Origin of the sequence: Polaromonas sp. OV174, from assembly GCF_900112285.1 — a bacterium.
Taxonomy (GTDB): Bacteria; Pseudomonadota; Gammaproteobacteria; order Burkholderiales; family Burkholderiaceae_C; genus Polaromonas.
In genome coordinates this window covers 114,958-169,070 of record NZ_FOKZ01000002.1, presented here as the reverse complement: position 1 = coordinate 169,070, position 54,113 = coordinate 114,958, and the positions used below count along the sequence as shown (strand labels likewise).

57 protein-coding genes and 5 pseudogenes (2 of these 62 only partly in view) are annotated in these 54,113 nt (G+C 61.1%); 33 read left to right on the top strand and 29 right to left on the bottom strand.

The window, feature by feature from the left end:
* The 10 genes from BM160_RS02600 to BM160_RS02555 form a co-directional block, all read left to right on the top strand.
* Window positions 1–918: the 3' portion of a BRO-N domain-containing protein gene (locus BM160_RS02600; RefSeq protein ID WP_091999967.1), read on the top strand. 60 nt of this gene lie to the left of the window's left edge; the window shows 918 of its 978 coding nt (coding positions 61–978); its start codon lies off the left edge, out of view; its stop codon occupies window positions 916–918.
* Between the two features lie 68 nt (window positions 919–986).
* A complete protein-coding gene (locus BM160_RS02595; RefSeq protein ID WP_091999963.1) occupies window positions 987–1,349 on the top strand; it encodes a hypothetical protein in 363 nt (120 codons plus the stop codon).
* An 88-nt stretch (window positions 1,350–1,437) separates the two neighbouring features.
* Window positions 1,438–6,417 (top strand): tape measure protein, encoded by a 4,980-nt coding sequence (locus tag BM160_RS02590; protein WP_091999959.1) that lies wholly within the window; start codon window positions 1,438–1,440, stop codon window positions 6,415–6,417.
* A complete protein-coding gene (locus tag BM160_RS02585; RefSeq protein ID WP_091999956.1) occupies window positions 6,414–7,343 on the top strand; it encodes a hypothetical protein in 930 nt (309 codons plus the stop codon). The genes BM160_RS02590 and BM160_RS02585 overlap by 4 nt, the downstream gene beginning before the upstream one ends.
* The gene (locus BM160_RS02580) at window positions 7,340–8,572 is read left to right on the top strand and encodes a hypothetical protein (protein ID WP_091999952.1); all 1,233 of its coding nucleotides are present in this window, start codon (window positions 7,340–7,342) and stop codon (window positions 8,570–8,572) included. The genes BM160_RS02585 and BM160_RS02580 overlap by 4 nt, the downstream gene beginning before the upstream one ends.
* 2 nt (window positions 8,573–8,574) lie before the next feature.
* Window positions 8,575–8,964 (top strand): hypothetical protein, encoded by a 390-nt coding sequence (locus tag BM160_RS02575; RefSeq protein WP_091999949.1) that lies wholly within the window; start codon window positions 8,575–8,577, stop codon window positions 8,962–8,964.
* Window positions 8,961–9,413, top strand: a complete 453-nt coding sequence (locus BM160_RS02570; RefSeq protein WP_091999946.1) for a hypothetical protein — start codon at window positions 8,961–8,963, stop codon at window positions 9,411–9,413. The genes BM160_RS02575 and BM160_RS02570 overlap by 4 nt, the downstream gene beginning before the upstream one ends.
* A gap of 10 nt (window positions 9,414–9,423) precedes the next feature.
* Window positions 9,424–9,834: a phage holin family protein gene (locus BM160_RS02565; RefSeq protein WP_091999943.1), complete on the top strand. Its 411-nt coding sequence runs from the start codon at window positions 9,424–9,426 to the stop codon at window positions 9,832–9,834.
* The gene (locus BM160_RS02560) at window positions 9,831–10,256 is read left to right on the top strand and encodes a glycoside hydrolase family protein (RefSeq protein ID WP_091999939.1); all 426 of its coding nucleotides are present in this window, start codon (window positions 9,831–9,833) and stop codon (window positions 10,254–10,256) included. Before BM160_RS02565 ends, BM160_RS02560 begins: the two co-directional genes overlap by 4 nt.
* Complete coding sequence (locus tag BM160_RS02555) at window positions 10,253–10,729, top strand: hypothetical protein (RefSeq protein ID WP_091999936.1); 477 nt, start codon at window positions 10,253–10,255, stop codon at window positions 10,727–10,729. The genes BM160_RS02560 and BM160_RS02555 overlap by 4 nt, the downstream gene beginning before the upstream one ends.
* Window positions 10,730–10,745: 16 nt before the next feature.
* Here the strand turns inward: BM160_RS02555 and BM160_RS02550 are convergent, their stop codons facing one another.
* On the bottom strand, window positions 10,746–12,023 hold the full coding sequence (locus tag BM160_RS02550; RefSeq protein WP_091999933.1) for a tyrosine-type recombinase/integrase: 1,278 nt from the start codon (window positions 12,021–12,023) through the stop codon (window positions 10,746–10,748).
* A gap of 417 nt (window positions 12,024–12,440) precedes the next feature.
* Here BM160_RS02550 and BM160_RS02545 point away from each other — a divergent pair, with 417 nt between their 5' ends.
* The gene (locus BM160_RS02545) at window positions 12,441–12,641 is read left to right on the top strand and encodes a hypothetical protein (RefSeq protein ID WP_091999930.1); all 201 of its coding nucleotides are present in this window, start codon (window positions 12,441–12,443) and stop codon (window positions 12,639–12,641) included.
* A 146-nt stretch (window positions 12,642–12,787) separates the two neighbouring features.
* Here the strand turns inward: BM160_RS02545 and BM160_RS02540 are convergent, their stop codons facing one another.
* From BM160_RS02540 to BM160_RS02515, 6 genes are all read right to left on the bottom strand, one after another.
* Window positions 12,788–12,967, bottom strand: coding sequence for a hypothetical protein (locus BM160_RS02540; protein ID WP_091999926.1), 180 nt, complete (start codon window positions 12,965–12,967; stop codon window positions 12,788–12,790).
* Window positions 12,968–13,151: 184 nt separating this feature from the next.
* Entirely contained in the window at window positions 13,152–13,508 is a 357-nt protein-coding gene (locus tag BM160_RS02535) for a PRC-barrel domain-containing protein (RefSeq protein WP_091999923.1), read from the bottom strand.
* Between the two features lie 292 nt (window positions 13,509–13,800).
* Entirely contained in the window at window positions 13,801–14,292 is a 492-nt protein-coding gene (locus BM160_RS02530; protein WP_091999920.1) for a dihydrofolate reductase, read from the bottom strand.
* A 4-nt stretch (window positions 14,293–14,296) separates the two neighbouring features.
* Entirely contained in the window at window positions 14,297–15,127 is an 831-nt protein-coding gene (locus BM160_RS02525) for a thymidylate synthase (RefSeq protein ID WP_091999917.1), read from the bottom strand.
* Window positions 15,128–15,206: 79 nt separating this feature from the next.
* On the bottom strand, window positions 15,207–16,679 hold the full coding sequence (locus BM160_RS02520) for an FAD-binding oxidoreductase (protein ID WP_091999914.1): 1,473 nt from the start codon (window positions 16,677–16,679) through the stop codon (window positions 15,207–15,209).
* Window positions 16,676–17,068, bottom strand: coding sequence for a DUF2069 domain-containing protein (locus tag BM160_RS02515; protein WP_092000440.1), 393 nt, complete (start codon window positions 17,066–17,068; stop codon window positions 16,676–16,678). The genes BM160_RS02520 and BM160_RS02515 overlap by 4 nt, the downstream gene beginning before the upstream one ends.
* A gap of 33 nt (window positions 17,069–17,101) precedes the next feature.
* On the opposite strand from BM160_RS02515, the gene BM160_RS02510 reads away from it, so the two are divergent.
* Entirely contained in the window at window positions 17,102–18,325 is a 1,224-nt protein-coding gene (locus BM160_RS02510) for a YihY family inner membrane protein (RefSeq protein ID WP_255368580.1), read from the top strand.
* Between the two features lie 3 nt (window positions 18,326–18,328).
* On the top strand, window positions 18,329–18,721 hold the full coding sequence (locus BM160_RS02505) for a thioredoxin family protein (RefSeq protein WP_091999909.1): 393 nt from the start codon (window positions 18,329–18,331) through the stop codon (window positions 18,719–18,721).
* Between the two features lie 8 nt (window positions 18,722–18,729).
* Here BM160_RS02505 and BM160_RS22090 read toward each other — a convergent pair.
* The 4 genes and pseudogenes from BM160_RS22090 to trxC all read right to left on the bottom strand — a co-directional run.
* Window positions 18,730–18,993 (bottom strand): annotated as a pseudogene (locus tag BM160_RS22090) (transposase); the annotation flags it as partial.
* Between the two features lie 36 nt (window positions 18,994–19,029).
* A pseudogene (locus BM160_RS22085) lies at window positions 19,030–19,518 on the bottom strand (IS1595 family transposase); the annotation flags it as partial.
* 136 nt (window positions 19,519–19,654) lie between these two features.
* A complete protein-coding gene (locus tag BM160_RS02495) occupies window positions 19,655–19,825 on the bottom strand; it encodes a transposase (RefSeq protein WP_177218886.1) in 171 nt (56 codons plus the stop codon).
* Between the two features lie 415 nt (window positions 19,826–20,240).
* Window positions 20,241–20,678, bottom strand: coding sequence for a thioredoxin TrxC (gene trxC, locus BM160_RS02490; protein ID WP_091999903.1), 438 nt, complete (start codon window positions 20,676–20,678; stop codon window positions 20,241–20,243).
* A 555-nt stretch (window positions 20,679–21,233) separates the two neighbouring features.
* Here trxC and BM160_RS02485 point away from each other — a divergent pair.
* Complete coding sequence (locus BM160_RS02485) at window positions 21,234–21,638, top strand: hypothetical protein (RefSeq protein ID WP_091999900.1); 405 nt, start codon at window positions 21,234–21,236, stop codon at window positions 21,636–21,638.
* 165 nt (window positions 21,639–21,803) lie between these two features.
* The gene (locus BM160_RS02480; RefSeq protein WP_091999897.1) at window positions 21,804–22,292 is read left to right on the top strand and encodes a DUF2798 domain-containing protein; all 489 of its coding nucleotides are present in this window, start codon (window positions 21,804–21,806) and stop codon (window positions 22,290–22,292) included.
* Window positions 22,293–22,394: 102 nt separating this feature from the next.
* Here BM160_RS02480 and BM160_RS02475 read toward each other — a convergent pair whose 3' ends face one another.
* Together BM160_RS02475 and BM160_RS02470 are read right to left on the bottom strand one after the other, a co-directional pair.
* Window positions 22,395–23,522 (bottom strand): Trm112 family protein, encoded by a 1,128-nt coding sequence (locus tag BM160_RS02475; protein ID WP_091999894.1) that lies wholly within the window; start codon window positions 23,520–23,522, stop codon window positions 22,395–22,397.
* Window positions 23,523–23,571: 49 nt separating this feature from the next.
* Complete coding sequence (locus BM160_RS02470; protein WP_091999890.1) at window positions 23,572–24,642, bottom strand: SPFH and helix-turn-helix domain-containing protein; 1,071 nt, start codon at window positions 24,640–24,642, stop codon at window positions 23,572–23,574.
* Window positions 24,643–24,914: 272 nt separating this feature from the next.
* Here BM160_RS02470 and BM160_RS02465 point away from each other — a divergent pair, with 272 nt between their 5' ends.
* On the top strand, window positions 24,915–25,478 hold the full coding sequence (locus tag BM160_RS02465; protein ID WP_091999887.1) for a DUF2242 domain-containing protein: 564 nt from the start codon (window positions 24,915–24,917) through the stop codon (window positions 25,476–25,478).
* Window positions 25,479–25,497: 19 nt separating this feature from the next.
* Here BM160_RS02465 and BM160_RS02460 read toward each other — a convergent pair whose 3' ends face one another.
* Complete coding sequence (locus BM160_RS02460; RefSeq protein ID WP_091999884.1) at window positions 25,498–26,070, bottom strand: pseudouridine synthase; 573 nt, start codon at window positions 26,068–26,070, stop codon at window positions 25,498–25,500.
* Between BM160_RS02460 and BM160_RS02450 the strand changes: the two are divergent.
* Window positions 26,069–27,492 (top strand): annotated as a pseudogene (locus BM160_RS02450) (flavin monoamine oxidase family protein). The gene BM160_RS02460 and the pseudogene BM160_RS02450 overlap by 2 nt on opposite strands.
* Window positions 27,493–27,506: 14 nt before the next feature.
* Here BM160_RS02450 and BM160_RS02445 read toward each other — a convergent pair.
* From BM160_RS02445 to BM160_RS02435, 3 genes are all read right to left on the bottom strand, one after another.
* The gene (locus BM160_RS02445) at window positions 27,507–28,892 is read right to left on the bottom strand and encodes a TAXI family TRAP transporter solute-binding subunit (protein ID WP_091999878.1); all 1,386 of its coding nucleotides are present in this window, start codon (window positions 28,890–28,892) and stop codon (window positions 27,507–27,509) included.
* A gap of 107 nt (window positions 28,893–28,999) precedes the next feature.
* Window positions 29,000–29,608 carry a DUF938 domain-containing protein gene (locus BM160_RS02440; RefSeq protein ID WP_091999873.1) on the bottom strand — a complete coding sequence of 203 codons (609 nt, stop codon included), beginning with the start codon at window positions 29,606–29,608 and terminating at the stop codon, window positions 29,000–29,002.
* 102 nt (window positions 29,609–29,710) lie between these two features.
* On the bottom strand, window positions 29,711–30,331 hold the full coding sequence (locus BM160_RS02435; RefSeq protein WP_091999870.1) for a mechanosensitive ion channel domain-containing protein: 621 nt from the start codon (window positions 30,329–30,331) through the stop codon (window positions 29,711–29,713).
* 238 nt (window positions 30,332–30,569) lie between these two features.
* On the opposite strand from BM160_RS02435, the gene BM160_RS02430 reads away from it, so the two are divergent.
* Genes BM160_RS02430 through BM160_RS02420 form a run of 3 tightly spaced genes read left to right on the top strand, consistent with a single transcriptional unit; the run spans window position 30,570 to window position 31,902 of the window.
* The gene (locus BM160_RS02430) at window positions 30,570–31,040 is read left to right on the top strand and encodes an SRPBCC family protein (RefSeq protein WP_091999867.1); all 471 of its coding nucleotides are present in this window, start codon (window positions 30,570–30,572) and stop codon (window positions 31,038–31,040) included.
* Window positions 31,041–31,097: 57 nt separating this feature from the next.
* Complete coding sequence (locus tag BM160_RS02425) at window positions 31,098–31,574, top strand: SRPBCC family protein (protein WP_091999862.1); 477 nt, start codon at window positions 31,098–31,100, stop codon at window positions 31,572–31,574.
* Entirely contained in the window at window positions 31,549–31,902 is a 354-nt protein-coding gene (locus BM160_RS02420; protein WP_091999859.1) for an ArsR/SmtB family transcription factor, read from the top strand. The genes BM160_RS02425 and BM160_RS02420 overlap by 26 nt, the downstream gene beginning before the upstream one ends.
* Window positions 31,903–32,035: 133 nt before the next feature.
* Here BM160_RS02420 and BM160_RS02415 read toward each other — a convergent pair whose 3' ends face one another.
* From BM160_RS02415 to BM160_RS02405, 3 genes are all read right to left on the bottom strand, one after another.
* Entirely contained in the window at window positions 32,036–32,563 is a 528-nt protein-coding gene (locus BM160_RS02415; protein WP_091999856.1) for a hypothetical protein, read from the bottom strand.
* Between the two features lie 265 nt (window positions 32,564–32,828).
* On the bottom strand, window positions 32,829–33,731 hold the full coding sequence (locus BM160_RS02410) for a peptidoglycan DD-metalloendopeptidase family protein (RefSeq protein ID WP_091999853.1): 903 nt from the start codon (window positions 33,729–33,731) through the stop codon (window positions 32,829–32,831).
* 89 nt (window positions 33,732–33,820) lie between these two features.
* Entirely contained in the window at window positions 33,821–34,852 is a 1,032-nt protein-coding gene (locus tag BM160_RS02405) for an FUSC family protein (RefSeq protein WP_255368577.1), read from the bottom strand.
* Between the two features lie 587 nt (window positions 34,853–35,439).
* Here BM160_RS02405 and BM160_RS02400 point away from each other — a divergent pair.
* The 5 genes and pseudogenes from BM160_RS02400 to BM160_RS02380 all read left to right on the top strand — a co-directional run.
* Complete coding sequence (locus tag BM160_RS02400) at window positions 35,440–36,594, top strand: zinc-binding dehydrogenase (protein WP_091999846.1); 1,155 nt, start codon at window positions 35,440–35,442, stop codon at window positions 36,592–36,594.
* 51 nt (window positions 36,595–36,645) lie between these two features.
* Complete coding sequence (locus BM160_RS02395) at window positions 36,646–37,371, top strand: SOS response-associated peptidase (RefSeq protein WP_091999842.1); 726 nt, start codon at window positions 36,646–36,648, stop codon at window positions 37,369–37,371.
* A 205-nt stretch (window positions 37,372–37,576) separates the two neighbouring features.
* The gene (locus tag BM160_RS02390) at window positions 37,577–38,482 is read left to right on the top strand and encodes a restriction endonuclease (protein ID WP_091999837.1); all 906 of its coding nucleotides are present in this window, start codon (window positions 37,577–37,579) and stop codon (window positions 38,480–38,482) included.
* A gap of 98 nt (window positions 38,483–38,580) precedes the next feature.
* Window positions 38,581–39,711 carry a hypothetical protein gene (locus tag BM160_RS02385; RefSeq protein ID WP_091999835.1) on the top strand — a complete coding sequence of 377 codons (1,131 nt, stop codon included), beginning with the start codon at window positions 38,581–38,583 and terminating at the stop codon, window positions 39,709–39,711.
* 70 nt (window positions 39,712–39,781) lie between these two features.
* Window positions 39,782–40,213 (top strand): annotated as a pseudogene (locus BM160_RS02380) (SOS response-associated peptidase); the annotation flags it as partial.
* 168 nt (window positions 40,214–40,381) lie between these two features.
* On the opposite strand, the gene BM160_RS02375 reads toward BM160_RS02380, so the two are convergent.
* Window positions 40,382–40,870, bottom strand: coding sequence for a tellurite resistance TerB family protein (locus BM160_RS02375; protein ID WP_091999829.1), 489 nt, complete (start codon window positions 40,868–40,870; stop codon window positions 40,382–40,384).
* A 110-nt stretch (window positions 40,871–40,980) separates the two neighbouring features.
* Window positions 40,981–41,427, bottom strand: a complete 447-nt coding sequence (locus BM160_RS02370; RefSeq protein ID WP_255368575.1) for an RcnB family protein — start codon at window positions 41,425–41,427, stop codon at window positions 40,981–40,983.
* Window positions 41,428–41,633: 206 nt separating this feature from the next.
* Here BM160_RS02370 and BM160_RS22080 point away from each other — a divergent pair.
* A pseudogene (locus BM160_RS22080) lies at window positions 41,634–41,756 on the top strand (SOS response-associated peptidase); the annotation flags it as partial.
* Window positions 41,757–41,950: 194 nt separating this feature from the next.
* Here the strand turns inward: BM160_RS22080 and BM160_RS02360 are convergent.
* Window positions 41,951–42,397, bottom strand: coding sequence for an RcnB family protein (locus tag BM160_RS02360; RefSeq protein WP_255368573.1), 447 nt, complete (start codon window positions 42,395–42,397; stop codon window positions 41,951–41,953).
* 221 nt (window positions 42,398–42,618) lie between these two features.
* On the opposite strand from BM160_RS02360, the gene BM160_RS22885 reads away from it, so the two are divergent.
* On the top strand, window positions 42,619–42,744 hold the full coding sequence (locus BM160_RS22885; RefSeq protein WP_255368572.1) for a hypothetical protein: 126 nt from the start codon (window positions 42,619–42,621) through the stop codon (window positions 42,742–42,744).
* A gap of 87 nt (window positions 42,745–42,831) precedes the next feature.
* Here the strand turns inward: BM160_RS22885 and BM160_RS02355 are convergent, their stop codons facing one another.
* Both BM160_RS02355 and BM160_RS02350 read right to left on the bottom strand, forming a co-directional pair.
* The gene (locus BM160_RS02355) at window positions 42,832–44,190 is read right to left on the bottom strand and encodes a hypothetical protein (protein ID WP_091999826.1); all 1,359 of its coding nucleotides are present in this window, start codon (window positions 44,188–44,190) and stop codon (window positions 42,832–42,834) included.
* Window position 44,191: 1 nt separating this feature from the next.
* Complete coding sequence (locus tag BM160_RS02350) at window positions 44,192–46,009, bottom strand: glutamine--tRNA ligase/YqeY domain fusion protein (RefSeq protein WP_091999823.1); 1,818 nt, start codon at window positions 46,007–46,009, stop codon at window positions 44,192–44,194.
* A 139-nt stretch (window positions 46,010–46,148) separates the two neighbouring features.
* On the opposite strand from BM160_RS02350, the gene BM160_RS02345 reads away from it, so the two are divergent.
* Entirely contained in the window at window positions 46,149–46,565 is a 417-nt protein-coding gene (locus BM160_RS02345; RefSeq protein WP_091999820.1) for a hypothetical protein, read from the top strand.
* A 103-nt stretch (window positions 46,566–46,668) separates the two neighbouring features.
* Here the strand turns inward: BM160_RS02345 and BM160_RS02340 are convergent, their stop codons facing one another.
* Window positions 46,669–47,223 (bottom strand): DUF3455 domain-containing protein, encoded by a 555-nt coding sequence (locus tag BM160_RS02340; RefSeq protein WP_091999816.1) that lies wholly within the window; start codon window positions 47,221–47,223, stop codon window positions 46,669–46,671.
* 207 nt (window positions 47,224–47,430) lie between these two features.
* On the bottom strand, window positions 47,431–48,072 hold the full coding sequence (locus tag BM160_RS02335; RefSeq protein ID WP_091999813.1) for a DUF924 family protein: 642 nt from the start codon (window positions 48,070–48,072) through the stop codon (window positions 47,431–47,433).
* 86 nt (window positions 48,073–48,158) lie between these two features.
* Here BM160_RS02335 and BM160_RS02330 point away from each other — a divergent pair, with 86 nt between their 5' ends.
* Complete coding sequence (locus BM160_RS02330; RefSeq protein ID WP_091999810.1) at window positions 48,159–48,992, top strand: undecaprenyl-diphosphate phosphatase; 834 nt, start codon at window positions 48,159–48,161, stop codon at window positions 48,990–48,992.
* Between the two features lie 79 nt (window positions 48,993–49,071).
* On the opposite strand, the gene BM160_RS22710 is transcribed toward BM160_RS02330, so the two are convergent.
* A complete protein-coding gene (locus BM160_RS22710) occupies window positions 49,072–50,298 on the bottom strand; it encodes an acyl-CoA-binding protein (protein ID WP_255368570.1) in 1,227 nt (408 codons plus the stop codon).
* Between the two features lie 11 nt (window positions 50,299–50,309).
* Window positions 50,310–50,645: an MASE1 domain-containing protein gene (locus BM160_RS22075; protein ID WP_143093161.1), complete on the bottom strand. Its 336-nt coding sequence runs from the start codon at window positions 50,643–50,645 to the stop codon at window positions 50,310–50,312.
* Window positions 50,646–50,937: 292 nt separating this feature from the next.
* On the opposite strand from BM160_RS22075, the gene BM160_RS02320 reads away from it, so the two are divergent.
* The 4 genes from BM160_RS02320 to BM160_RS02305 all read left to right on the top strand — a co-directional run.
* Window positions 50,938–51,465 (top strand): 2,4'-dihydroxyacetophenone dioxygenase family protein, encoded by a 528-nt coding sequence (locus tag BM160_RS02320; protein ID WP_092000428.1) that lies wholly within the window; start codon window positions 50,938–50,940, stop codon window positions 51,463–51,465.
* A gap of 1 nt (window position 51,466) precedes the next feature.
* Window positions 51,467–52,198 (top strand): SDR family NAD(P)-dependent oxidoreductase, encoded by a 732-nt coding sequence (locus BM160_RS02315; protein ID WP_091999805.1) that lies wholly within the window; start codon window positions 51,467–51,469, stop codon window positions 52,196–52,198.
* Window positions 52,199–52,263: 65 nt separating this feature from the next.
* Window positions 52,264–53,256, top strand: a complete 993-nt coding sequence (locus BM160_RS02310; protein WP_091999800.1) for a tripartite tricarboxylate transporter substrate binding protein — start codon at window positions 52,264–52,266, stop codon at window positions 53,254–53,256.
* 139 nt (window positions 53,257–53,395) lie between these two features.
* Window positions 53,396–54,113 carry the 5' portion of an SDR family NAD(P)-dependent oxidoreductase gene (locus BM160_RS02305; RefSeq protein ID WP_092000425.1) on the top strand. It continues 2 nt past the right edge of the window, so the window shows 718 of its 720 coding nt (coding positions 1–718); it begins with the start codon at window positions 53,396–53,398; only part of the stop codon is in view: it crosses the right edge, with 1 base visible at window position 54,113.

The following is a 54,113-nucleotide window of genomic DNA, read 5'->3' as shown; positions in this document are numbered from 1 at the left end:
AAGGTGCGTGTCGTCGTGCGTGATGGAGAGCCATGGTTCGTGGCGAGCGATGTTTGCGGCGCACTCGACTATAAGAACACAAGCAAGGCAATTGGCGACCACTTGGATGATGACGAGAAGGGTCTAACGACTGGTTATACCCTTGGCGGCGAGCAGAAATTGACCGTCATCAGTGAATCCGGCCTGTACGCCCTGGTGCTGCGCAGCCGTAAGCCAGAAGCGCGCAAGTTCGCCAAGTGGGTGACAAGCGAAGTTCTCCCGGTCATCCGCAAAACCGGCGTTTATGTCGGTAAGCCGTTTTCCGTGAACCCGGACGACGAACTAACTCAGAACGAACAGGACACGCTTCGCACGCTGCTTCAAGCCTCGGCCGAGAACCTGCCAAAGGCGCAGCGCGGCAAGTTCATGATGCAGGGATGGGCGAAGCTGAAAAGCCATTTCAAGGTGACATATCGGGAAATCCCCCGCGCCGAATTCAGTACGGCAATCAGCATCGTGACCCGTCATTCAGCAGAGTGGGAGGTGGTTGACGAGGAGCCAGCCCCCAAGAAATACCACTTCCCGCTGGAGACGGCCGATGTGTATGACCGGACTTTTGGGAACTCCTGGTTGACACCCCGGCGTCTGCTGGACCCCAAGAACCGGGCCTTGGAGCTGGAACTGATCGAGCAGCTGGAAAAGGACGGTCACGAAGTGACGGGTGTGAAAGTGCGTATATTGGCCTTGCGCCAGGCCATGGAGCAAGTAGAACAGATCAAGCAGGACATGCGCCGAGTGAAAGAGCGCCTTGCCCCCGTGATGGAGATCATCAATATAGGCCTGGAAGAGCGAGGAAAGAACGTTCAGTTTGCAGGCAAGCTGAACCCAAACGATCCTATTAACCGTCACGTTTATCGCGACCAGTTGCCAACGACATAGAAACAATGCGCCGCCGTTATGGCGGCTGCCTCATTTAGTAACATGCCCCCTTCTACATAGGAGGGGTCATGAAAAAGAGGCTGGTTGTCGCCGCGTGTTTATTTGGGGTGTTGTTCCTAACGGTGTTCGGATACCGCGCCTTCATCATGCACAGGCTAAGAAGCGAGGTGCTTGCTGGGCTAAACGACCCCCAGTCGGCGCAATTTCAGGGCGAAAGACTTTTTAGCGACTGGACCCCCGGGGGCAGCGCCATGTGCGGCGAAGTCAACGCTAAAAACAGGATGGGCGGCTATGTTGGATTTAGGCCGTTCGTCGCACTCCCTGGTTACGCAAGCGTTGAGACCGAGTTCGGTGAGCAGTTCAAGAAAAAGGTTGGACTGCCAACCTGCAGCTTCGACAAGGTGGCCAAGTGGTGGCACCTGAAATGGTAGTGATTAATAGTTGATTCAAAACCCGCCTAGTGCGGGTTTTTTCATTCTGGGCTCGCCATTCGGCGGGCCTTTTTCAATTAAGGCCCGAATGGCAAACGACCTAAACACAGAAATCAAGATCGGCGCGGATGCCTCTGGCGTTGAGGCGGGCGTAAGCGTGGCCAAGCGCTCGCTGAAAGACCTTGGCGAGTCCGCGAAAAAGGCCGGGAAAGACGCAGCCGACGGCATTGGCTCTATCGGCGCGGGCGGCGACAAGGCCGCCAAAGACGTCGAGCGCGCGGCAAAGAACATTCAGGGGCAGCTGCAGCGGGCTGTTGCGTCTTTCGAGGCTGGCGAAAAGGGATCGCGCCAGTTCTACGAATCGCTGGCGCGCCAGCGAGGCGTGGACGTCAACTCGCTCAAGCCACTTCTAGACCAACTGGATGCCGTCAAAACCAAGTCACTGGCAGCCGCTCAGGCATCCACACAGGTCGGCAGTTCGTTTTCAAGCTTAAGCATTGCTGCAGGCGTTGCCGCGCGCGCGGTGGCTGCCATCGGCATCGGTGTGTCCGTGCGAGAGTTCGTGACCATGGCCGACGCCAGTACCAACGTGGCTTCACGCCTTGGGCTCGTCACCGCGTCTGCGGCAGAGCTGGCCAGCGTGCAGCAGCGCCTGTTCGGCATTTCCCAGGCCTCGCGCGTCAGCTTCGTGGATCTGGCCGGCACATATGCGCAAGTGGCGCGCTCTACAAAAGAGCTGGGCGTATCGCAGAACTCATTGCTCGGCGTCATTCAAACCATCAGCCAGGCCGTGACGATCAGTGGCGGCTCTGCCGCATCAGCTCAGGCCGCACTCACTCAGCTCTCCCAAGGCTTCGCATCCGGCGCCCTGCGGGGAGAGGAGTTGAACTCGATTCTTGAGCAGACGCCACGACTTGCGCAGGCAATGGCTGACGGGCTTGGTGTGGGTGTGGGGCAGCTCCGCGAAATGGGCAAGGCTGGGGAACTGACTGCAGAGCGGGTGCTGGGCGCGCTGGAAAAGGCCGCATCCGGCGTCAATACTGAGTTCGCCAAGATGGCCGTGACGGTAGAGCAATCCTCCACGAACGCAGCCAACAGCATGCTGAAGCTGGTGGGCGCGTTCGATCGGTTGTTGGGCGTCACGTCTGTCGTAGCGGGCACGATCACCACCATCTCCAAGGGCCTGGACTTCTTGTCGCGGGACGTGGAGAAGCTGGGAAGCCAAGGGCCGCTGCGCGACGCAGCAAGCGAAGTTCTGCGCCTTGACGACAACGCCCGACGCTTGCGCGAAGGCTTGGCGCGAGGCATTTTGGGGCCTAGCGCTCAAGCGGAACTAGAGCGCATCAACGCAGAGCTGGCGCTTGCAAAGCAACGATTCCGTGAGCTTGACCAGCAGTTGAGCGGCGCGCCGTCCAATATGAACGAAGGCGTGATAGCCAGCGGCCGGGCGCGCGAGCAGTACAACGCCCAGCGCGCCAAAGACCTTGAAGCCGCCAATTCCTTCCGCCTCAAGCAGTCCGGCGTACCAGAAGGCTACCTCAAGGAAATGGCCGAGCTGATCCGCTTGAACCAAGCCGGCGTGCTGGTGGGCAAGGAATACACCGACGCCCTGAAAAAACAACAGGATGAACTACTCAAGAAAACCGGGGCAGTCAAGTCGTCCAACGCTGCCATCAATGACGGCATCAACGCCCAGATCGAGGCCGTGAAACGCCTCCAAGCCGTTCAAGAGCAGATCGCCAAGCAGACCGTGGACAAGGTTTCCAGCGAGCGCAAACGTGGGCTGGCGACGGAACTGGACTACATCAACCAGGTGGCGGAAGCCGAAAAGAAAGCGCTGGGCTCCGCCGTGACCGCAGCGCAGACGGAATACGACATCGCCACCAAAAAGACCAAGAACAAGAAGGAGCTGGCGGGCCTGGAAGGCGCTCTGGCACAGGCCAGGGAAAAGCTGCACAGCCGCGAAATGGCGCAGGGCTATGCTGTGCTGGAGTTGCAGGAGGCCATCGACGCCGCGCGCCGCAAGTTCTACAACGACGCCACCAACTCCAGCATCAAGGATCTGGATGTGCTGGTCGAAAAGAATAAGGCGACCCGGCAGGAGATCGAGGCCATCGGCTTGACGGGCGCAGCGCTGGCTCAGCTGACGGATGCGCGCATGGCAGACACCATCGCCGCGCAAGAACAAAAGATCGCCTCCATGCAAGTGTTTGGCGACGCGGAAAAGGACGCCTACAACATCCAGCTGGAAATCGCTAAGTTGGCGCAGATGCGCGAGGCGCGCATGCTGGCCGGCATCAAGATCACCAAGCAGGCAGCCAGCGACGAATGGGCAAAGCTCTACGCCGACATCGAGCGCGGCCTGACCGATTCCCTGTATCGGGGTTTCGAAGCCGGCAAGGGCTTTTTTAAATCCTTCTGGGACGGTATCAAAAACCTGTTCAAGACGACGGTTCTGAAACTAGCGGTTCAGGGTGTGATGACCGGTGTAGGACTATCGGGCACAGCCAACGCAGCAACCGGGCAGGGTGGCGCTCAGGCTGGCGACATGGGATCTAGCTTCAATATGGGCTGGCTGAAAGACATAGGCGCGACCGCGCCTGGTAGTCTTGCCAGCGCTGGCGCCAGCCTCTACAGCCAAGGCTTTGAAGGAATCGGCGACAGCATGATGAAGATCGGCAATTCGTTGTCCGAATATTCGTCTGTCATTTCAGGCGCCGGGGATGTGCTGGGCTACGCCGGGGCGCTCTACAGCCTGTCCCAAGGCAAGTACGGATCTGCTATTGGCGCAGGCATAGGTACTTTCTTTGGCGGCCCCATTGGAGCCGCCATCGGTAGCGCCCTGGGCGGTCTGCTCGACAGCGACAGCAAGCCCTCCAAGAACACGGGCGAGAGCAGTATCAAGTACGACGCCAGCGGCGCCCAGATCGAGCGCACCGGGCGCTTCGGCGACTCGTCTAGTGCTGACCTGGCAGCGGGTAACTTGCAGAAGGCCTACGCCACTACGGCCTTGGCGCTGGGCATCACGCTGGCCGCTACGGCTTTCGGCGCCGGCGGCAACAGCGACGGCGAAACCGCCCACTTCGGCTTTTCGAGCGCCGTGGGAGGGCGCACCTACAGCACCGCCGACAACACCGTGTATTCGAAAGAGGCCTACAGCCTGGAAGCCTCTCGCGCCGTGCTGGCCGCGCTGCAGGGCTCGGAGCTGCCCAAGTATCTGGCAGGTGTTTTCGACGGCATCACGGCCGGCGCCGCGACGCAAGAGCAGATCACGGCAGCACTCAACGGCGCACAAGCCCTCAAGAGTTTTCACGATCAACTGCTGCTGATGCCTTTTGCAGACTTGGCCGACATGAGCTTTGCGGCCACGCAAGGCCTGATTGCCGCGGTTGGCGGGCTGGAAGCGCTGAGCGGCAAGCTGGCGAGCTACTACGAAAACTACTACTCAGTCGAGGAAAAACGCGCCAACACCGTGCGCAACATCACTGCCACACTCAACGCGGCAGGTGCTGGGTTGACAGAGGCTGAAGTGGCCGGCGCAAGCCGCGAAGCATTCCGTGCGCTAGCCGAATCGACCGACCGTAACAGCCCGCTTTACGCGGCCTTGATTAACGTCAACGCGGCGTTTGCCGGCATCACACCCGCCGCCGTCGATGCTGCTGAGGCGGCGCGTCAGCTCGCGGATGCGGCCAGCAAGGCGGCCGAAGCATCGCGCAAGAACGCCATGGACGCCGTTGACGGTGCTTATGCCGCGCTACAGCGATCCGTCGGCATGCAGCGCTCGATTGTGCAAGAGACGATCAGCAGCACGCAGGCGGTGTTCGACACGCTGAAAGACAACGTGCGCTCGCTGTACGCCGAAGTCGATAGCACCCAGGCGATGCAGACAACGCAGGGCCGCGCGTTCATCGAGCAGGCCTTGTCGGCGGCGCAAACGACGGGCTATCTGCCTGATGGCGAGCAACTAGCCGATGCGATTGGTGCGGTGCGCGCCGGCATGGAAAATACGGCCTACGCAAGCCAGTTCGAGGCCGACCGAGACCGCTTAGTGTTAGCCGGGCGCTTGAGCGACTTGAAGGCCATCAGCGGCGACCAGCTCACCGAGGCCGAAAAGCAACTGCGCGCCCTCGATGGCATTCTGGACACCGCAGAGGCACAAGTCAACGCGCTCAAGGGCATCGACACCAGTGTTCTTAGTGTGGCCGACGCGCTGCAGAAACTGGCCGACGCCATCCTGGGTGTGAAGAATGGGGCGGCTGGTGCAGCAGGCGGCGGTGCAGGCAGCGGGGCTGGCGACTATATGGCGCAGATCACACCAGACCTGCTCAAGGGCTACGCCACCGACCAAATCAGCGGCGCGAACAACTGGACTTTTGGCAGCAAGGAAGCGATTGTTTCGGCCTACCAGGCCGGCGACTACGCATCGGTGGCCGAGATCGTCAAACGCGCCGGCATGTCTCAGTCTGGACTTCAAAACACCTTCGGGCTGTCTGCCGCTGATCTGGCGTACATCAATTCTCTGGGCATCCAGGGCGTGGACCCGACGCAAGCGGTGGTCGGACACGACATTGCACTTGGTGGTGGCAGCGCAGTCAACACCGGCCAGGCTGCGCTTGAGGCCGCTTTGCAGCAGCAAGGGCAGGCTGCGCTGGCAGCGGGTAATGAAGCAGGGATCTACGCTGAAGCTGCTGCTCGTGGACTGAACAGCGGCGACATCAACGCGCTTTTGGGCTTGCCGCCCGGCAGCGCCGAAGAGTGGGCCCGTCAGGCCGGATTGCCAGTGCTGCGCGTGGGCACGAATTTCGTGGAAGAGGACGGCCTGCATTACCTGCACAAAGGCGAGGCCGTGATTCCCCAGCCCTACAACCCATCAGCGAATCCTGGCGTGGGCGGCGGCGGCACGGCGCGACTGGAGGCACTAATCGAAAAACTCACAGCAAAAGTTGAGCAGCTTGAAGGCGCTGCCCGCGCAACAGCAAACAACACCGCAGGCCTGCCGCAGATGGTTGACCAATTCGACAACGTTACGGCGGGCGGAAACGCCATGGCCGCAGAGGTAATGGCATGAGCACTGCAAACGCGGTCATCCTGACGCCGATCAACATCATTGACGCCATGATCGCGGCGGGCACTTCGATCCCTGTCGTCGATACGGGTGAGGTGGCATGGGCGGTGGGCACGGCATACACCGTGGGCACGCTCGTCAATCATACGGGCAGCATTTGGGATGCGGTGTCGCCCAGCACCGGGGTGACACCCGGCACCGACAGCACCAAGTGGCTGCGCAAAGGGCCGACCAACCGCATGGCGCCGTTTGACGATCAGATGGACACCAAGGCGCGCGGCACCGGGAGCATGACGTATGTGCTGCGCCCCGGGTTTTCCACCGGCCTGGGCTTGTGGGGCATGCAGGGCGATCACCTCAACATCGCCATTTACGACCAGCCCGGCGGCACGCTAGTTGACGGCTACGACGCCGACTTGTACGCGCAGGCGCTGGGCTTGTATGAACTGTTATTCATGCCGCTGCGCCAGCGCACGCAGCACTACATGCGAAATCTTCCGCTGTACCCGGACGCCGAGGTGCACATCACGATCACCGCCACGGGCGGCGGGCCGGTGGCGGTCGGGCTGATCTCGATTGGCCACTGGGACACGCTGCTGGGCACGTCCGACCTGGGCGGCGTGGAATACGGCGCCAACGCCGCCGTCAAGAGCTACAGCTACCGCAAGGTCAACGACGACGGTACAGCGGTGCGCCAGCGCCGAGGCAGCGCCACCAATGTGTCGTGCTCGGTCGTGATCGACGCCGAACAAGCCAATCACGCGATGGAGCTGCTGCACCAGGTGCAGGGGCGGCCCGTGGCGTTTATTGCGTCCGACTTGCCGCGCTATGACTACCTCAATGGCTTTGGCGACCTCTCGGGCGACGTGACCCCAGAAAACTACGGCCTTGCCCGGATGAATTTAAAAATAGAAGGAGTTGTGCAATGACAGATATTGTTCCCGTCCCGGCGCTGGTCGAGCCCGCGCCCTTTCCGACGACTGCCGACCGCAGTTCCGGGGAATACAACACCAAGGCGAAGACCTGGGCAGATACCGAAGGGCTGATGGCCGAGAGCTTGCACGCCATCGCAGAGGCTACGCACACCAATGCCGCGGCCGCCAAAGAAGCCGCCGACGCTGCCGCCACCGAGGCTGACGCTGCCGCCACCGCCAAGACAAATGCAGACACCGCAGCAGACCTTGCGAGCGATTGGGCCACGAAGACAGGCGCCGCCGTGTCGGGCGGTGAATACAGCGCAAAGCACTACGCGCAGGTAGCGGAGGCCGCAGTCGCCACATTGCCAGAGGGCGCGATCAATGACGCCGCCACCAGTGAAACCGATGCATGGTCAAGCGAAAAAGTGAGCAATGAGCTTCAGGGCAAGGCGTCGTTGGCCGCGAACACATTCACCGCTGCGCAGAACTTGGCAACCGGTGCAGCCATTGCCAGCGCGGCGACCATCAATCTGGATGCGGCGACGGGCAACCGCGTCCACATCACCGGCACCACGACGATCACGGCTGTAACGCTGACACGAGGCCCGCGCACACTGGTGTTTGATGGAGTTTTGACGCTCACGCACCATGCCACCAATAACAGCTTGCCAGGTGGGGCAAACATCGCGACAGCGGCGGGTGACCGGGCTATCTATGAGAGCGACGGAGCGGTAGTTTATTGTGTGTTGTACACCAAGGCGAACGGACTGCCGGCTGCAATTGCACCATATCTGCATGTGCGCGACGAAAAATCAGTTGGCGCAGGCGGCGGGCTAGGCGCTGGGTCGCCTACAACCCGACCTCTAAACACAGTGGTGACCAACACCATTCCCAGTGCTTCCGTCTCGACCAACATCGTGACGCTGCCAGCCGGCACTTATGACGTGCTTGCCGCAGCACCGACTGCAATTGCTGGCGCCAGTACACCGCACAAACTTGTTTTGTACAACAACACGGCAGCGGCTGACGTCCTTGTGGGGCGGTCAGCTCAAATTTCTAATGGTTCGACAAATTCATTCGCTGAAGTGAGGGGCCGCTTCACACTTGCTGCTCAAGGCGCACTAATCCTGCGTCACTACGGGCCGTTCTCTGGCGCCAACAACCTAGAGTTGGGTATTCCCTCCAACCTTGCGGGTAAGAACGAGGTGTATAGCGAAGTCCAATTCTGGAAGGTTGCATAAAAATGAAATACGCACTTATTGATGCAGACGTTGTTGTTCAGGTCCAGCCGTATTTTGAGACAGGTTTTATAGAAGCGCCAGACGGCGTGATCTGCGGCTGGTTGTGGGATGGTGATGTGTTCACGCCTGCGCCGCCGCCTCCACCCGTTATCCCTGCAGCCGTGACACGCCGGCAAGCCCGACAAGCACTGTTGCTGGCTGGCCTGCTGGCCGATGTCCAGCCTGCGATTGATGCCATCCCGGACCCGGTCCAGCGCGGCCTTGCGCAGATCGAGTGGGACGACTCGCAGATGTTTGAGCGCCACCGGCCTTTGCTGATCGCGCTGGCCACCGCGCTCGGGCTCGATGCTGCGGCGCTCGATGCGCTGTTCGTGACGGCGGAGGCACTGTGAAGGCCGCGTTCTACAAAGGCCGTAAGCGCCCGTTCAACCGCCTTACGGCATGGTGGTTACGCGGCCCCTACAGCCACTGCGAACTGATTCTGGGCACTGACGCTGCAGGCCTGTCGATCTGCGCCAGCAGCTCGATGATGGACGGCGGCGTGCGCATCAAGCACATGAAACTTGACCCAGAAAATTGGGATGTGATCGAAGTCGGCGGCGATGCCGATGCGTTGTGCAATAGCGCCTGGGCCTGGATTTCTGAGCACGACGGCCAGGGCTACGACTACCTGGGCCTGCTGGGCTTTGTGGCACGCGTGCTGGGCCACGACAAGCAGCGCTGGGTCTGCAGCGAGGCCGTGGCGGCCATGCTGGGCATGCAGGACAGCTGGCGGTTTGATCCTTGTTCGCTTTATGCGGCGCTGTCGCGGGCCTGTGGCCAACAACATCAAGCAATTTAGATAGGCGCTCATGACAAAACTCATTCTTACTTTTTTCCTCTGCCTGCACCTGCTCATGCCGCTGGCGGTGCAGGCGCAAAACATTATCAAGACCCCGCTCAGCTACTCACTGCAGGAGTATGGCATCGTGCTGGCCACCGCATTACTGGGCGGCCTGGCCTCCTGGTGGATGAAGGTGCGCCGCGGCGAGGTGCTGGCCTGGAGCATTTCCGCGTTGATAGGCGAGCTGTGCGTCAGCGCGTTTGCCGGGATGCTGGCCTTCTGGTCCTGTGAATACCTGAACTTTCACCCACTGCTTACGGCCAGCATTGTCGGGATGAGCGGCCACGCCGGGGCCAAGGGCCTGAGCTGGCTGGAGTCGGTCGGCCAGCGCGTGATTGAGAAAAAACTCGGCATTGATCAGCCAAAGGACGCGCCATGAAAGCCGAACTCACCAAACAACTGCGCCGCGACGAGGGCGAGAAGCTGTCTGTTTATCAGGACCACCTCGGATATTGGACGGTCGGGGTGGGCCGCTTGCTTGATGCCCGAAAGGGCGGCGGCATCACACCCGAGGAGTCGGCCTATCTACTGTCAAACGACATCGACAAGCGCCAGGCCGAAGTGTTGCGCCGCGCGCCCTGGATGGCCAACCTTGACCCGGCCCGCTTCGGGGTGCTGCTCAATATGGCTTTTCAGATGGGGGTTGATGGCCTGCTGGGCTTCAAGAACACCCTGGCCATGGTGCGTAGCGGTGACTTCGCCGGGGCGGCGGCAGGCATGCTGCAGTCGCTGTGGGCCAAGCAGACGCCCGAGCGTGCGGAGCGGCTGTCGAGACAGATGAAAACGGGGATCTGGCAATGAGCTGGCTCAATCCGGGCCGCTGGCTGCTGTACTTGGCGCTGGCCGGCGCACTGCTGCTGGGCTACAGCGCCTGGGCCGACCACCAGCAGGACGTCGGCTATCAGCGGGCCCAAGGGAAGTACGCGGCCCAGGCGCGAACTGTCGACACGCGGCGCGCTGACGTGGCCGCACCGATTGCCGCCAAGCAGGAGGCTGCCCAGGTGCAGATCCGCACCGTCACCAAAACCATCATTGAAAAGGTGCCTGTCTATGTCAAAGCTGATGATTGCCCTATGCCTGCTGGCTTCCGGGTGCTCCACGATGCCGCTGCCGATGGCGTCATTCCCGACCCCGCCGGCATCCCTGATGCTGCCGCCGTCCCCGCTCAGGACGTTGCCAGCACCGTCGCCAGCAATTACGGGGCTTGCCACGAAACCGCCGCCCGGCTTGTCGGGCTTCAGGAATGGATCAATGCCCAAGGAGCTTTGAGGTGAGTCCCCGCGGTGCAGGCTAAGCGGCTCGCCGCAGCTGCACAACCTTGCCAGACGTGACACTGGGCGGGGGTAATCCCTTCTCGCACGTCAGCAAGAAGTCCGCCCACATCGACAGCGCTTGGCGACGCTCCGGGATTTCTTCGCGCACATCGTAGATGCCCTCCATGCCTTTCAGCTTGTGATTCAGGGCAATCTCAGAGATCTCGCGTGACACCCCCATGTTCCGCAGGTGCCCCTTGGCTGTGCTGCGGGTGTCATGGGGCGTGAATACTTGAATGGCGTAGTCGCCACGATCAAATGCCCGGCGTATTGCCGCCCACAGCGTGGTTCGGCCGACATGGGTGTCGCCGTATTTGGCAATGCGGTCTGCGCGGCGCGCGGGCAGCAGATACGCCGACTCGCCGGCCAAGGCCATCATCTCCTGCACCCATTCGATCACTGCAGGGGCGAGCGGCACCAGGAAGCCGGCCCGGGTTTTTACGCTGGCGTCAGGCACCCACCATGTTCCGCGCTCCAAGTCGAAATCCACCTTCTTGGCTTTCACCAGCTCGATCCCACGCACGCAGGTGGCCAGCAGCACCAGGAGCGCCAATGCGTTTTCCCGGCCGATGAAGTCGATGTCCTTGAGTAGCACGCGCAGATCATCCGTGGCCAGCATTTTGCGCACCTTGGGCGTAGGGCGTTTGCCCATCAGGGCGCTGAGCTTGATGCCGATGCACGGGTTGGCTCCGATGACGGTCAACCCGCAAGCATGGTCGAGCAACTTCGTGATTGTCGTCAGCAGGCGCTTGGTCATCACCCAGGTGCGACCGCTTTCCTTGAGGGTGTGCACCACATCGATCGACGTGACGCGGTTGACCTGCCATGTGCCCAGCTTGGGCAGCACAACCTGTTCAATGTCGGCCTGTCGGTAATAGATGGTGTCCTTGGCGTAGCTGGAGAGGGTGAGCGCCTTTTCTCGATAGTCCGCCACCAGCTCTGCCACTGTCCAGCTTTGCATGTCGCGCGTCTTGCTCTCGCGCTTGAGCGCGGCGGGGTCATCTCCTTGGTCAATCTGGACCCGTAGCGCGCGCGCCTGTTCGCGGGCCGCCGACAGCGAAACGTCGGGGTAGTTCCCGAGCGTGACTTCTTTGCGGCGCCCGCCTGGGAGCCGGAAGCGCAGCACCCATGACGCGGTGCCGGCACTCGACAATGTGAAGGTCAGCCCGTCGCCATCAGATTTGGCTATGGCGCCCCCTGACGATACGAGGCGGCGCAGTTGCAAGTCGTTGAGAAGGTTGGTCTTTTTCGCCATGGGTAGCTAGCGTGGGTAGCTAGGCGGGCTGGCTACCCACCTAGCTACCCAATAAATACGCGATTGGGTGAGCTTGGGTGAGACAGTATGAAGCATTTTTTCCTTTAACTTCAACAAGTTAATGCAAAAGATGAGACGCCTTGAATATCCATGAAACACCGATAGACAGTGCAGGTGGCGATTTTCATAAATATAAATAACCTTTTTGAATCAAGAAGTAGCTTTTTTATTGTCGGATATATCGACTATCTACCCATATGGCTGCCCATCAAGTACGCGCCTGATTTTCGGCTCGCATGAGGCTATACCGCATCCTATCCAGTATTGCTGGCGTACCCATCGTCCAGGCAATAAAAACCGCCTCAAGGGCGGTTTAGGGGGATTGCGTCGCACCACAGACCGGCGCACACTGAGCGCATGAATCAGTCCCAGCTACAGGCGCTTATGGCTGAATTGGCGCAAGAGGAGCAGGCACTAGCACCTGGCGATGCCATGGCGTTCCTGGCTGAGTACCTGGAGCGCACGCGCCTGGAGATGGACCAGGCGGATTCCGAGGCGCTGCTGTACGTGGGGGCGTGCATCTGGAAGTTGCAGAGATGCGGTCCAGATCAGGCGTAAAAGAGCCCGCAATGCGCGGGCTTTTTTCTTGGTCTAGATGATAGATTTGGACCCGTGGCCTTGAGCGATTGCAGTCAGCATTCAGATGCGACTGGGCTAAGAGCCGTTCTGATTTACCGATTTTGCAAAACCTCACATGCCGTGAACTACATATCGCGTTCCTCTAGCCAGTGCGTGTTTTCGCCGTAGCGTTCGTTTCCGGCTTTGATCAGGACTTCAAAGGCAGTCCGTGCATCGGCACTGTCGTCAATCCAGTCGGTGCAAGGACGGGCCACGCTTTGCTCGTAAATGACATCCGGGTCGATGCAAATTCGTATCTGCTTCATTGGTCTGCCTCCAATGGGGTTGATCAAGGCGCCGGGCGTGAGGCCAGCAATACCCTGTACTGGCCGGCCCCGCAGGACGCATTTTGCGCTCGAACCATGCTGATGAGGGTGGATTTGGATGAGTGGGGCGCGGAAAAGCCACCCGAAGGTGGCTTGGACTTAGGCGCGACGACTAGCAGCGCACTTAAAGATAAGGCACGCCGTAGTAGTCATGCACACGCCTTCCGTATTCGTCGGTGTATTCCGGGGCGGTGTCCCGCTCATAACGTGGAGCGTTCTCAAGTTGGTCTTTGACCAATGAAACCACATACCCTCCCTTGCTCGTGTCGTATTTCAGCGTCTCCCAAGGGAGTGGGTAGCGCTCAGTTCCCATGCCCAGAAAACCGCCAAACTCCATGACGGCGTATCTAACCTTGCCGGAGAGCTTGTCGATCATGAGGCAATCGACCGAACCCAGCTTTTCGCCCGTAGGGTTGTAGACGTTTGTGCCGTTGACCTTGTCAGAAGAGATGATGCTTGATGCTGTATTTTCTGTATCCATGGGGTTCTCCTGTTGGTGAAGGGGACCGGTGCATGCCAGGCAAAGCCGGCAAGCACGCTAGTCATGGGGGTGAAACAGAAGCTATGTGCTTCGAAGTCAAGGTTAACTGCGCATCCCTTTTGCCAGGGTAGTCGTAAGGCTGCGCGGACTGTAGGAGGATGCGTGAGCGCTCTGTCAGCGTCGGGGCTTGGCGGGTTAAGGCGATGCTGGCCTCGCTACAGCGCGAGGGGAGTGTGCGTGTTGCGGCAGTGCCGGGCCGCGCTACTCGATGCTTGGCATCGAGCCGCACATCTCAAGAACGTTCCAGCGTGACAAAACTGTAGGGTAGACCCTTGCCGGATACATGCGAGCTGCGTGCGGTTTCGCGCCAGGCCGAACCCAGTGTGGGCGCATGGGCATCGCCTTCGAAATCCTGTGCGATCTCGGTGACCTCGGCGCGGCTGGCCAGCGGCTCGGCCTGCGCATAAATCTGCGCACCGCCTATGACCCAGATGTCGGTCGCCGATGTCGCTGCCAGTTGCAAGGCTTCTTCCAGGCTGGCAGCACGCTGCGCACCTTGGTCCGACCAGTCGTTTTGCCGGGTGATCACGATGTTGGCGCGGCCCGGCAGCGGGCGGAATTTGGGCGGCAGCGAATCCCAGGTCTTGCGCCCCATGATGACCGGGCAGCCACTCGTCAGTTGCTTGAAATGCGCCATGTCTTCCGGCAAGTGCCAGGGCATGGTGCCGTCCTTGCCGATCACGCCATTGGCGGCGCGGGCGAAGATGAGGTTGATGCGGCTCATGGGTTCAAACCGCCACCGGCGCCTTGATGGCCGGGTGGTGCTGGTAGTCCAGGAACTCGAAGTCTTCAAACTGGTAGTCGAAGATGGAGTCCGGTTTGCGCTTGATGTTCAGGGTCGGATAAGGGTAGGGTGCACGGCTCAGTTGCAAGGTGACCTGCACCTGGTGGTTGCTGTAGATATGGCAGTCGCCGCCGGTCCAGATGAAGTCACCCACGTCCAGATCGCACTGCTGCGCCACCATGTGGGTGAGCAGGGCGTAGCTGGCGATATTGAAGGGCACACCGAGGAAGATGTCGGCGCTGCGCTGATACAGCTGGCAGCTCAGTTTGCCCTTGCCGCCAGCCTCGGTCGGCGGGGCCACGTAAAACTGGAAAAAGGCGTGGCAAGGCATCAGCGCCATCTTGCTCAGATCGGCCACGTTCCAGGCGCTGACGATGATGCGGCGCGAGTCGGGGTTGGTCTTCAGCGTCTTGATGACTTCACTGATCTGGTCGATATGGCCGCCGTCCGGCGTCGGCCAGCTGCGCCACTGCACGCCGTAGACCGGGCCCAGGTCGCCGTCTTCGCGCGCCCATTCATCCCAGATCGTGACGCCGCGCTCTTTCAGCCAGTTGTTGTCGCTGCTGCCGGTCAGAAACCACAGCAATTCCTGCACGATGGATTTGAGGTGGACCTTTTTGGTCGTCACCAGCGGAAAACCTTCGTTCAGGTCAAAACGCATCTGGTGGCCGAACACGCTTTTGGTGCCGGTGCCGGTGCGGTCGGCCTTGAAAGCGCCCTGGCTGTCCACCAGGCGCATGAGGTCTTCGTATTGGGAGCGTATGGGGCGAGTCATGGGAAACCGGTGGGAATTAAGTCGGGGGAAGGTCGGAGGATGCGTGGCAAACCGGCCGGCAAGGCGGCCAAGCTTGCAATTATGCCCGCAGCACCCGGCCCGGATTGAGGGTGTTTTTGGGGTCCAGCGCCAGCTTGATGGCCCGCATCATGCCCAGGGCGACCGGCGATTTATGCTGCTCCAGCTTTTCCAGCTTGAGGCTGCCAACGCCATGCTCGGCAGAAATCGAGCCGCCAAAACGCGCCACCGAGTCATAGACCAGCGCATTGACCGCTTCTTCATGCTCGCGCAAAAAGGCCGCCGCATCGCCGTCGGCCGGCGCCTGCACGTTGTAGTGCAGGTTGCCGTCGCCCAGATGGCCGAAATTGACCAGGCGCACGCCGGGCAGGGCTTGCTTCAGGATGGCATCGGTTTTTTCAACAAACTCGGGAATGCGCGACACGGCAATCGAGATGTCGTGCTTGATGTTCAGGCCTTCCTCGGCCTGCGCCAGCGGAATGCTTTCGCGTATGTGCCAGAGCTGGTGCGCCTGGGCGATGTTTTCGGCCACCACGGCGTCCGTCACGCAGCCTTGTTCCAGCGCGGTTTCCAGCAGACGTTCAAACTGCTCTCTGGCATGGCTTTCGGACTCGGTATCGGAGTTTTCCAGCAGCACGCAATAAGCGGCCCCCACGCTCCCCACTGCGTGTGGTGCGCTGCCCCCCGAGGGGGCTGGCGCTTGCGTGAGGAAGGGCACGCGCAGCTGCTTGAAGTTCTTGGCCACCAGGCTCAGGGCAAATTGGCCCATGACCTCAAAGCCGGTCAGGCCGGCGCCCAGGTGCCGGTGTGCCAGCCCGAGCAGGTCGACGGCCGCTTGCATAGACGGTACGGCGGCCCAGGCCGTCAGTTGGGCGGCGGGCTGGGGGTAGAGCTTGAGGGTGGCGGCGGTGATGATGCCCAGCGTGCCTTCGCTGCCGACAAACAGGTCGCGCAGGTCGTAGCCGGTGTTGTCCTTGCGCAGGCCGGACAGTCCATGCCAGACCTCGCCTTCGGCGCTGACCACTTCCAGTCCCAGACACAGGTCGCGGGCATTGCCGTAGCGCAGCACCTGGGTGCCGCCGGCATTGGTGGCCAGGTTGCCGCCTAGGGTGCAACTGCCTTCGGCGGCTAGGCTGAGCGGAAACAGAAAGCCGGCTTTTTCGGCGGCTTGCTGCAGGCTTTGCAAGATGCAGCCGGCCTCGACGGTGACGGTGAGATTGGCCGCATCCAGCTCGCGCACGGCGTTCATGCGCTGCAAGCTCAGCACCAGCTGCCGGCCCGAGGCGTCGGGGGTTGAGCCGCCCACCAGCCCGGTGTTGCCGCCCTGGGTGACTATGCTGACGCCGGCAGCGGCGCAGGCCTTGACGATGGCCGCCACCTCTGCCGTGCTGCCCGGCCTGACCACGGCCAGCGCCTTGCCCTGCGCGCGTTTGCGCCAGTCCAGCTCATAGGCGCTCAGGTCGCCGCCACACAGCACTTGCGCTGGGCCGGCGATTTGTCTCAGGGTGTCAAGAAAGGCGTCGTTGGCGCTCATGGGGTGCTTTCGCTTGCCGCCGCCACAGGGCGGGGCGCATTTTTAAGCCGCACCCGCACATGCAGGGCGCAGGCGGTGAAGAGCAGCAGGCACAAAAGGACTTCAATCATGGCCAGGTAGTTGCCCGGCGCGCGGTCGCTCCAGGCCCGGGTGGCACCTTCGGTGAAATACAGCCAGACCATCAGGCTGACCCAGCGATAGGTGTACATGCGGTTTTTCATGATGCCGGCCAGCGGAATGCACAGCGGCAGCACTTTCAGGGCCAGCAGCGAGCCGCCAGGGCGTATCGGCGCCAGCCACATTTCCCAGGCCAGGCCCAGCACTATCAGGCCGCCCAGGCTGCCAAGCGCCAGCCAGCGCGTCATATCAATTTGGTTTGCTTTGTTCATGGTCATTTTTTTGTCAGTGGCATGATACCGGGGATGAAATTTCAGCAGTACCTGCAGGCTTTGCAGACCTTGCTCAGCGAGCTCTCCCATTTTCCCTGGCGTTACACCGCGCTGACCCTGCGCGACCGTTTTCGTGAAGACCGCATGGGCCTGACCGCCAGCAGCCTGACCTTTACCACCTCGATTGCCCTGGTGCCCTTTTTTACCGTGGTCCTGGCGGTGTTTACCGCCTTTCCCATGTTCTCCAAGCTGCAGGGCGCGCTGCAGGCCTGGCTGGTGCAAAGCCTGATTCCCGACAACATCGCCCGCCAGGTGCTGGGCTATCTGACCCAGTTCAGCCGCCAGGCCAGCAAGCTGGGCGGCGCCGGCCTGGCGGTGCTGCTGCTCACTGCCGTCACCCTGATACTGACCATAGACCGCACGCTCAACAGCATCTGGCGCGTCAGAAAGCCGCGCCCGCTGGCGCAGCGCGTGCTGATTTACTGGGCCGCCATCACGCTGGGCCCGCTGGTGCTGGGAGCCAGCGTGGCGGTGACTTCCTATGTGCTGTCGGCCTCTAGCGGCCTGGTGGGGACCTTGCCCTTCAGCTTGCGCTTTTTGCTCGATATCGGGCAGTTTTTTCTGGTGGCCGGCGGCATGGCTGCGCTTTACCGCTATGTGCCCAATACCTATGTGCGCTGGGCGCACGCCTGGACCGGTGGCCTGTTTGTGGCTGCCGGCATAGAAATCGCCAAGAAAATCCTCAGTCTTTACCTCAGCGCCGTGCCGACCTATTCGCTGGTTTATGGCGCGTTTGCCACCTTGCCTATCTTGCTGGTGTGGATTTACGTGTCCTGGGTCATCGTGCTGATGGGCGCGGTGATTGCGGCCTACCTGCCCAGCTTGTTGGCCGGCGTGCTCAGGCGCGGCAGCAGCCACGGCTGGTCCTTCCAGCTGGCGCTGGAGGTGCTGCAGCAACTCGATCAGGCCCTGCGCAGCCCGCGCAAGGGCATGAGCGCCTCGCAACTGGCCGAGCGGCTGCAGGTCGATGTGCTGCAGCTCGAGCCGGTGCTGGAGACGCTGGTGGCGCTGGACTGGGTGGGCCAGCTCAACGCCAGCGAAGAGTCGCTGGAGTCCCGCTACCTGCTGCTGGCCGATCCCGACACCACCGCGCTGGAGCCCTTGATGCAGCAGTTGCTGCTGGACAAGGCCGAATCGGTTAAAAATTTATGGGAAAAAGCCCGCTGGCCCGCACTACGCCTGCGCGACGCGCTATAAAAAATGAGTCATTCAGCTTCATCCGAAACCCTCAAACCAATCGCCGCGCACTGGGTGATCTGCCTGTGCGCCGACTGGTGCGGCCTGTGCCGTGACTACCAGCTGGTGTTTGAGCAAATCGCCGCCAGCTACCCCGCCAGCCGCTTTGCCTGGCTGGACATCGAAGACCAGGCCGAGCTGGTCGGTGACATCGATGTGGAGACCTTCCCCACGCTCTTGATTGCCGATGTGCAGGGCACGCGCTTTTTTGGCCCGCTGACGCCGCAGCCGCAAACCCTGACGCGCCTGCTGGACTCGCTGGAGCGCTCCAGCCTGCCGCCCACGCCGCATGCGCCGGCCACACAAGTGCTGCTGCAAGCCCTGCAGGCGGCGCCCGAGCACTGGGTGGGTGGCTAAGAACCTGTTCAAGACCTTTTGAGCAAGAGGGCCAAAAACGCCAGATGGATGAACTGCAAGCTGGTGTTCAGATGCCTCTCACAGCTCTTCCACAGCCGCCTGTTCTTCTCCAGCCACGCAAAGCTGCGTTCCACCACCTAGCGCTTGGGCATGACCTTGAAGGTGTGCAGTTCACTGCGCTTGGCGATCTGCACCGTCACGTGCTCGCCCAGGATGTCTTTTACGCCTTGGGCAAAGGGCTGGCCCACGTAGCCGCTGTCACACAGCAGGCTTGGCCGCCAAATCAAAGCTGCGATTGAGAAGCGATAGGCAAACTCAGCCAGGTAGCGCGCGGCGTACTTGGCATGGTCAAAGGAATGGTAAATGCCTGCCTGGGCTGTCTTGAGGTTGCCCAGCATGGTGTTGACCCAGCACAGCTGGGGTGTCTTGGCGGCTTGGCGCCCGCCCTCCAGCACATGGTGCTCATGCGTGGCGCCCGCCTGCAGCACTTGGGCGAAGGCGCGCAACCCGTCGGAGACCACATGGGCCGTGGGCGCCAGGTTCTGGCGAGCCCAGTCCTGCAGCGTGTCGTTGCTAAAGCCGGCAATGGGCGTCAGGCGCATCCAGCGGGGGCGCCCATCGGGCCAGGTCTGCACGGCGGCGACAAAGGCTGACTTGCCATAGGGGCCTCGCCCGCCATGGATGTGGCCCGCGCGCTCGCCGCCCAGGTACGCATCGTCTATCTCCACGCGCTCGTCCAGGCGCCGCGCGGCCTCGCGCAGCAGCATGGTCTGCATCAGCTTGTGTTTGACCAGCCAGGCCGTTTTGTACGGATACCCCCAACTGGCGCTTGAGCGCCAAGGCGCTGATGCCGCCTTTGTGCTGGGTCAGCAGGTACAGGGCCAGGAAAGGCAGCTTGGTGTGCTCGAACACCGTACCTGCGATGCTGGAGCACTAATAGCCGCAGATAAAGCACTCCCACAGCTGGCGGCCATGGCCGTTGGGAGTGAGAAAAAAACGCTTGCAACCGCAGTGCGCGCACTGCCAGCCGTGGTGCCAGCGGGCGGCAAACAGGGCACTCTCGCATTGCCGCTCTGTACCGTAGCGCGTGTGAAACTTTTGCATCGACAGCCCCGCCGGAATTGAATGGCATTCATCGACATGCGGCACCTCATGGACTTGCATCACTGACGGTGTAGATCATTCTCAGGGCTCAGAAATCAAGATGTCTGAGACAGGTAGCTAATCAGGAATAGTTGTAGTCTTCATGGTGGACGCTCCTGCTCGGTTTAAGTGGAGAAATCAACGACTCCACTTTGGCACGCTGATGTCGTTTAGGGTGGGGGCGTCCATCCCATTGGTTTTCGATCTCTATGGGGTCGCGTTGGGGCTCAATCGCCCGATTTCACCCCAACCCGGAGGGCAAGCATCGCGCCTTGCACCCCATCCCGAAAAGGCACTTGCGCGACCCCGTATAGATCGTAAATAGACTCTCAACAGCTATTGAATTAATAGCGTTTAAAGCGTCACGCCAAAACCCTCAGCGCAGCTGCGACTGCACCCAGCGCACGATATCGGCCGCGCCCATGGCACCGGCCTGGCGCGCCACCTCGCGGCCGTTCACAAACAGCGCCAGCGTCGGAATGCTGCGAATGTTGAAGCGCGCGCCCAGATTGGGCACGGCTTCGGTATCGACCTTGGCCAGGCGTACCTGCGGCTCCAGCTGGGCGGCGGCCTGTTCATAGGCCGGCGCCATCTGGCGGCAGGGGCCGCACCAGGGCGCCCAGAAATCGACCAGCAGCGGAATCTGATTGCGCTGAAGGTGCTTGTCAAAAGCGGCTTCATCAAGTGCGGCCGAGTGGCCCACGAAAAGCGCTTTCTTGCAACTGCCGCAAGTCGGCTCGCTGGCGAGCTGGTCGGCGCGCACGCGGTTGGTGGTGTGGCAATGGGGGCAGACGATGTGGAGTGGGTCGGTCATAGGCTTTTATCTTGAGCTTGGGGCTGGTATTTCAAGCCGTGGACCGTTTTGCCGAACCTTGTTGACCATCTATTGCCTGTTGATTAAATTTAAAGCATGGTCTGGAAAGCCAGTATTGGCGCCGTTTTTTGGGCTTGTTCAGGGGCTTATCCACAAGGTGACCCACAGTAAGTTGGTGTAAGTCCATGTTTTGCACAGGCACTTGAAGTTGCCGGCCAAAACGGGCTAGAGAGCAGCGGATTTTTCGGAAAAAAAGTGGCTTTCACTCGAGAATCGCGTTCGATCTGTGCTTGGTTTTTGTCTTTCAATAGCCATTTCATGCGCCTGCTTAAACTTTAAGCGCTCCTTGCCAGCCCAATGCTGGCGCGGGTTTTACGGCTTGTCCCAGTAGTTATCAACAAGGTGGTTCACAGTCGCTGGGCATAAGTGAATAACTTTGCCGGCAAGGCATTTTTCGGCCGGCAAACCATCAAAGGATCAAGCGGGCTGTTTGGGCTGCCGAGCCTGTCTTGCCTAGAATAGGGCGCTGATGCTACTCAAGGTCCACGCCCGTCCATGAAGCCTTTTTCCATTCCGATACGTACCGAATGCCCGCCCGGCACTTGTGTCTGTGATCGGGAGTCGCTGCTGCAGGCCAGCGAGGGCGACTTGCGGGTGCTTCAGCTGACCCGTGAAGAGGAAAAGCGCTTGATCGAGCGGCTGGAAAACCTGGGCAGCCTGAGCGAGTTGCGCCGGATCGAGGAGCGCATGGTGCAGCAACTGGGCATTCGGCTGAGCATCAGCCAGAGCCCCAACGAAGTTCGCACCTTGAAGGGCATTGTGATTCTGGTGCTAGATCAACCTGGCCTTTGCCGCAAGACCCGGCAGGCGATTCCCGCCGCCATCAAGAAAAGCATGGAAAAACGGCCGGAGATTGCTTTCGAACTGGTCGATGAGAGCGGCCTGTTTGCAGGATTCTGAGCGCAGGCTTGCGGCGAACTTGTGCACAGTTCACCAAAAAATGTGAGCGGCGAAATATGCCAGTGAAACAGCGCACGGCATTTTTTTCGGGATGCGCCCAAGACGGCAAAAGATTGAAAATCATGGCCCTTTCTCTCTTGTTGCCAGTAAGCCGGCACACACCTCATGACCCAAGCCAACACCCGTACAAAGCCCCAGTCCTCTTCTAGCGCCTTGCGTCGCATTCTTCCTGACCTGGTGATCCTGCCTTCGATTGCCCTGATTCTCAGCGCCATCATGAGCTGGGCCAATGTCGGATTCGGCGACGAGTTTCTGTCCCGTTGGGGCTGGAGCTTTCTGACCAGCGTCGTGGTATTGCCCGTGATTTTGGCGTGCCTGGGGGTGATAGACCGGGCTGTGGCTGCGGTACTGAGCTCTGCGCCTGTACTGATGCGCAAGCTGGTGGTTGTGATAGTCACCGCCGTTTTTATCGAGAGCATTTTGGCCTTGGCCGTAACCGCGATCAATGGCTCGGCGGGCGGCTCTTTCGCTCTAGGATGGTGGCTCGCATTCAGCCGGTCCATTCCCGCCGGCTTGGTGATTTCCTCGTTTTTTGTCTTCTACATGAAGCCCAAACTGGAACGCCTGCGCGCAGGGGCGCAGCGTTCAACATAAGCCAGTGATAGTTAGTACGAACCGTGCCGGCTCGGCAGGCTGTTCCTGCGTATCCGGGGCCGGCGGCAAATCCTCACCCGCAGGCCAACCAGCTTTATCGGCTCACCGCGAAGCGGCCACGCCAATCAAAATCAACAGCAGCACGAGCAGCGCCGCGAAAAAGATCTTCACCCAGCTATAGGGTTGCTCGCCGGCAATCGCGCCGGTGTAGCCGTTGGCCACCACCTGGAAGTTGCGCGCGCCATAGGTGTAGCTGACCAGCCAGACCGGCACCAGGATGTGTTTGAAGCTGCGGCCTTCGTAGCGTGCGCCGACCTGCAGATCGCGATAGGTATCGCCCGGCACCTGCTGGGCGCACAGCGCCCGCATCTGCTGCTCCATGTCTTGCTGGTTGACTTTGGCGGCCTGGTGCAGATCGATCTGGTAGCGCTCCACCGTCCAGCCGCGCACAAATTCGGGCGAATAGGGCTTGAGGTCGGTGAGCGTGGGAAAGGGCTCTATCTTGCGCATCAGCGGCGCATGGACGCCGGTGGTGCCGGGAACCAGTTCGTCGTCAAAAAAATGGTTCAGGCTGCCGGCGGCGGGCTCCCAGCGCGTGCGCTGCACCTGACGGGTTTGCACCGTGCCGTTGTTGTCGCGGTAGTTTTCGCTCTCGTAGTAATAGTGGCCGGCATCGGCCTGCCACTGCGCGCTGACATGGGCGTCAAAGGTCCAGTAGGGCAGGTAGACGCCGCTCAGCGTGTCGGTGAGCGCGGCCGATTTGAGCTTGTTGGGCGCAAACCAGCGTGAGCCATACCACTTGCGCAGGCTTTCCCGCATCTGCCCGTCGCTGATCTTGAAGGGCAGCAGGCTTTGCGGCGTGATGGCGTCGTTGCTGCTTTCGTGTTCGATGATGGAGGGCGAGCCGCAAAAGTCGCAGACCTTGGCCACCTTGCCATCGACAAACACCGAGATCGCATGACAGCTCTGGCACTGCACCTCGCGCTTTTTCTGGCCCGCTGCGGCGTCGCCCCAGCCGCGCCCGCTGGCCGGGTTCTTCAGTGCCTCCAGCAGGTCCTGCTCGGCCACCATGGCGCCGCCCGGCTGGCCGGCCTTGCTTTCGGCCCAGGGCACGACGGTGCCGCAATAGGGGCAGACCAGTGCCTGCTTGGCCGCATTCCATTGCAGGTCGCCGCCGCATTCGGGGCAGGGGTGTTTGCCCACGGTCGCGGGGCTGAGGGTAGCCGTCATCGTTGGGGGTCGCTGTCAGTGCTGGGGAGGGTGGCGGGGCAGGACTGTTTTAGCCACGCAAAAATTCTTCCAGCGCGCTCTTGACAATGCGCCAGGCGCTGCCAATCTTGCGCGCCTTCAGGTCGCCGGCGGTGATGGAGGCCATCACGTCCTCGACTGACACCCCCAGCAGCTGAGCCGCCTGCTCCGGCGTCAACACGTCCAGGCCGGTTGCGGCCGGTGCGCTGCCAGCGACAGCGGTGGGCGCAGCAGCGGCAGGCGCGCCGGCCTGCATATTGCGCACCATTTCCTGCGCCATGCCAAAACCCATGGCCATCTGCGCCGGCATGGTGGCGGCCGCGCCGGCTTCGCCGCCCTGGCCCATGGCCACGCCCATCTGGTACTTCACATAGTCGTTGAGGTTGCCGATCACGCTCATGCTGGAGCGCTTGTCTATGGCCTGCTCCACCTCCGGCGGCACAGAGACGTTTTCCAGCAAAAAGCTGGTGATCTCCAGGCCGTACTTCTCGCGCATGGCCGGGTTGATGATGGGCAAGAGGGCGTCGCCCAGCTCCGAGTAGCGCTGCGCCACGTCCAGCGCCGGTACGCCGGCGCGCGCCAGCGCTTCGGTGAAGACGCTGACGATGCGCGAACGCATGGTGTCGGCAAACTCGTCAAGGCGAAAGTTCTGGTCGGTGCCGGCCACTTCGCGCAGGAATTTGGGTGCTTCGACAATGCGAAAGTCGTAAGTGCCAAAGGCCCGCAGGCGCACCACGCCAAAGTCGCGGTCGCGCATCATGACCGGGTTGGCCGTGCCCCATTTATTGCCCGTGAACAAGCGGGTGTTGAGGTAGTAGACGTCGCACTTGAAGGGCGACTGAAAACCGTATTTCCAGCCCAGAATGGTCGACAGCACCGGGATGTTTTCGGTGCTCAGCGTGTGCTTGCCGGGGTTGAACAGGTCGGCGTACTGGCCGGCGGCCACAAACTGCACCTGCTGCGATTCGCGCACGATCAGCTGCGCGCCGTTCTTGATTTCCTTGTCCTCATCCGGCCAGCGGTAAGACAGCGTGTCGCGCGAGTCATCGGTCCATTCGATGACCTCTATCAGTTGTTTCTTGATGATGTTGAGCAGGCTCATGTCGCATCCTTTTAGCGTGGTGGGCGAGGGGCTGAATCGGGCCCGCCCATTATCAGCCAGCACTGTGTAAGAAGTCAGGCTGATGACCCGGCCTGTAGCCGCAGGGCGGCGTGGGGTTATAAGGTGCTTGTGCTGTGCGCCGCCACCCTAAAATCGGGTGTGCCGGTCGCGCCAGCCCTGTCATTGGGGTGCGTTGCCCGGTGAAGCGAGAAATACAGCGAAAAATGCGATGCTTGATGCCCCAAGGAGTGCCCGGTTTGAATCTGTCCAGAATGCGTCGTGACGCCCCGCTAGCCCAGGCGCTGTGGCGCGCGGCAGGCCTGGGCCTGCTGTGCCTGTCGGGGCTGCTGGCCGGCTGCGGCACCGGCGTCAAGTCCTTTCCCCTGCAGGAGAAATTCGGCTCCACCACCACTTTTTCCCGCCTGTTCGACGCCACCCCGGCGCAAACCTGCGAGGCCGCCAGGCGCGCTCTGCTGAGCCAGGGCTATATCGTCGACATCGCCAGGGCCGAGCTGGTGGAGGGGCAAAAAAGCTTTCAGCCAGAGGCCGAGTCGCATCTGCAGATGGCGATACGGGTGGTCTGCGCACCGGACAGCTCAGACGGCAAGGTCAGCCTGGGTTTTGTCACCGCCCTGCAAGACAGCTACACGCTGAAAAAGAGCAACAACTCGGCCAGCCTGGGCGTGGGCGCCATCGGCTCGGTTTCCCTGCCCTTCATGTCGGGCAGCGAGTCCATGGTCAAGGTGGGCAGCGTCACCATCACCTCAGCCACGTTTTATGACAGTTTTTTTGACCTGGTGGACAAATACCTGGTGGTGGATGAGGACCTACCTTGAACAGACCGCGTCAAGCCCGCTACTGAATATCGCTGTCACGCCAGCTTCCCGGCGCCAGGCCGTTTAGCGTGTAAGGGCCGACGGCAGCGCGTATCAGGCGCAGGGTGGGAAAACCCACCGCCGCCGTCATGCGCCGCACCTGGCGGTTGCGGCCTTCGCGTATGCCAAGTTCTATCCAGGTGGTGGGGATGGCCTGGCGAAAGCGCACCGGTGGGTCGCGCTCCCATAAGGCCGGCGGCGGCGCCATCAGCTCGGCGCGAGCCGGGCGGGTCGGGCCGTCATTGAGCTGCACGCCCGCTCGCAAGGCTTGCAGCGCCGCCTCATCGGGCTGGCCTTCGACCTGAACCCAATAGGTTTTTTCCAGCTTGAAGCGCGGGTCGGCAATGCGGGCCTGCAGCTGGCCGTCATTGGTCAGCAGCAGCAGGCCCTCGCTGTCGGCATCGAGCCGGCCGGCTACATAAACGCCGGGAATTTCTATGAAATCCTTCAGTCCGCGCCAGCGCCCTTCGGGGGTGAACTGGCTGAGCACACCATAGGGCTTGTTGAAGAGAATCAGGCGGGAAACTTTGGCGGGGCCGGCGGCGGGATGCATGGCGGGGGAGGATAACACCGGCTGCCAACAACGCGATCAAGTAAGCTTTAAGCCGAACTCTCGCCTGGCTGCCACGGCAGAAGGGCGCCGGGGGCCGGTCGCCACGGCACAAGCGTCTACGGTCGCGCGACCGGCACAAGAGTGGCGCCAATCAAGAAAGAAATTTATGCCAAACCAGTTTGATGTGGCCATAGTCGGAGCAGGTGTAGCCGGTCTGGCAGCCGCCAGGAAACTTCAGGGTCTGGGGCGCAGCGTTGTCGTCATTGAGGCTTCGGGGCGAGTCGGAGGCCGCGCATGGACGGACGGGGCATCGTTTTCCGTTCCGGTAGACCTCGGCTGCGCCTGGCTGCACCAAGCGGATCGGAATCCGCTAACCCCTCTTGCGCGCGCTCTGAACTTCACGCTCGTCGACCACGAGCAAGCTGCAAAGCACGTCATGTTCAGGGGCGTACCCGCGCCAGCCAGGCGGAACTTGACGCCCTGGACAAGGCTTACCAAGCGCTCGAACGACGGCTGGCCAACGTAGGCCCTGGCGATAGCTCGATGGCATCCCTGCTCACAGATCCGTCCGACTGGGCCGCACACATGGCCGTTCGAACCGTTGCCGAGCTGGATACCGGCGGCGCTGCAGAGAACACCTCTGCTCTGGGGGTCTTTGAGCAAGGCTCAACATCACCAAACTGGCTGGTCCAGGAGGGTATGGGGCGCATTGTCGAGTCCCTTTCTCCCAGGATAGGGCTTGCATTGAACTCGCGCGTTTCGGAGATTGAACAACTGTCTGGCGGCGTCAAGCTCCTTACATCCGGTGGAGACATCAGGGCACAACACTGCATCGTGACGGTGTCGACGGGCGTGCTTCGCGCCGAAGCCATTCGGTTCAAGCCAGGCTTGGAGAATGCCGCCCTGGCAGCGCTGGATGCCTTGCCCATGGGGCATTTCAACAAGGTCGTGATGGAGTTCGATGGACCGCTGCAGGGATTCGCGCCTGGCGACTGGCTCAGCGCAGGGAAACAATTTCAGCCGGAGAAAGCGCTCGCGTTTTTGGTCAATCCCTTCGGCTCCCATCTGGTCATCGCACTGGCCGGTGGCGCGTATGGCCAGCAGCTCTCAAGCCTGCCCGCTCGGGATGCCGAAAACGAGGTGATGTCTCAGTTGAAGGACTGCCTGGGAACCCTTGGAGGCAGGAAGCTGACAGCCAGCTTAAGGACTGACTGGTCGGCGAACGCCTTGTTCAATGGTGGCTACGCCTATCTGCGCACCGGCGGCGGTGATGCGAGAAAGACCTTGGCGAGCGCTGGCACCGACCGCATCCACTTCGCGGGAGAAGCGACGGCCGTTGACTTGGCCCAGACCTGTGGTGGCGCCTACCTCACGGGCATAAGAACCGCGGAACGTATTGACACCATGCTCCGCAACGCTTGAGCCTAGGGGCCGGCTCAGGCGCCCAGATGCGGCGGCTTGCCCGGTGATGCCGGGTGGGCCGTATCGGTGGGCCATTCGCCGCCATGGGCCTGCAATTGCCGGCGCACATAGTCCACATGCTGGCGCAGCGTGTAGACCCGGTCTGAAAAATCCAGCGAAAACTTCATGTGGCTCACATCGAGCTCGATCTGGTCTAGCTTCACCCTGGCCTGGGCAATCTCGTCGGCGCTGAGCTGGCGCGCCTGGATGTCGCGCTCCATCTCCAGCAGCGCGCCGTAGCGGCGATAAAGCCGGCTCTTTTCGCGGAACTCGAAGAGGAAGGGCAGCACTCGGAACAGCGGCACCGCAATCGCCACCAGCGGCACCAGCACCAGCAAGAGGCGCTGCAGCGCATTGGCCGCCCAATAGGGCAGGTAGCGCTGCAAAAACGGCCTACCGTCCTTGTAATAACGCGCCGCCTCGTCGGCCAGCGGGTAGTCCGTGCCAAGCTGGCGGGGAAACTCGTCCGGTTTGTTCAGCAGCGTGCCGCCCCGGTGAATCTCATGCGCGGCTTCCAGCAGCAGGTAGGCCAGCGCCGGGTGCAGGTCGTGCTGCACCACCAGGTTGGCGGTGGTCGTGAGCAGTGTGATGTCGTCGTGCGGCAGGTCTTGCGCCGGATCGACCGAGCCGGCCGGCAGCGTGACGCGCGAGAGATAGGGCAGGCGCCGCGTCAGCCCTTCGGCATGGGTCAGCGACACCAGTTGCACGCTGGGCTGGGCCAGCAGCAGTTGCACGGCCGGCGTTTGCGGCGCGCCAATCAAGACCAGCGCATCCAGCTCTTTCGCCATCAGCGCCTTGGCGGCTGCCAGACCGCTGTCCGGCGTGAGCGTGGCATTGGCCGCCGTCACGCCGTAGTTTTGCAGCACCTCCAGCGCCACCTTGCGCGTGCCGCTGCCCTTGGGGCCAATCGCCACTTTCTTGCCGGCCAGCGGCCCCAGCCCTTTGCCCAGCGGCCCGGCCAGCGCAGCCTGGGTGAAGATCCAGACCGGTTCATAGCCCATCACGCCCAATGAGCGCAGCGGCGTTTCGGCATAGTCATCGGCCGGCTCCAGCGTCAGCTGGCCCAGCCCGCTTTGCATGAAGCCGATGGCGGTGCCGGCATGGAGCCGCTCCAGGTTTTGCACCGCGCCGGTCGAGGGCAGGAGCTTAAGGCTCACCCCGTTGGCCTTGAGGTAGCTCTGGTACTTCAGCGCAAACTGGTGCACCGCCCCTTCGACCGCGCCTGTGGTCATCTCCGCCGTGCGCGGCGGCGCCGGGCTGATGGAGCGTGACAGCAGTGACAGAGCCACCGCCAGCCCGGCAACGATCAGCACGGTGAGCAGCAGGGTGTGCTTGCGGGTCAGGCTGGGGATGAGGAGCATGGCGCTTGATCCATTGTTGTTGGTCAAATAGGCTTGTAGCGCAATACAGATCTGCGCAGACTGCTACTAATTATGTAGCAAATGACGTTGCAGGTGAGGCCGTGGCCTCAGGCCGCCCGCGTCCACACCAGCAAGAGATTGTTGGCCGGCATGGCGTGGCGGGCCGAGAGCCGCAGGCCGGCTTGGGCGGCTTCCAGTTCCACGTCTTCGCGGCGGCGAATGCCCCAGGCCGGGTTTTGCGCGCGCAGGCTTTGGTCAAACACCAGGTTGCCCGCCGAGGTGGGCACTTCGTCTTCCAGGTAAGGGCCGTAGGTGATGAGCATGCCGCCCGGCGCCAGGTGGCGGGCGCTGCCGCGCATCAACGCGGCGCAGGTGGCCCAGGGCGAGATGTGCAGCATGTTGGCGCAATAGATGACGTCAAAGAGGGTGTCATCGGGCAGCCAGTGCTCTGCCATCACGTCCAGCAGCAGGGGCGGGCGTACATTGCTCAAGCCCAGTTGCTGCGCCCAGGCCGCAATGCTGCCCAGCCCGTCCGGCCCGGCATCACTGGGCTGCCAGCTCCAGTCCGGCAGGCCGGCGGCGAACCAGGCCACATGCTGGCCGGTGCCGGAGGCAATCTCCAGCGCCTTGCCGCGCTCTGGCAGCAGCAGCTGCAGCACGTCGCGAATGGGTTGCTTGTTGCGCTCGGCGGCGGGGCTGAAGTCGGCTTGGGTCATGCGGCAAGTTTAAGGCGACGAGATTTCATGAGCCAAATAGGCTTCTAGCCCGCGTGAAATATGCGCAAGAAGCTATTGTTTTGATAGTGTTTACGCGCTCGCTCAGGGCGCCTGGCTGTCGTTGGCGGCGGGTGTCTGCGGCTCGGCCGGCAGGGGCAGCGGCTGCCCGCCTTTCCAGCGCCGCACCACGCGCTGAAAGATCAGCGCATTGGGAATCTGCAGCAGCGTGCCCGCGTTGGCGCTGTCGCTGTCTTCAAGCGAGGTGTAGAGCAGGTTGATGTCCACCACGCGGCCCCGGGCGCCGGGCTTTTCGGCGGTGTCCAGCACTTCTATGGTGTCGCCTATGCGAAACGGCCGCACGGAGAAGATCAGAAAGGCGCAAAACAGATTGGACAGCACGCTCCAGGCGGCAAAAAAGGCCACCGCACCGACAGTGGCAAAGCCGGTGAAAGCGGTCCACAACACGGTGGCCGACACGCCCACGCGCTCCAGCACCAGCATCAGCGCCGCGGTCATGATGGTCCAGCGCAGCATGCCCCTGAGCGGCATGGTGAGCTCCAGCGGCAGCTGGTAATGCCGCCCGACGCGGTTCACCAGGCGACGCAGCAGGTATTGCAGAATCCAGGCGGCCAACAGGATTAGCAGGATTTGCACGCCAGGAACAATGATTTCAAGCCAGTCGCGAGTCCATTCGGGCAGGTAAGTGATGAGGGAGCGGCGCATGTGGGTATGGTCTGTTGGGGGCTGGAAAGCGTGAGGTGGGAGGGGGGCGTCGGGCCGCAGATTCTAGTGTGAGGGCCATTGTTGCCGTCACGCGTTTTGCTGTGTGCACTGGCCCCACCATAACCGAGTGCTGATGGGCATTATTCAAGCGCAACAAAATAGTTGCTCATTGGGTTTTTCCGGCGCAGAATAAACACGCAACAAATTGGTTGCTTGTTTATTCTTCAAGGAGATTTTCATGAAGCACTACCAACGCCAAATCCTGCTGTCTGCCCCGCCCGCCGTCGTCTACCAGGCCCTGAGCACACCCGAAGGCCTGCGCAACTGGTGGACGCAGACCTGCGACATTGCCGCTGCCGTGGGCGGACAGTCCACCTTCCGCTTTGGCGAGCACTACAAGGTCATGCAGATTAAAAGCCTGCTGCCCGGGCATGAAGTGCGCTGGCATTGCGTGCGGGCCCTGATCAATGTCGACGCCTTCACCCGCAAGGACGAATGGGTAGGTACCGACATCGTTTTCAAGCTCACGCCGCAGCCCGGCGGCAAAACCCGGCTGGACTTCGAACATGCCGGCCTCACACCGGCGCTTGAATGCTTTGCGGTCTGCGAGCGCGGCTGGAATCTTTATCTCGGCAGCCTGCAAAGCCTGGTCGAAACCGGGCAGGGCAGGCCGCATCTCCCCGCAGCAGCGAGCTGCTGCTCTGCCTGAGCACAGCCGCGACATGCCGCACGCACACCGCTAACATTCACCCCCAGGAGACCCCTCATGAGCACCACAAGCAGCACCGATCGCATCGAAAGCAGCATCCACATCTTGGCCCCGCGCACCAAGGTGTGGGGCGCGCTCTCCAACGCCGAGGCCTACGGCAAATGGTTTGGCGCCAATCTCACCGGCAAGACATTTGTCCCCGGCCAGCGCGTGCAGGGGCCCATCACCATCAAGGGCTTTGAACATGTGGTGTTTGACGTGGTGATAGAACGCGTCGAGCCCGAGACCTTGATGAGCTACCGCTGGCACCCGCATGCGATAGACCCGGCCGTCGACTATTCGCAAGAAGAGCGCACCCTGGTGACCTTTACCCTCAAGGACGCCGCCGACGGCACGCTGCTGACAGTGGTGGAAACCGGCTTTGACAAAGTGCCGCCAGCTCGCCGCATGGAGGCCTTCCGCGGCAACAGCAGCGGCTGGACGCAACAGATCAACAACATCGCCCGATATGTCACCAACCAAGCCACGAGCTGATAAAGCCGGAGCGCCCCGGGCCGACCTGGCGTCGGTCTTCTTCGCGCTGGGCGACAAGACGCGCCTGCAGCTGATCGCCGTGCTGTGCGCGGGCGGCGCGTTTTCCATTGCGCAACTGACGGCCAACACCGAGCTCACCCGCCAGGCCGTGACCAAGCATTTGCAGGTGCTGGCCGATGCGGGCCTGGTGACAGACCTGAAGCTGGGCCGCGAGCGGCTCTGGCAGTTTGACCCGGCGCAGATGGAAGAAGCCCGCAAGTCGCTGGAAGTGATTGGCCAGCAGTGGGAGACGGCACTGGGCCGCTTGAAGGCTTCGCTGGAGGGCTAGGAAGTCGGACGTGGCGCGTGGAGAAAGAGCAAAGCCGGCGGGGTGCCGGCTTGCTGGTTTATAGCGCTATTGCTTTGATAGCTGCTTGCGCCCGTGCTACCTGGGCTGCAAGCACTTTTTTCTTGAAGAAGGTTCAAGCCGCCTTGGCGGCGCGGCGCTGGCTGAAAGCCGATGGGCGTTTGGCCCTGACCGTTGTCACATCGTCGCCGGCGATCTTGCTGGCCAGATCAGCGCTCTTTTGCTCGATCTGAGCGGCCAGCTTGCTCAGCGCCAAGGCGCCTGGCGCGCTGGCTTGGGCCAGCGTCTGCAGGGCGGTCACGCCGGTTTTTTCTTCAAACAGGGCCGCGTTGGCCGCGGCGCGCTCCACGCCGGCCTCGGCCACCTTGCGCAACTGCTTGACGACTTGCTGCGCGCCTTCGCTGCTCAGGCTCAAACCCTTGACGTAGTAGGCGCTGAAGGCCAGCTGCGCCGCCGAAGCGTTTTTGACCGTTTCGGCCGTTAACTGCGTGCGCGACTCCTGCAGCGCACGGTTCCAGCGCTGCTCCAGCAGGCTGACCACGCGCTCGCCGCCGGCGCGGTAGGCATCAATCACGTTTTGGGCGGTATTGCCATAAGACGCGATCAGGTCGCTGGCAAGGGTGGACAGGTTTTTGGCGCTCATGGGGTTTCCTTGGGTTGAAGCTGGAGAGGACCCACCATGTTGAGGGTTTTCCCTAGTGAGCGCGACCTAATGGGCTAGAGAGGCTTATCCAGAAACAAGCCGCAGCCGGGCAGGGTAGGAAAAATTGCTATGTTTCTAGTAGCTTCCTGCGCCCGTATTCATTGGGCTGGATGTCATTTTTGCTTGTAACTTCCCGGCGGCAGACCGCAAACCATGGCCACGCTTGACGATCCCCGCCCGTTTTTTGTCCGCTTTTGCGCCTGCCTCAAACGGCCAGAAACAGCGCCGGGTCCACCATGCTGCGGTTCAGCATCACGCCCCAATGCAGGTGAGGCCCGGTCACCCGCCCGGTGGCGCCCACGGCACCCAGGCGCTCGCCGGTTTTCAGCCTATCGCCAGGCTTCACGGCTATCGCGCTCAGGTGGCAGTACATGGTGAGCAGCCCGCCGCCGTGGTCCAGCCACACCGTGTTGCCGTTGAAAAAATAGTCGCCGGTGTCTATCACCCGACCCGGCAGTGGTGCCGTGATGGGCGTGCCGGTGGCGGCGGCAATGTCCATCCCGCTGTGCGGATTGCGCGCCTGCCCATTGAACACGCGCCGCAGCCCGAACGAGCTGGAACGCCGCCCCGGCACCGGAACGGGCATGCGCAAGGCCGAGGCCAGTGGCAAAGGTTCGCTGAAGGTGGCCATCACCGTCGCCTGGTGGTCGCGCTCGCGTTCGTAGCGTGCGTTGTCTTCGGGCGACAGGTCCACGGTTTTGGGCGACACCTTCAGGCGCTGCTCGCTGTAGCGCTTGGGCGCCACCGTGTAGGCAAGCTGGCGCTGGCCGCCGCCCTCGGTCTGCACCGCAATGCTGGCCTCGCCGGGCGCGGCGGCCAGCGCAATACCGAGCAGTACTGTCCATCCGCTCGTATCGCCCAGCACCAGCAGGGGCACATCCGCATCACCCTGCCGCACATGCGCCACCGGCCGCGTTGCCGCCGGGCCAAGCGACAAGCGGGCGATGCCGCCGGGAACCTGCAAGGCGTTTGGCCAGACAGCAGCGGACTGTGGCGTGGCGGCTGCGGCAAGGCGTGACGCGGGCAGCACCAGCAGGCCCATGGCGCCCAGCAGGGCGGAGCGGCGATTAAGTTCAGGGTGAGCGATGGGGGGGCAGGGCGTGGGCATGGCGTTTGAGGAAAAAAGGAAGGACGACGTGCGATGCGTGCGCCGCTTTGCATAAGCGTTGGCAGCTAGACAAGTAATAACGAATTCATTCACCGCACAAAGCGCGAGGGAATCAGGCGCCGCATCTGGCCGCCCACCACATCCCGAAAGCGCACGCTATGCAGGCAGATGCCGCCGGTCAGTCCGACCAGGCAGCCCAGCACGGTATCGAAAAATCTCGCCTGCATCAGCGGCCCCAGCGCTGCCTGCCCCAGTGTGGCGGCTTCGACCAGCAGGATCGTCAGGGGCGTGATGAAGATGGCGGCAAAGGCGTAGTGCCGCACTATCGCCGTCTCGATCACGAGCGTCAGCAGCATGAGCATCAGCGAAATCGTCCATTTGTCCAGCGGCAGCAGCAACAGTGCCCAGGCCACCAGCAGGCCGATGCCGGTGCCGACCACACGGTGCAGTTGCTTGCTCCATACCGCGCGCACCGACACGCCCTGAATGACGGCCAGGCAACTCACCGGCACCCAGTAGGCTTTTTGCAATTGCAGTGCCTGCGCCAGGGCCAGCGAGATGCCCACGAAGACACCGATGACGACCGAGTCGAAAACCACGAAATCAAAGCTGGCCGGCGGCAAGGGCAGGGCCGGCTGCGGCGCCCGAAAACGCAGGGTGTAAATGCTGTAGAAAAACGCGATCAGGCACGCCAGCAGGGTTCCCATGGCGATCAGTCCGACCATGAGCGGCACCTGCAAAACCTCCAACGGCGAATACGCCCCGATCGCCGCTGCCATGATGAAGAACAGGCTGCCCGGCGGCCCCACGGCGTAAAACCGGCAGACCATCGTGGTCAGTATGGCGATGAAGACCAGCATCGGCATCATCAGCAGCGGGAAAAAGTGGCTTATCAGCCCCAGCGTGTAGCAGGCGGTCATGGCAAATGCACAGGCCATCAGGGTCACCATGCGGTGCGACATGGGCGTGGTGGGCAGATATAAAAACGCCAGCCCGCCTAGCGACGAAACCAGTCCGTAATTCATGTGATCAAAATACGCGCCGACCAGCAGCGGCAGGCCCGTCGCCAGCGCGGCGGCGAAGGGCATCTGCCACAGCCGGTCGCTGGGTTTGATCGTCATCAGAAGACGCAACTCTTCGAGCACGAATCTTTTAAGTTCAGCCCATCTGCTGGTGGGTGTCATGGGTGTCATGTTCTCTGGCCCGCTCAGGAACGGTGCTAGTTACGGTTTTGCCATTTTTCGGCACAGGTAGGCCATCCGACAGGCTTGGCCGCAAGGCTTCGTCGTTGAAACGAACGGCTTTTGTGAAATGTTCATCTTAGCCCGCCACGGTGACGGATGGGCGCTTCATCTCAAGCCGGCGGCGGGGCTGAAGTCGGGAGCGGGCATGGGGTAGTGCCGTGTGGGGTTAAGCATGGGTTTGTCTGTTGGCACTTGGCCGGGCGGCCCATCGCGGCCAAGCGCCGTAGGCTAACCGGTTCCAGGCGAAAATTTATGATGAACGAGGCTGTAGCGCTTGATGCGTAAGCGCTAGCAGCTATACAAATAGTAGCGGATTGGGTTTGATTGCGTTGCTGTACGCTCGCCCTGGCGCAACACGCTGCGGCCACCCGCAATGTCGGATGAGCTGGCTTCACCCTCGACCGCATTGCCTATGATGGCATGTCGCCGCACGTCAGCATGAATCACTACTACAGGATGCCACCATGACTACCACCCCAAGCCACACCGGCCTTCAACTTCGCTCCCTGGTCAAGGCCAGCGGCGAGCTTGAAATTTCTCTGCTCAGCGTCGAAACCCCGGCGCCGGCGCCCGACGAAGTGGTGATCCGCATCGAAGCCACGCCCATCAACCCGTCTGACTTTGCCTTGCTCTTCGGCGCGGCCGACCTGGCCACGCTCAGTGTGTCGGGCACGCCGGCCAGCCCGGTCGTCAGCGCCGGCATTCCCGAGGGGCGCATGCCAAGCATGGCCGGTCGGCTGGGCCAGTCGATGCCCGTGGGCAATGAAGGCGCCGGCGTGGTGGTGGCCGCGGGCTCGTCCGCCGCCGCGCAGGCGCTGCTGGGAAAAACCGTGGCCGTGCTGGGCGGGGCCATGTATTCGCAATACCGCTGCGTCAAGGCCGCGCAGTGCCTGGTCTTGCCCGAAGGCACGACGCCGGCCGAGGGGGCATCCTGCTTCGTTAACCCGCTGACCGCGCTGGGCATGGTGGAAACCATGCGGCGCGAAGGCCACAAGGCGCTGGTGCACACGGCGGCAGCGTCCAATCTCGGCCAGATGCTCAACAAACTCTGCCTGAAAGACGGCATAGGCCTGGTGAACATCGTGCGCAAGCCCGCGCAGGCGGCGCTGCTCAAAAGCATGGGCGCCCAGCATGTCTGCGACAGCTCGACCCCCACCTTCATGCAAGACCTGACCGAGGCGCTGGCGCAAACCGGCGCCACCATCGCCTTTGACGCCACGGGTGGCGGCAAGCTGGCCGGGCAAATCTTGACTTGCATGGAGGCCGCGCTGAGCCGCAGCGCCACCGCTGCCTACAGCCGCTATGGCTCGACCACGCACAAGCAGGTCTACATCTACGGCGGCCTGGACACCGGCCCGACCGAGTTCGCCAGGAACTTCGGCTTCAGCTGGGGTATGGGCGGCTGGCTGTTGTTTCTGTTTCTCGAGCGCATCGGCGAAGAGGCCGCGCAGGCCATGCGGCAACGCGTGGCGGCGGAGCTGAAAACCACCTTTGCCAGCCACTACACCCAGGAGGTTTCGCTGGCCGAGGCCCTGCAGCCCGAAGCCATCGCCGCCTACGGCCAGCGCACGACAGGCGCCAAGTACCTGATCAACCCGAACAAGGCCGCCGGCGCTTAATGCACCGCCGATAAAAGATCAGCTCACGCGGCACTGCGATAGCATCGCCGCATGAGTACCCAATACGAGAGCCTTAAAACCGCCACGCTTTATACCGATGCCTTCCGTGTGGCCGCCCCCGCCGTAGCCGTGGGGCGCGACGTCTGGCCGCGCCAGCCGGGCGTTTTCATACGCGCGGGCAAAGCCGTGGAAACCGAAGCGGTCGAACAGGCCGAACAGCCCGCAGATGCCGCAGACGCCGACAAACCCCCGCGTGAGCTGCCACCCCGTGAGCTGGTGGCCGGGCAATTTGGCCTGGTGCCGCGCTGGTGCAAGTCGGTATCCGACGCCAAGCTGCGTTCGACCAAGCTGGTCAATGCCCGCTCGGAAACCGTGACAACCTCCAGCAACTTCCGCGATGCCTGGCTGGCCGGCCAGCGCTGCATCGTGCCCATGCAAGCCTTTATGGAAGACGACTGGCGCAGCCGCAAGGCCGTGCCCACCCGTATTGCCCGGGTCGACGGCGTGCCCCTGGGCGTGGCCGGCTTGTGGGAAAGCTGGACCGGGGCCGACGGCGAGGTCATCGTCAGCTACACCCTGCTCACGGTGAATGCCAACAGCCACGCCCTGATGAGCCGCTACCAGCAGCCCGGCAACGAAAAACGCATGCTGGCGATCCTGAACGAGGGCGCTTACGACGCTTGGCTGAACGCCCGCCCGGAGAAGGCCAAGGAGTTCATGCGGGCTTATCCGGCGAATTGGCTGACGGCTAATCCGGTTGAGAACAGTCGCCAATAAGCGCTTGAGGCTGCCAGCGGGGGGTCACGTGACCCGCTAGGTTATCGCCCATGCTGCGCGGGTAGTTTTGTCACCTCAAAAAGCAACTTGGTTGATCGAGATTTAATTGGAATCTGACCCCGAACTCCCCGTTTATGCTTGCCTGCATCCCACTTATTAAACAATCCTGCGAACACCCATTTGTAGGCTCACACAAAAACCAGTTATGGCTATTCCAGATTTCCAAACACTGATGCTTCCCGTCCTCAAGGCCTCGGCTGCTGGTGAGGTGAAAATTTCCGACGTGGTGACGCACCTGGGCAAGCAACTGGCGCTGTCCGAAGAAGAGCTTTCTGAATTACTGCCCTCGGGCAAGCAAACCACGTTTGCCAACCGCGTTAACTGGGCCAAGAGCTATCTTGGCAAAGCGGGATTGATTACGCTAACTAAACGAGGGCATTTCGAGATCAGCACACGCGGCAAGACCGTATTGGCTTCCCCTCCGCCCATCATCAACATCAAGTTTCTTGAGTCCTTCCCCGAGTTCAAAGAGTTCAGGGAAGCCAACGGCCAGTCGTCCGCCACACCCCAACCCGAAATCGTCAATCTGAAAGACTTGACGCCCGACGAAATCATTCGCTCTGCATATGGTGAACTGCACGATTCGTTGAGTTCGGAATTGCTGTCGAAAATCCTTGCTGCGCCGCCCGACTTTTTTGAGCGACTGGTGGTGCAGCTGCTGATCGCGATGGGCTACGGCGGCTCAGCCATTGAAGCGGGCAAGGCTTTAGGCAAAAGCGGTGACGGAGGCGTGGACGGCGTGATCGACCAGGACGCACTGGGCCTTGACCGCATCTACGTGCAGGCCAAGCGCTACACCGACAGTAAAGTGTCGTCTGGTGAAATACGTGATTTTTTCGGTTCTCTTGACCGATTCAAGGCTAGCAAAGGTCTCTTCGTCACCACGTCTTCTTTTTCGCCAGCGGCCAAAGAGACAGCTGACCTGCTTAGCAAGCGCATTGTGTTGATCGATGGCCATCAACTTACCCGGCTGATGATCCGTTTTGATATTGGGTGCAGGGTGGAAGAGACTATTCACATCAAGAAGATTGATGAGGAATTTTTTGAATAAGCAAACCCCATTGGGCTCATTGGAATCTGACCCCAATTCCCCCTCGATTACCGTTCAAAGATTCCTAGAATGGACTGAGGAACAAACAGGGAGGGGAGATGCCAAAAATCTATGGCAAGAAAATCGTCGTGCGACCCGTTAAATCGTTGTGGCCGCATTGGATCGCTCGCGTATTTGAGTCATTTCGCGAAATTCCATGGCTGAGCTTGACAGCGATAGGAACCTTTTTGGGCGTCGTTCTTCTTTTCTTATATTTCCGGTCTATTGAACATTTCCCGTCAGAGTTTTCCGTAGTAGTTAGCTTGGGTGTGGCCACACTGGCTTGCGCAATAGGTGTGCTTGTTTTTGCCGCGCTAGGTTTTGCAGGGCCAGCCATCATTTATCGGGAGTATGTGTCTGGCGACAGGGGTGTTGCTGCTGAGCCCAGCAAAGTCTTTACCGACCTTACATTGACCCTCCTGCAACTCGGTGGGGTAGGCGTACTATTTTCTTGGATTCTTCTCAGTGATTATCTCAATTGCAAACCTAGCTCTTTATTTTTTATAATTCTTGCGCCGTTGCTATTGATTACAGGCGGCAGTTCATTTGTGGCTGTCCTTTGTAATAAGAAGGATAAAAAGCCTTTAAGGGCTAGACTCGGAACCGCAGTCAGCGTCGGAGTGTTTGGACTAGCTCCTTTTCTGGCACTCAGTCCTTTACTTCCTTTGTTCGACCTCTCATGGCTCAGCGGGTTCGTGATTCTGTTGGGATTATGGGTTCTCGCGATCATGGCAAATGCTGCAATGGCTACAAGGCTTCCCGCGCTTGCCACAGCCATGATTGCGCTGTTTTGTATGTTCATTGCATACATTCTTCTGCCATTGATCTTCGTTCAACCATCTTTTTTCCCTGCGTTGATAGCGACGCACGTAGGCGTACGTGGTGATCATCCGCAGAATCTTTATGTGCCCAATAAAACTTGTGAGCTCATCGGTAGCGCGATGAAGAGCGCTGGCGCTACAAAGGTGGTGAGCTGTGCGTCGGACGACTGGAATGAGGTCGTGGCTGTAGTGCTGTCAAACGTTGGAGAGCGTTGGTTGATCGAAATCGGTGTTGAACAGAAATCAATTGACAGTGATCTGAATAGGCTCAGGTTAACGATACCGGGTAAAGATGTGCAAATCGTGAATAGGAAAACTGCTCAGAGCGTCAGGGTGAACGCGTCTCGTTGTTCCAATCGTAATAAATAAGTGGATACGGACTGGACGCTTCAGCTTGGCTTTGTTGGGGTGTTAATTGGAATCTGATCCCGATACCCCCAAACTGGTCAATGCCCGCTCGGAAACCGTCACCACCTCCAGCAACTTTCGCGATGCCTGGCTGGCCGGCCAGCGCTGCATTGTGCCCATGCAAGCCTTTATGGAAGACGACTGGCGCAGCCGCAAGGCCGTGCCCACCCGTATTGCCCGGGTCGACGGCGTGCCCCTGGGCGTGGCCGGCCTGTGGGAAAGCTGGACCGGGGTCGACGGCGAAGTCATCATCAGTTACGCCCTGCTCACGGTGAATGCCAACAGCCACGCGCTAATGAGCCGCTACCAGCAGCCCGGCAACGAAAAACGCATGCTGGCGATCTTGAACGAGGGCGCTTACGACGCCTGGCTGAACGCCCGCCCGGAGAAGGCCAAAGAGTTCATGCGGGCCTATCCGGCGAATTGGCTGACGGCTAATCCGGTTGAGAACGGCCGCCAATAGGCGATTCGGGTTGCTCAAAAAGCAGCTGGCTTGATCGCGGTTCCATTGGTGGCTAGTCCCGAAAGAAGCTATCATTTTAATAGCTGGTAGCGCTAATCAGTATTGGGCTAGAGGCCGATTTGGCTTGAGATTTCGTTCCTCAGGGCGATATGAGCTGCTGAGGTTCGATCAGCTTGAAAACGGCACGCCTTTTTCAAGCTGCGCCGCTTCCTTGGCCCGCATCTTGGCGGCTATGTATTCGCCCTGAGTCACGTAGAGCAGGTTGGCAATTTTGCCGATCAGGCTGATTTCGTTCTCGTCAAGATGGGCGTCGGCGTAAGCCACCCGCCACATGGCTTCCACCACCGCTATCTTCTGCGCCTGCGTGAACTGCTCGTTCATGCTGCTGGTGAACTGGTAGTAGTCGTTGGCCGTTTTGGCCGCCTGCCGGGCCCGCTCCACCAATTGCTCCAGCGCGTCTTCGGGCAGGGTGAACCGCTCGCGCAGCGCCGCCGTGATGGCGGCTTGCTGCGCGGCGTCCGAGTTGCCGTCCACCCGCATCACCTCCGTCAGCAGCACCGCCGTGGCCAGTTGCAGCGTTTGCTCGCACTCCTGTGGCGACTGGCTGCCGGCCGGGGCCAGCAGGCTTTCAAAAAGCTCCTTGAGGGCATGCAGCATGCTTTGTTTCCGTCAGTGAATAGGGGTAGATGGAGCAGCGTGTGAGGCATTGGTTCCCGCGAAAGCCCAAGCGTCTTCAGCTCGCCCGGAGCCCCTGGTATGTCGCCGTTTTAGTGATTGAGAATGATGTTGGCGATCAAGCCCGTGGCGATGGCGATCAGCACATAGTCGCTGCCCACCTGTACCCATTGCTGGCCGCGCGGCGGCGGGCTCAAGTGGTGGGCACGGTAGTCGTTCACGTAGTACTGGCTGTTGCGAAAATCGCGCGGAATATAGCCGCCACGCCTGAATTCCGGGCCTTGTGCGTTGTAGTAGTGACCGCGATCGTTTCGACGCATGTCGCTGTGGTCAAAACGGTCTGCGTCGCGGTTGTCCATGGGGCGAGCATTGCGGTGCTGGTTGGGTGGTGCGCCAAGCTGCGGGCCGTGCTGCTGCATCTGCGGCCGCCCCTGGTGAGGCGCGTCGCGCCCATTGTTGCCCTGGGCAAACGAGAGCGAACTGAGCCCCATGCTGGCAATGGCAATCGCACAAACGATGGTGGATTTTCTGGTTTTCATGACATGGCTCCTTGTATTTATGAACCTTCATGCTGCGTGGCGCATGTGTCTCGTATGTGTATGGTGCGGGCCGTTTGTGCAAGAAGGGTAGCCAGTTGTGCCTTGAGATTTGCCTGCCTTTAGGCGGGGCGCGCGGGATTTGGCTTTGCTTCCTGATGACGGCGATTTTTGTTGATGGGCTCTGGGGCTTGTTGTTCCAATAGTCCGGCAACGAAAAACGCATGCTGGCGATCCTGAACGAGGGCGCCTGCTCGGTGAAGGTCAGGGAGTTCATGCGGGCCTATCCGGCCAACTGGCTGACGGCTAATCCGGTTGAGAAAGGCCGCTGATCAGCGCTTGGGCGGCCGCCGGGGATCGCGTGAACTGCTGCGTTATCGTCAATACAGCCCAGGTCATTGCGGCACCTCAAAAGCAACTTGGTTGATCGAGGTTTAGTTGGAGTCTGACCCCAGTTCTCCCATTGGTTTCAGTGAAAACCCGGGCGCGCTCATGGCTCGCCCGGGCTCCCCTGTAGGCCGCCGTTTCAGTGATTGAGAACGATGTTGGCGATCAGACCCGTGGCGATGGCGATCAGCACATAGTCGCTGCCCACCTGCACCCATTGCTGGCCGCGCGGGGGCGGGCTCAGGTGGTAGGCACGGTAGTTGTTCACCACGTACTGGCGGTTGCGGTAATCGCGCGGAATATAGCCGCCGCGCCTGAATTCCGGGCCGCGTGCGTTGTAGTAGAAACCGCGATCGTTTCTACGCATGTCGCCGTGGTCATAACGGTTTGCAGGGCGGCTTTCAACAGGGCGCACATGGGAGGGGTGGCTGGGTTGTGGCCCATATTGAGGCCCGTACTGCTGAACCGGCGGCCGCGCCTGGGATGGGGTGCGCCAATCGTTGTGCTGTGCAAACGAGAGCGAACTGAACCCCATGCCGGCTACGGCAATCGCACAAGCGATGGTGGTGGACTTCATGGTTGTCATGATGTGGCTCCTTGTGTTCATGAGCCTCCATGGTGCGTGGCCCATGTGTCTTGTATGTATACCGCGCGGGCAGTTCGTGCAAAGAAGGGTAGCCAGTTGTGCTTTGAGGCTGGCCTTCCTTTACGCAGGGCGCGCGGGATTTGGTTTCACTCCTGAGGACGGAGATTTTTGTTTATGGGCTCTGCAGCCTATTGTGTTGGTAGCCCGGCAATAAAACGCGAATGCTGGCGATCCTGAAAATGGGCGTGTACGACGGCCTGGCTGAGCGCCTGCTCGGAGAAGGCCGGGGAGTTCATGCGGGCCTAGCCGTTGAAGAAGTACCTGAGTTGATCGGCGCCAGTGAGTAATTGGAGTTTGACCCTAATTCACCTTACTCAGAAAAAATGAGACCCGATTCACTTACTCGGGAAAAGTTGAAATGGCGCTTTAATTGTTTAGGCGATTGCATTTCGTTTTTCAGACAATAGCGCAGCCGCTCGGTCGAGCATTTCGTCCGGACTTGTTGGGGTGCGTAATTGGTCAAACGCTAGACTAATGTTTTCCCTGCTGAATAGAGTGACTTGATGTTGAGTTAACTGACGTTCCTCAACAGCAATTTGTGCTTTGGGCAGACCACAAGCTAAAAATGCATAGACCTGAAGGTTGTGTCCAGTAGTCTCCAGCGTCTTCATGAGTGCGTTTCGTCTATCAACTAATTTCCCGAGTTTGTTCTGAAAATCGGAGATTTTTGTAGTGCATTCAACGATAGCGAGTTTCCCCCCGGGGGACGTGACGAGAATGTCCGGTGCCTGTGTTTCGACCTGAATTGCACTTGAAAAGCCTAATAGGAAGAGCAGCGAAGCAACTCCTTGTTCAAACCTAACCGAATCCACTGCCTCAAGTAGGGCGTGCTTTAGCTGTTTGAGATCCTTGTCGAATAACTGTGTAGCAACATATCTTGAATTTATTGCTTTTTCGGGGTCATCGAACCACCTACGTCTTACCGTGCGTCTGCCTACTATCAACATGGCCAATACGCTGTTTGCATTGGTCAAGTCCAAGTTTAGAACTCCGGATCGTCGGCCCTTTTTGACCTGCTTCCACACTATTAAATTACTAGCCTGCTTGCGCGTTTCGATACCCCTCCCAGGGAATTCTCGTGTGGCTAGAACCAGTCTTGATGTGTCAAATTTCGGATGAGCGCTTAAAGTCAATCGAAGTTTGTTCCTGTGTACTTTTGTTTCATCGAAAATTATGTCGACCGGCGGCCCAATGCGCAAAGTAATTGAAGGCGCTCGGCCGTTCACTCTGGTGTCTGTAAGTTGCAACCATGAGCAGATGTCTGACATACCATCGAATGGAGGAGTGGCAAGCCGCAGTGCATTGTCAGTGACTATTGACTCCGATAATGACGCGGGTCTCAAGTGGGCACCCGTAACCATCAGATGGAGGTCAGAGAATCCAGTGTCACGATGCGGTATTTCAGAGTAGTAGTCCATCTCAGCACCGCTTTGAAGTGACAGTTGCAAATCGTGCACTTCCAGATGGCCGCTTGCCGCTTGGGTAAGCCGTTGAAGAATTTCATCTTTTTTTAAAGATGAGAAGATTTCTCGGCCAGCTAGCAGATTGCCAGCTTTGATCGCGAAGTTATCGACTTTTTCTGGTGGTAGCGGATAGAAAGACAGGGTTGCATCAACAATGTTGAAGATGCCCTGTTCGATAGTTGCGAGGTAGTGAATGCTCAGTGAATAGGAATCGCAAATCCACTCGGCGGCAGACTCCAAAAAATGATCTCTGGTAGCCTGTCGATTCATCTTATTTCCCCCAAGAATCCTTCAACCCCACCGCCAAGTTAAACACCGGCCTCCTCGCCGCATGATCCACCCGATCCGCCGCAAAGTAGCCATGGCGCTCAAACTGGAACTTGTCGTCGGCCTTGGCCGCAGCCAGTGAGGGCTCGACCACGGCTTTCAGTACCTTCAGGCTGTTCGGGTTCAGGTTTTCAATAAAGTCCTTGCCACCGGCATCGGGGTGCGCTTCCACAAACAGGCGCTCGTACAGGCGCACTTCGGCCTGCACCGCATCGTTCACGCCGACCCAGGTGATCACGCCCTTGACCTTGACGCTGTCCGAACCGGGCGTGCCGCTCTTGGTGTCGGGGATCAGCGTGGCTTGCACTTCGGTGACATTGCCGCTGGCGTCTTTGGTGGCGCCTGTGCATTCGATGACGTGGCCGTATTTCAGGCGCACCTTGTTGCCGGGGAAGAGGCGGAAGAAACCTTTGGGCGGCGTTTCTTCGTAGTCGGTGCGTTCAATCCAGACTTCCTTGCCGATCTTGAAGTTGCGCTTGCCCAGATCGGGGTGGTGCGGGTGCACCGGGGCGGAGCAGTCGTCTAGCGTGCCTGCACCCATCACTTCGTCCCAATTGGTCAGCACCAGCTTGATGGGGTCTAGCACGGCCATGGCGCGCGGGGCTGTGCCGTCCAGGGTTTCGCGCAGGCAGCCTTCGAGCGTGCTGTAGTCGATCCAGCTGTCGCTCTTGGTCACGCCTATGCGTTCGGCAAACAGTTGCAGTGCTTCGGGCGTGTAGCCGCGGCGGCGCAGGCCGACGATGGTGGGCATGCGCGGGTCGTCCCAGCCGCTGACTTTGTGGTCGTACACCAGTTGCGCCAGTTTGCGTTTGCTGGTCAGCACATAGGTGAGGTTGAGGCGGGCAAATTCGTACTGGTGCGGGTGCGGCGTGGCCACCAGGCCGCCTTCGCACAGGCGATCGAGCAGCCAGTCGTAAAACGGGCGCTGGTCTTCAAACTCCAGCGTGCACAGGCTGTGGGTGATCTGCTCCAGCGCGTCTTCTATCGGGTGGGCAAAGGTGTACATCGGGTAGATGCACCAGGTGTCGCCGGTGTTGTGGTGGGTGGCGCGGCGTATGCGGTAGATGGCCGGGTCGCGCAGGTTGATGTTGGGGCTGGCCATGTCTATCTTGGCGCGCAGCACCATGGAGCCGTCTTCATGCTTGCCGTCGCGCATTTCCCTGAAGCGCGCCAGATTCTCGGCGGGCGTGCGGGCGCGGAAGGGGCTGTCGGTGCCGGGCTTGCCAAAGTCGCCACGGTTAATGCGCATCTGCTCCGAGGTCTGCTCGTCCACATAGGCGTGGCCGGCCTGAATCAGATATTCGGCGGCGCGGTACATGAAGTCGAAGTAGTCGCTGGCCTGGTAGAGGTTGGTTTCCGGGCCGTGGGGGCCCTGGCTTTCCCAGTCAAAGCCCAGCCACTTCACCGCATCAATGATGGAGTTGACGTATTCGGTGTCTTCTTTTTCGGGGTTGGTGTCGTCAAAACGCAGGTGGCATACGCCGCCGTATTCGCGCGCCAGGCCGAAGTTGATGCAGATGCTTTTGGCGTGGCCTATGTGCAGGTAGCCGTTGGGCTCGGGCGGAAAGCGCATGCGCACCTTGGCCGCATCGGGCTGGCCAGCGGCGTGATGGGCGGCGTCACCCGGGCCACCGCCCCAGCGGCGGCTGCCATACGTGCCTTCGGCCAGGTCTTTTTCGATGATCTGGCGCAAAAAATTGCTGGGCTTGTGGGCGTCTTTGTCGGCGGGGCTGGCGGCTTTGGTGGGGGCGGGGGAAGTCATCCCATGATTCTAGGCGCTCACCGGGCGGGGTTACGTTTGGCTACGCTCTTAACGGGGCATGCGGTAAGCCATTAGCCAAGTTCCGCGTTTAATAAGCACATGGGCATTTCATGCCTCTTACCTTGCGAAGGAAATACTTATGTTGAATACAAGCGCAATCAAGGCAAATCGTTCTGTGATCTTGGCCGGAGCCGCATTAGCAATCTCGGCTCTAGGTTTTGCCGGTGCCGCCCAGGCCAGAGACAACGTGTCCTGGTCGGTCGGCGTGGGCGCCCCCGGTGTGGCGGTGAACGTGGGCAATATGGCCCCGGTGTATATGCCGCAGCCGGTTTACGTACAGCCCGCACCGGTTTATGTACAACCCGCACCGGTTTACTACCAGCCGCGCCCGGTTTATGTGCAGCAGCAGCCCATTTATGTGGCGCCGCAGCCGGTGTATTACGGCCGTCCCCATGGTTGGCGCAAGCATCACCATGGCTATTACGCTCAGCCCAGCCCCAGTTATGCCCCGGTGTATTACCAGCGCGATGGCGGCAGGCATGACGGCCGCCGCTAAGCTGAGTTGATCTGAGTAAAAAAGCCTGCTTCATGCAGGCTTTTTTGTGGGTCAGTGCTGGTGGTTTGAGCGATGGTAACGACGCCAGCACGGCACTCTTCTCTTAAATGGCCTTGTAGAAGATGTAGTCGGCCTGGTATTTCACGACTTGTTTGGCGCCCGCATTGCCTGCGGTGCAGGCCGCATCAGGGGCAACACCGCCCTGGGTGGCGACGCGCTGGATGTAGGTCACACCGCTCATGACGCCGCTGCCCGTGGCCGGGTTGCCTTTGACCAGTTGCGAGGGAATGTTGCCCATGCCGTTGGGCGCCACGGCGATTTGCGTGGCGGTCAGCTTGGAGCCGTCCAGGCTTTCCCAGGTTGCGGGCGGGCCGTAGTACTTGCCAACTTGTTTGCCGCTACGGTCATGGAGCCAGGCGTTGGGGCCGACAAAGCTCCATTCAAACTGGCCTGCCATGTCTTTCTTGGGGTTGCACTGGTAGGTAATGTCACCCCTGCCCACGGTTTCCATGGCAACCTTGTGGCCGGCCGGCACCTGAACCGTGGCGGGCAGGCCGGCCTGCGAATACGCGGGGGCCATGGACGACATGCTGCCGCAAGCGGCCAGCAGGGAAACAGCCAGAACAGACGCTGAGGCGGTGGCAGTACGTAACATCATTTTGAACTCCTGAGTTGCTATGCGCCGACCCGGTTGGGCCAGCATGGGCAAGACGTCCGTGGCTAGCCTGCGGCTGGCGGCGTCTTGGAGCTAGTACGGCGCGCAGTGCGGACTGGATTCAAAAAACGCTGAATAAGGCAAAAATGGGCGGTTTTTGATCTGCCCGCCGCCATTGGGAGAACTGCTGGCTGCCCGGCTGCTGGGCGCCTATTGCCCGAAGCGCGGGCCCTGGCGCAAAAAGTCCTGTTCCTCGACCGTGCTCGTCCGCCCCAGCGCCGCATTGCGATAGGGGAAGCGACCAAAGCGCGCGATGATGGCCTGATGCTGGCGGGCGGCGTCTAAGTTGCCTTGGAGGCGCGGCTTCAGTGCTGCGGGCGCATCCGCTTGCAATTGGGCAAAGCGGGTAAGGCATTCGTCTTGCAGGGCCGGGTCTTCGGCATGCATCAGCGGCATGTACATGAAGACGCGGCCGACCCAGGGCAACTGCAGGTCTTCGTGGCGGGCCAGCGTCTGCAGCACCAATTGCTGGGCGCGCGCATCGCCGGCAAAGGCTTTGGCTGTGCCGCGAAACACATTGCGGGTGAACTGGTCCAGCAGTATCACCAGCGCCAGCCGGCTCAGGGCCTGCGCCTCCCAGTCTTGCAGCCCGCCCGCGACGGCCTGAGCTACCTGAGGGCCAAAGCGATCGCTGATGTCCTGGTCCAGCGCTGCACCGCCACCAAACCAGCGCTGGCCCAGGTCTTGTGTGGGCCAGTCCAGGCTCAGGCCGTCGGCCAGCCAGAAATCAAGAATTTTTGCAGCTGCGATCTGGGTGCTGGTTTGTTGGGGGAGGTCGCTGGGTGCAGTCATGGTGGGCCGAGCTTAGCAGCGGCGAAAACTGTTCAGGTCGCCTTAAGCCTGGCGGCGATAATCAGCAGCAATTTAAGGAGCCAGCGTTGGACATTGCACTGTTGATCAAAGCCGCCATCATGGGCATCGTGGAAGGGCTGACCGAGTTTCTTCCGATTTCCTCCACCGGACACCTGATTCTGGCCGGCTCCTTGCTGGGCTTTGACGACGACAAGGCCAAGGTCTTCGATATCGCCATTCAGACCGGCGCCATCTTTGCGGTGATTCTGGTGTACTGGCAAAAAATCCGCGACACGCTGGTGGCATTGCCAACAGAAAAGCAGGCGCAGCAATTTGCGCTGAATGTCTTGATCGCCTTTGTGCCTGCCGTGCTGCTGGGGCTGTTGTTTGGCAAGGCCATCAAGGCGCATTTGTTCACGCCGGTGGTGGTGGCCAGCACCTTCATCATTGGCGGCTTCATCATCTTGTGGGCGGAAAAGCGCCAGCAGCGTAACCCGGCGACGGCGCGCATTCATGCGGTCGAGGAGATGACGGCCATGGACGCGCTCAAGGTCGGCCTGGTGCAGTGCCTGGCCATGATTCCGGGCACCAGCCGCAGCGGCTCCACCATCATTGGTGGCATGCTGATGGGGCTGTCGCGCAAGGCCGCCACTGATTTTTCTTTTTACCTGGCCATTCCCACGCTGATAGGCGCCGGAGCTTACAGCCTGTACAAGGAGCGCGCGCTGCTGTCCATGGCTGATCTGCCGATGTTTGGCGTCGGCCTGCTGTTTTCCTTTATCAGCGCCTGGTTGTGCATTCGCTGGTTGCTGCGCTACATCGCCAGCCACAGCTTCGTGCCTTTTGCCTGGTACCGCATTGCCTTTGGCATCGTGGTGCTGGCCACCGCCTGGAGCGGCCTGGTGGTGTGGGCGGATTGATAAAGCCGCTCAGCTGAGCTGAGAAAGTAAAAAGGGTCCCGAACCATGTTCGGGACCCTTTTTTTCTTGGCGCAGTGTTTCAGGTTTGCTGGAGTTTTTTCACCAGTTCGGTGTAGCCCGCCATGGCGGCTTCGCTGGTTTGCCCCTTGCGTTTGGCCCAGGCGTCGTATTTGGCGCGGCCCACCATGTCCATCATGCCGGGGCGCTCGCCCGTTACGTCGCCGGCAGTGGCTTGCTTGTAAAGGGCATAGAGGTCTAGCAAGGCTTCGTTGTCGGGCGGCTTGCTCAGGGTTTTGACGGCCACGCCGGCGGCTTCAAAGGCGCGCTCCAGCTCGGTCGGACCGGCATTGACGGCCAGGGCTTCGCCGAAATACGCATCTTCCAGCGCCACCTCGTCGGGAAACCAGCGCGCGTCCAGCAGCCGGCCGGAGCGCACGGCAAAGGCCAGCACGCCTTGCGAGAGCAAGGTGCCCGCGCTCAGTGTGGCCGGCCAGACGGCCATGCCGGCATTGAACACCGGCTGGCCGAAAGCGCTGAAGCGAACCGGTGCCTGCGCTGCATCGGCGGCCCATTGCTGTAGCTTGAGCAAGCCTTTGTGGCCACGGTAGATGCCGCTGGCGCGGTTCTGGCCGGGCTGGAACCAGGCCATGTCTGACGTGCCTTTGGCAATCAGTCCGGCGAAGTCACCGGCCTCCAGGCTGGCGCGCAATTCCTCGGCAAAGGCCTGCAAGGCCTCGGGGCTCATTTTTGCGTCTTCGACGGCCATGCCCAGCGAGGCGGCGCTGCTGGCGCCAAAGAACTCAAGCACGCAGCGCGCCACCTGTTCGCGGTCGTTGTCGACGCAGATCATGTGATAGCTGTTCTCCAGCACCACCATGCGGGCCTTGGCGCCGCCTATCTGCTCGACCAGGTAGTTGGCCGAATTCAGGCTGGTGAGTTCGTCTTCGCGGGCATGGATGACCAGGGTTTCGCTGACCATGGTTTTGAGTCCGCGCATGACCCAGCCACGCAGCCGGTCGACCTGGCGCACGCAGGCCAGCGGCACCCAGCGGTAGTGAAAGTTTTCGCCGCGCGCAAACTTGGCCTTGACGATGGCGCGCAGCTGTTCATTCTTGATGCCGAAGGGGTCTTCTTCTTCGACCTTCATGCGCGCCGGCACGCCGGGCACGTGATACAGCAGATGGCGCGCCGGCGCGTACCAGGGCGTGGCCCAGCCGTCCAGGTAAATCGGTGGCGCCAGCACAATCAGCCGGCCCCGGGTATGGCGCTGGCGCTTGGCCAGTTCAACGGCCAGCAGCGCTCCCATGCACATGCCCATCAGGTGAAAGGTTTCGTGCTGCGCCAGAACATGAGCAGGGTCGTGGCCCCGGCCACAAACTGCGCCGTGCCCATGCCGCCAGAGCGCTGGACGCGAAAGCCGGCAAAGGCGGTGACCAGCGGTGCGATCAGCAAGATGCCGACAAAGCTGGTGCAGAGCCAGACCCGCCATTCCGAGGCCAGGGCCAGCGGCTGCGGCAGCGCCCAGCTCCACAACATGATGGCCATGCTGGCGCCCAGCGCCGAGGTCAGCAGCGCGCCCAGCAGCAGTCCGGCGTAGGCCTTGCCCGCATGGGTCTGAGCTTCGGGCCCGGTCGCGCGAAATTGCCGTGCCACCCAGGCCGGCGGAAAGAGCTTCCGTCAGGCCAAAGCCCAGCGCGGGCAAAACGCGGTGATTGAGGGCAGGGGCATGAAATTTCCTGGAAGGCGTCGGCTGCTGTTGGGGGCCGGCGCTTGATGACGTGGCGCTAGTTTAGCCAGTCCTGCTTGAGGCTATGTGGCGGCCGTTGGGGCTGCGTGAGCGGGCTTTTTAGCCGTGCAGATCTGGTTTAAGGGTATTTACGCATTTGAGTCATTTTTCCATTTGTCTACAATATGGATCATGTATCTACAATATGGACAAATTGAAATGCCAGTTGATTCCCCCGATAACACCCCCTTGATGCCTTACCAATATCCGAATCCGCCGGATGCGCTGCCGGAAATCGTCGTGCAGCATGCGATTCCGACGGACGAGCGGCTCTGGGTGCCGCAGGCCGAAAATGTCTGGTTCCGTCCGCTGTGCCTGAACGCCAGCCAGGGCTACTGGACGAATTTGCTGCGTGTGCGCAAGTCCGGCGTGCTCAGCCGTCATCGCCATCCGCAGGCCGTGCACGGCTTTGTGCTCAAGGGGCGCTGGCGCTATCTGGAGCATGACTGGGAGGCCACGGAAGGCAGCTACGTTTTCGAGCCGCCCGGCGAAACCCACACGCTGTACGTGCCGGAAGACGTGGAGGAAATGATCACCTTCTTTCAGGTCAACGGTGTCATGTACTACACCGACCCTTGGGGCAAGGGCATGGGCTACGAGGACGTGTTCACCAAGATCGAGATGTGCAACAAGCACTTCGAAGCCGTGGGCCTGGGCGCCGACTACACCAAGCAATTCATTCGCTGACATGGCTTACGCAAACGCAAGCTACGACTTCACGGGCTGCGTGGCCGTGGTCACGGGCGGTGCCAGCGGCATAGGCGCCGAGGTGGCGCAGCAGCTGCGGGCCGGCGGTGCCACGGTGGTGGTCTGGGACCTGGCGGCGCCGTCAGACGAGGCCCATGCCTTGCGCGTTGACGTGACGGATAGGGCCGGCGTGGAGCAGGCCGCCCAGGAAACCGTAGCGGGCTGGGGGCGCATCGATTTCCTGGTCAATAGCGCAGGCTATGCCGGACCCACGGTGGCGCTCGATGCCTATGACCCGGATGCCTGGACGCGCATCGTGGAGGTCAATCTGCTGGGCGTGTTCAACACCTGTCGTGCGGTGGTGCCGCAGCTGCGCCAGGCTGGCCGTGGCCGCATCGTCAACATCGCTTCGCTGGCCGGCAAGGAGGGCACGCCCAACGCCTCGGCCTATAGCGCCGCCAAGGCGGGCGTTCTGGCGCTGACCAAATCGCTGGGCAAGGAACTGGCCACTGCCGGCATCCTGGTCAACGCGATTGCGCCGGCCGCGGTGCGCACGCCCATCCTGGCGCAGATGTCGCCCGCTCATGTGCAGACCATGATCGACAAAAGCCCGATGCAACGCCTGGGCGAGACGCAGGAAGTGGCCGAGATGGTGGCCTGGCTGTGTTCGGGCTCCTGCAGTTTCAACACCGGGGCGGTCTTCGATCTCTCCGGCGGGCGCGCCACGTACTGAAGGACGCTGGCCCGGACGACTTTGTTTTCCCGATTCCATAACCACAACCCTAGAGGAGACTTTTCATGAACATCAATTCCAAGCGCCGCCTGGCCGTTTTGGCCAGCCTGCCCGCCCTGTTCGCCGTCACGGCGGGCCTGACGGTGGGCGCACAGGCCCAGACCCCGGCCAGCAACTTCCCCAGCCGCCCGGTCGAACTGGTCGTGCCCTTCCAGCCGGGCGGTGGTACCGATGCACTGGCCCGCGCCTTTGCCGACGCCAGCCGCAAGCACATGCCGCAAAGCATGATCATTCTCAACAAGCCAGGCGCCAGCGGCGCCATCGGCTGGCAGGAGGTGATCAACGCCAAGGCCGACGGCTACAAGCTGGCCGTGGTGACCGTGGAAGTCACCACCTTGCCGCACATGGGTCTGGCCAAGTTCACCTATGACGACCTCAGCCCGATCGCGCGCCTCAACGCCGACCAGGCCGCCATCACCGTGCGCGCCGATGCGCCCTGGAACACCATAGAGGAATACCTCGCCGCCGCCCGCAAAGACAGCGGCAAGATCGGTGTCGGCAATGCGGGCAATGGCTCGATCTGGCATCTGGCCGCCGCGGCGCTGGAAGACAAGACCAATGTGAAGTTCAACCATATCCCCTTCCAGGGCGCGGGCCCGGCCGTGCTGGCGCTGCTGGGCGGGCATGTGGACTCGGTGGCCGTGAGTCCGGCGGAAGTCAGCACCTATCTGGCGGCTGGCAAGCTCAAGATGCTGGCCGTGATGGCCGACCAGCGCATCAAGGGCTTCGAGAAAGTGCCGACGCTCAAAGAGCGCAACATTGACCTGACGATTGGCACCTGGCGCGGCATCGCGGCGCCCAAGAACACGCCGCCCGAAGTCGTCGCCTACCTCAAGACTGTGGCCCTCAAGGCGTCCAGCGAGCCGGCCTTCCGCGAAGTGCTGGAAAAGCAGAACCTGGGCTTTGCCTATGCCGATGACACCGCCTTCAAGGCCAGCATGGCCAAGGACAGCGCCTACTTCAAGACCCTGATGGCCAAGCTCAACATCAAGAACTAGGCCGAAAAACCAGTTTCTTAAGCAAAAAAGGCCTGTAGCCCATACGCTACAGGCACTAGCAGCTATTAATTTGATAGCTTCTACGGCTCCAGGCGGCTTGGCCGCCTTTTTCTCTGCCTTTGACGACACAGGACTATTGATGACTTACCAGACAGCACTTTTCACCGGCAAGCGGGCGCTGGTCGCCGGTGCCACCCAGGGCATAGGTGCCGTGATCGCCAACCATTTGGCCGCGCTGGGTGCGGACGTCACGGCCCTCGGCCTGGGCCCGGGCGATGGCACGCTGGACGCGGCCGTCAAGGTGCGGCAGTGCGATGTGACTTCGGCGCCCAGCGTGGATACGGCGCTGGCCGACATCGATCGGCTCGACATTGTTTTCAACTGCGCCGGCATCATCAAGCGCGGCGCCGAGCATGATCTCGAAGTTTTTCAGCAGGTGCTGGCGGTCAACCTGACCGGCACCATGCGGGTCTGCACCGCCACGCGCGAACGCCTGAAGGCCAGCCGCGGCTGCATCGTCAATACCGCCTCCATGCTGAGCTTTTTCGGCGGTGGCCTGGTGCCTGGCTACGCCGCCAGCAAGGGCGGGGTGGCGCAACTCACCAAGTCGCTGGCGATCGCCTATGCCGCCGACGGTATTCGCGTCAACGCGATTGCCCCCGGCTGGATCGCTACGCCCTTAACCCAGGCGCTGCAGGACGACCCAGCCCGCGCCGGCCCGATTCTGGCCCGCACCCCACTGGGCCGCTGGGGCACGCCGGCCGATGTGGCGCAGGCGGCCATGTTTCTGTGCACGCCGGCCGCGGCCTTCATGACCGGCGTGATACTGCCGGTGGACGGCGGCTACATGGTGGCCT

Coding starts and splice junctions, on each gene's coding strand:
- BM160_RS02395 (WP_091999842.1), top strand. CDS start 36,646: ATGAGTACCCAATACGAGAGCCTTAAAACCGCCACGCTTTATACCGAT.
- BM160_RS02495 (WP_177218886.1), bottom strand. CDS start 19,825: ATGCAAAAGTTTCACACGCGCTACGGTACAGAGCGGCAATGCGAGAGT.
- BM160_RS02460 (WP_091999884.1), bottom strand. CDS start 26,070: ATGCATCCCGCCGCCGGCCCCGCCAAAGTTTCCCGCCTGATTCTCTTC.
- trxC (WP_091999903.1), bottom strand. CDS start 20,678: ATGACCGACCCACTCCACATCGTCTGCCCCCATTGCCACACCACCAAC.
- BM160_RS02550 (WP_091999933.1), bottom strand. CDS start 12,023: ATGGCGAAAAAGACCAACCTTCTCAACGACTTGCAACTGCGCCGCCTC.
- BM160_RS02415 (WP_091999856.1), bottom strand. CDS start 32,563: ATGAGCGCCAAAAACCTGTCCACCCTTGCCAGCGACCTGATCGCGTCT.
- BM160_RS02340 (WP_091999816.1), bottom strand. CDS start 47,223: ATGATGTTACGTACTGCCACCGCCTCAGCGTCTGTTCTGGCTGTTTCC.
- BM160_RS22885 (WP_255368572.1), top strand. CDS start 42,619: ATGCTGGCGATCCTGAAAATGGGCGTGTACGACGGCCTGGCTGAGCGC.
- BM160_RS02540 (WP_091999926.1), bottom strand. CDS start 12,967: ATGAAGCAGATACGAATTTGCATCGACCCGGATGTCATTTACGAGCAA.
- BM160_RS02520 (WP_091999914.1), bottom strand. CDS start 16,679: ATGAGCGCCAACGACGCCTTTCTTGACACCCTGAGACAAATCGCCGGC.
- BM160_RS02440 (WP_091999873.1), bottom strand. CDS start 29,608: ATGACCCAAGCCGACTTCAGCCCCGCCGCCGAGCGCAACAAGCAACCC.
- BM160_RS02480 (WP_091999897.1), top strand. CDS start 21,804: ATGACCCAAGCCAACACCCGTACAAAGCCCCAGTCCTCTTCTAGCGCC.
- BM160_RS02530 (WP_091999920.1), bottom strand. CDS start 14,292: ATGAGCCGCATCAACCTCATCTTCGCCCGCGCCGCCAATGGCGTGATC.
- BM160_RS02370 (WP_255368575.1), bottom strand. CDS start 41,427: ATGAAAACCAGAAAATCCACCATCGTTTGTGCGATTGCCATTGCCAGC.
- BM160_RS02375 (WP_091999829.1), bottom strand. CDS start 40,870: ATGCTGCATGCCCTCAAGGAGCTTTTTGAAAGCCTGCTGGCCCCGGCC.
- BM160_RS02390 (WP_091999837.1), top strand. CDS start 37,577: ATGGCTATTCCAGATTTCCAAACACTGATGCTTCCCGTCCTCAAGGCC.
- BM160_RS02505 (WP_091999909.1), top strand. CDS start 18,329: ATGAGTCATTCAGCTTCATCCGAAACCCTCAAACCAATCGCCGCGCAC.
- BM160_RS02345 (WP_091999820.1), top strand. CDS start 46,149: ATGTTGAATACAAGCGCAATCAAGGCAAATCGTTCTGTGATCTTGGCC.
- BM160_RS02580 (WP_091999952.1), top strand. CDS start 7,340: ATGACAGATATTGTTCCCGTCCCGGCGCTGGTCGAGCCCGCGCCCTTT.
- BM160_RS02445 (WP_091999878.1), bottom strand. CDS start 28,892: ATGCTCCTCATCCCCAGCCTGACCCGCAAGCACACCCTGCTGCTCACC.
- BM160_RS02545 (WP_091999930.1), top strand. CDS start 12,441: ATGAATCAGTCCCAGCTACAGGCGCTTATGGCTGAATTGGCGCAAGAG.
- BM160_RS02385 (WP_091999835.1), top strand. CDS start 38,581: ATGCCAAAAATCTATGGCAAGAAAATCGTCGTGCGACCCGTTAAATCG.
- BM160_RS02315 (WP_091999805.1), top strand. CDS start 51,467: ATGGCTTACGCAAACGCAAGCTACGACTTCACGGGCTGCGTGGCCGTG.
- BM160_RS02320 (WP_092000428.1), top strand. CDS start 50,938: ATGCCAGTTGATTCCCCCGATAACACCCCCTTGATGCCTTACCAATAT.
- BM160_RS02465 (WP_091999887.1), top strand. CDS start 24,915: ATGCGTCGTGACGCCCCGCTAGCCCAGGCGCTGTGGCGCGCGGCAGGC.
- BM160_RS02565 (WP_091999943.1), top strand. CDS start 9,424: ATGACAAAACTCATTCTTACTTTTTTCCTCTGCCTGCACCTGCTCATG.
- BM160_RS02425 (WP_091999862.1), top strand. CDS start 31,098: ATGAGCACCACAAGCAGCACCGATCGCATCGAAAGCAGCATCCACATC.
- BM160_RS02350 (WP_091999823.1), bottom strand. CDS start 46,009: ATGACTTCCCCCGCCCCCACCAAAGCCGCCAGCCCCGCCGACAAAGAC.
- BM160_RS02360 (WP_255368573.1), bottom strand. CDS start 42,397: ATGACAACCATGAAGTCCACCACCATCGCTTGTGCGATTGCCGTAGCC.
- BM160_RS02470 (WP_091999890.1), bottom strand. CDS start 24,642: ATGAGCCTGCTCAACATCATCAAGAAACAACTGATAGAGGTCATCGAA.
- BM160_RS02420 (WP_091999859.1), top strand. CDS start 31,549: ATGTCACCAACCAAGCCACGAGCTGATAAAGCCGGAGCGCCCCGGGCC.
- BM160_RS02355 (WP_091999826.1), bottom strand. CDS start 44,190: ATGAATCGACAGGCTACCAGAGATCATTTTTTGGAGTCTGCCGCCGAG.
- BM160_RS02410 (WP_091999853.1), bottom strand. CDS start 33,731: ATGCCCACGCCCTGCCCCCCCATCGCTCACCCTGAACTTAATCGCCGC.
- BM160_RS02475 (WP_091999894.1), bottom strand. CDS start 23,522: ATGACGGCTACCCTCAGCCCCGCGACCGTGGGCAAACACCCCTGCCCC.
- BM160_RS02590 (WP_091999959.1), top strand. CDS start 1,438: ATGGCAAACGACCTAAACACAGAAATCAAGATCGGCGCGGATGCCTCT.
- BM160_RS02595 (WP_091999963.1), top strand. CDS start 987: ATGAAAAAGAGGCTGGTTGTCGCCGCGTGTTTATTTGGGGTGTTGTTC.
- BM160_RS02400 (WP_091999846.1), top strand. CDS start 35,440: ATGACTACCACCCCAAGCCACACCGGCCTTCAACTTCGCTCCCTGGTC.
- BM160_RS02555 (WP_091999936.1), top strand. CDS start 10,253: ATGAGCTGGCTCAATCCGGGCCGCTGGCTGCTGTACTTGGCGCTGGCC.
- BM160_RS02515 (WP_092000440.1), bottom strand. CDS start 17,068: ATGAACAAAGCAAACCAAATTGATATGACGCGCTGGCTGGCGCTTGGC.
- BM160_RS02560 (WP_091999939.1), top strand. CDS start 9,831: ATGAAAGCCGAACTCACCAAACAACTGCGCCGCGACGAGGGCGAGAAG.
- BM160_RS02405 (WP_255368577.1), bottom strand. CDS start 34,852: ATGACGATCAAACCCAGCGACCGGCTGTGGCAGATGCCCTTCGCCGCC.
- BM160_RS02585 (WP_091999956.1), top strand. CDS start 6,414: ATGAGCACTGCAAACGCGGTCATCCTGACGCCGATCAACATCATTGAC.
- BM160_RS02435 (WP_091999870.1), bottom strand. CDS start 30,331: ATGCGCCGCTCCCTCATCACTTACCTGCCCGAATGGACTCGCGACTGG.
- BM160_RS02485 (WP_091999900.1), top strand. CDS start 21,234: ATGAAGCCTTTTTCCATTCCGATACGTACCGAATGCCCGCCCGGCACT.
- BM160_RS02310 (WP_091999800.1), top strand. CDS start 52,264: ATGAACATCAATTCCAAGCGCCGCCTGGCCGTTTTGGCCAGCCTGCCC.
- BM160_RS02575 (WP_091999949.1), top strand. CDS start 8,575: ATGAAATACGCACTTATTGATGCAGACGTTGTTGTTCAGGTCCAGCCG.
- BM160_RS02510 (WP_255368580.1), top strand. CDS start 17,102: ATGAAATTTCAGCAGTACCTGCAGGCTTTGCAGACCTTGCTCAGCGAG.
- BM160_RS02535 (WP_091999923.1), bottom strand. CDS start 13,508: ATGGATACAGAAAATACAGCATCAAGCATCATCTCTTCTGACAAGGTC.
- BM160_RS22710 (WP_255368570.1), bottom strand. CDS start 50,298: ATGGGAGCGCTGCTGGCCGTTGAACTGGCCAAGCGCCAGCGCCATACC.
- BM160_RS02525 (WP_091999917.1), bottom strand. CDS start 15,127: ATGACTCGCCCCATACGCTCCCAATACGAAGACCTCATGCGCCTGGTG.
- BM160_RS02335 (WP_091999813.1), bottom strand. CDS start 48,072: ATGACTGCACCCAGCGACCTCCCCCAACAAACCAGCACCCAGATCGCA.
- BM160_RS02430 (WP_091999867.1), top strand. CDS start 30,570: ATGAAGCACTACCAACGCCAAATCCTGCTGTCTGCCCCGCCCGCCGTC.